Source organism: Caulobacter sp. GW821-FHT10E02 (assembly GCF_059415225.1).
Genome location: NZ_JBWKMV010000001.1, coordinates 2,116,184 through 2,170,140 on the forward strand (window position 1 = coordinate 2,116,184; position 53,957 = coordinate 2,170,140).

A 53,957-nucleotide genomic window follows, 5' to 3' on the forward strand; every position below is an offset into this window, starting at 1 on the left:
TCCGAGCAGCCGAGCGCCGGACGGACGCCGAAGCCCTTTTCGGTGAAGTTCAGGCCGACGCGGGTGTTGCGGCCCAGGCCGTCGAAGTCGCGCCAGATGACGTGCGAGGTGTCGACGCCACCCTGCATCATCAGGTCCTCGACCAGCCAGCCCAGGTCGTTGACCGGCAGAGCCGTCACGGCCGTCGAGCGCTTGCCCCAGCACTTCTTGAAAGCGCGGGCGACGTTGTATTCGCCGCCGCCTTCCCAGACCTGGAACTGGCGGGCGTTGCGGACCCGGCCGAAGCCCGGGTCGAAACGCAGCATCACTTCACCGAAGGACGCGCAGTCCCACTTGGTTTCCGAAGCCGGGCGAATGTTGAGGATGTTGTCGGTCATTAGGCCTTCCCACGAACCTTCTTGATGAGGTCCACCGTCTCGCGGACCTTGGCGGTGATGCCGGCGTAGTCGCCCGCGTCGAGCAGCTCTTGCGTGATCAGCTTGGAGCCCATGCCGGCGGCGACGATGCCCGCGCCGAACCACTTCTTGACCGAGGCTTCGTCCGGATCGACGCCGCCCGTCGGCATGATGCGGGTCCAGGGCATCGGGCCCAGGACCGCCTTGACGAAATCGGGACCGCCGACCGACGAACCCGGGAACACCTTGACGATCTCGCAACCCAGCTCTTCGGCGTACGAGATTTCCGAGGCCGAACCGCAGCCCGGCGAATACGGGATCTTGCGACGGTTGCAGACCTTAGCGACGTCGGCGTTCAGGATCGGACCGACGACGAACTTGGCGCCGTTGGCGATGTAGATGCCGGCCGTCGGGGCGTCGACGATCGAGCCCACGCCCATGATCACGCGCGGATCGGCCGAGGCGAAGTGACGGGTCACTTCGTAGAAGACGTGGCTGGCGAAGTCGCCGCGGTTGGTGAATTCGATGCAGGGCGCGCCACCGTCGGCGCAGGCCTGGATCACCTTCTTACAGACCTCGACGTCCGGGTGATAGAAAACCGGGATGACACCCTGGTCCATCAGGGCGGTCAGCACCGCCATACGGTCTTTTACCATCGTAGACTCCTTCCCGAAGGATCGATCTTGCGCGGAGGGCCTTGCGGACCGCCGCGCGTGCAAGATTTCGCCGGAATTGGCTCAGGGCGATCCCTTAGACCGCGTTGCGTTCGCACGCCACTCTGGGCTTGCCGCAACGGCACTTTGAAACACGTGTTTCGGACCCTTGGCCCGCGCGTCAAAGTCAGTGGTCGTCGTTTCCGTCCCTTAGCTTCTTCCGTCGGCTCTTCTCGCCCCTCTCCGGACGCAAAAGTGAGGGCGCCGGTATGACCCGACGCCCCGGAAGTTTGCGCAGGAGCGAGCTCAAAGAGCCGCAAACGAAACGGACCGACCACGACGCCGAACCGAAACGTTATGACACCGGTGTCACGGAAAACCGGAAAAGTGGCCAAGCCACTTCGCCACCGGTGTCATGTGGAGATAACCAGAAACCGCCGGGGAGCGCAAGCGGAGTTGGGATCCCTTTTTTGAGGTAGCAACACTTTGAAAAGGAAAGGCTTTGCAGGCTTGGGAATCCGACGTTTCGCCGGTTCTCAATTCCGCCCTGCCCTCACCCGATTTCCCGGCGAAAGCCGGGAGACCGGAAGGGTTGGGATCAGCCGGTGTTGCGCAGCCCCGCCGCGATGCCGGCCACCGTTAGCTGGATGGCCAGGCGGAGCTCCTCGTCGGCCTCCCCTGCCCGGCGACGGGACAGGAGTTCGAGCTGCAGGTGGTTCAGCGGGTCGACCGAGCGGCTGGCCAGGGACACGGACTCGGCGAGGTCTGGCTGGTTGTCCAGCAGGGTCGAACCACCCCGGATCTCCAGGGCGATGCGCGAGGCCGCGTCGTGTTCGCGCTTGATCGCCTCGAAGATGCGCTCGGCATTGGCCTTGTCCGGCGACAGGGCCACGTACCGGGCGGCGATGCCCATGTGGCTCTGGGCCAGGGCCAGCTCCATGTTCGACAGCAGCGAGGCGAAGAAGTCGAAATTGCCGGCCAGATCGCGCAGCTGCTCGACCGACAGGTTGGCCCGCTCGACGCCCGAGGCGAAGCCGTACCAGCCCGGCAGCATGAAGCGGGCCTGCGACCAGGAAAACACCCACGGGATCGCCCGCAGGTCCTCGATCTTGCGGCTGGCGGTCCGCGAGGCGGGACGGCTGCCGATGTTCAGGCCGACGATCTCGCTGATCGGCGTGACCGACCAGAAGAAGTCCTCGAACGCCGGGTCGTCATACACCAGGGCGCGGAAGCCGTGGAACGACGCCTCGGCCAGGGCGGTCATGGCCGCCTCGACCTTGGGGTCGGGCTGGTGCAGCGGACGCTCGGACGACATCAGCACGGCGGCGGCCAGGCCGTCGAGGTTGCGGCGGGCGGTGGGCTGGTCGCCGAAGCGGCGGGCGATCATCTCGCCCTGCTCGGTCATGCGGATGCGGCCCTGGACGGTGCCGGCCGGCTGGGCCAGCACGGCCTCGGCGGCGGGACCGCCCCCGCGGCCGACGCTGCCGCCGCGGCCGTGGAACAGCTGCAAACCGACGCCCATGCGGTCGGCCTCATAGGCGAGCGCCGAAGCGCCACGCGCCACGCCCCGACGGGACGCGACATAGCCCCCGTCCTTGTTGCTGTCGGAGTAGCCGAGCATGATCTCCTGCACCGGCCGGTCGCCTAGGATGGTGCGGGCCAGCGGCAGCTCCAGCCACTGGCGCAGGACGGCCGGGCCGTTCTCCAGGTCGCCGATGGTCTCGAACAGCGGCGCGACCTTGACCGAGGCGCGCGGCGCGGCCCCGCCCCAGACCATGCCGACCTGCTTGAGCAGGACCAGCGGCTCAAGGATGTCCGACAGGGTCGCGGCCTTCGAGATGATGTAGGCGCCGATACAGCCGTGACCGTAGTCGCGCACCGCCTGGGCGGCCGCCTCCATGGTCGCCAGCTCCTTGGTCGTTTCCTCGCTATAGGCGGTGAACGGCGAGACCAGGGGACGCTGGTGCGAAAGCTCCTCGATCAGGACCTTGCAGCGGGCCTCCTCGTCCAGCTTGAGGTAGGCCACGCCAGAGCCAGCGCGCTGGAACAGCTCGTCGACGGTCCGCTCGTGGACGTCGGCGTTCTGGCGCAAATCGAGGCTCATCAGGTGGAAGCCGCAGGCCTTGGCCACCTCGACCAGGGTGCGCAGGGCCGTGCCGACCAGGCGCTCGCCGCCGTTGCGCTCCAGGCTGTCGATGATGATCGTCAGATCCGAGACGAAGGCGTCCGGATGGCCGTAGGGCTCGACGTCGGTCGTCCCGTTGGCGAAGGTGACGGGCTGGCCGGTCAGCTTCTGCGACACAGCCGTCAGGCGGTCGAAGATCAGTTCCAGGGCCAGGCGGTACGGCTCGTCCAGGCGGTGGACGGACGGATCCCTGGTCTGGGCGGCCAGGGCCAGCAGTTCTTCCGACACCGGGGTGTAGGCGGTGGAGACGGCGAGGTTGGACCACAGCTTGCGGACCTCGCCGGCGTACCAATCGAGGATGACGCGGGACTGGCTTGCAAAGGCCAGCTTCAGGGTCTCGCCATTGACGCCGGGGTGGCCGTCGCGGTCGCCGCCCAGCCACGAGCCCATCTTCAGCAACGGGGCCAGGTGACCGTGCGAGCCGATCTTGGCCGTCCAGTCGCCATAGAGCTCGATGATCGCCGGCAGGATCGAGGTGCGGACGATCGACAGGGCGTTGCGGATCTCGTCCTTCACGGTGATCCGCTCGGGACGGTAGAGACGCGTGCGCCACATCAGGGCGATCTCGCGGAACAGGCCTTCGCGGATCTCGGCTTCCAGGTCCGGCGGCAGGTGGTGGCGGCGCAGGGCCATCAGGCGCGAGATCTCGGTCTCGCGGTCGACCATGCTCCGACGGCGGACTTCCGTCGGGTGGGCGGTCAGTACCGGCACCACGTTCATGGCCGCGAAGATCCTGGCCAGTTCCTGCTCGGACTTGCCCTTGGCGCGCAGGACGTTGACGGCGTCGACCAGGGTGCGCGGGCGCTCATCGCCCGGCTGGGCGGCGGCCTCGGCGTGGCGGCGACGGCCGGCGACGTCCTCGCCGATATTGGCCAGCAGCGAGTGGCTGGCGAAGGCGCGGGCCAGGAACACGGCCTGGTCGTTGGAGAGGTCGGCGAACAGATGGTCGAGGACCGGCGCGTCGCCGGTCTCCTCGTCCTCGCGGGAGGCGGCCTTGCGGGCCTTGGCCACCAGGGCGGCGGCCTCCTCGCCTTCGAGATAGGTGATCGCCTCGATCAGGAGGTCGCTCAGCAGGTTGGCGTTCTGGCGGACGTGACGGCTGGTGGGACGGTCGACGTCGATCGACAGGGCCGGATTGCGCATGCGCGAACTCCAGGAACGGCCGGAGCCGTTCCGAACGGGAATGGATCACGAGAAAGCGTCGGCGACGCAGGATCGATCCCGGCCGCCGATGCTGCGGCGCCGTCTAGCGCGCTTCACCGGGCGGGAAAACCCGCCCGGCACGATGGTTGCGCTACCATCGTATTTTTGCGTGGATTTATTTCGTTAGCGGGCCAGCCAGCCACCATCCACGGGCAAAGTAATGCCCTGGACGTAGTCAGCGGCCGACGAGGCTAGGAACACGGCGGCGCCGCCGATGTCTTCCGGACGGCCCCAACGGCCGGCCGGGATGCGAGCCAGGATCGAGGCGTTACGGTCGGCGTCGGCGCGCAGGGCCTCGGTGTTGTTGGTGTCGAAGTAGCCCGGCGCGATGGCGTTGACGTTGATGCCCTTGGTCGCCCACTCGTTGGCCAGGATCTTGGTCAGGCCGGCCAAGCCCGACTTGGCGGCCGTGTACGACGGCACGCGGATGCCGCCCTGGAACGACAGCAGGCTGGCGATGTTGATTACCTTGCCGCCACCCTGCTTCAGCGCCTGCTTGGCGAAGGCCTGGGTCAGGAAGAAGACGACCTTCAGGTTGGTGTCCATCACCGCGTCCCAGTCGGCTTCCGAGAACTCGATCGAGTCGGCGCGACGGATGATGCCGGCGTTGTTGATCAGGATGTCGACCTTGCCGAACGCGGCGACGGTCTCGTCGACCACGCGCTGGACGGGCTCGGTCGAGCCGAAGTCGGCCTTGATCGACAGGAACTTGCGACCCAGGGCCTCGACGGCGGCTTGCGTTTCCGTCGGCTCGCTGCGGCCAGCCGCGGCGATGTCGGCGCCGGCTTGGGCGAGCGCGATGGCGATGCCCTGGCCAATGCCGGTGTTGGCGCCGGTGACGAGCGCGACCTTGCCTTCGAGGCTGAACGGATTGGCCATGGTGCAGAGCTTCCCTTGAAGATTGTCATCCCGGACGACCCGAAGGGTCGATCCGGGACCGCCGGAAGCGCAAGCGCCTTGGGCGGTCCCGGGTCTACGCTGCGCTTCGCCCGGGATGACAAGCGAAGGGAGCGTGGGCTTTCGCCCTACTTTACTTCAGCTGGCAGATGTCCAGCACGTTCATGTCGGTGTAGTCGAGGTTCTCGCCGCCCATCGCCCAGATGAAGGTGTAGTTGGCGGTGCCCGAGCCCATGTGGATCGACCACGGCGGGCTCATCACGGCTTCCTCGTTGGCGATCACGATGTGACGCATCTCGTCCGGCTCGCCCATATAGTGGAAGACGCGGTCGTTATCGCCCAGGCCGAAGTAGAAATAGGCTTCCGAACGACGGTCGTGCAGGTGGGGCGGCATGGTGTTCCAGACGCTGCCCGTCTTCAGGACGGTCATGCCCAGCAGCAGCTGAGCCGACTTGCAGGTCGTCGGGACGATGTACTGGTAGATCGTGCGCTCGTTGCTGGTTTCCAGCGCGCCGCGCTCCAGGGCGACGGCGTCGGCGAAGGCCAGCTTCTTGGTTTCGAACGCGACGTGGGCCGGCAGGCTGACCAGGTAGAAGCGGGCGGCTTCACCGTTCACGCCTTCGAAGGTCACGTCCTTGGCGCCCATGGTGACGTACAGGCCGTCACGCGGAACGATCTCGTATTCCACGCCGTCGACGGTGATCTTGCCGGTGGTCTCACCGACATTGATCACGCCCAGCTCGCGGCGCTCCAGGAACGGGTGGCCGGCGGCCGAGGCAGGCTCGGTCTGGTCGGGCAGCTTGACGGCCGCGGTGGCCACGACGCCGCCGACGACGAAGCGTTCGGCGTGGTTGTACGTCAGGACGATCTGGCCGTCCTGGAACAGGCCCTGCATCAGGTAACGGTCACGCAGGTCTTCGTTGCCGGCCGCGAACATCATGTCCGGATGGGTGGCGTGGTAGGTCTTGGCGAACATCGGGAAGTCTCCGGAAAGGGTGTTCTATTCGGCGGCGGCGCGCAGCGTGGTCGGGCGAGCCCAGTCCGGACGCTGGTCCAACTTGTAGGCCTTCTTAGGCAGGTTGTACGTCAGATCGACGATCAGCTCCTCGGCCTCGACCAGGTCCATCCGGTGCTCGGCGACCATGCGGGCCAGGAACGAACTGTCGACGCGACGGGCCACGTCGTGGCGGGCCGGGATCGACAGGAAGGCGCGGGTGTCGTCGTTGAAGCCGACGGTGTTGTAGAAGCCGGCGGTTTCCGTGACCTGCTCGCGGAAGCGCATCATGCCTTCCGGGCTGTCGTGGAACCACCAGGACGGACCCAGCTTCAGCACCGGATAGTGGCCGGCCAGCGGGGCCAGTTCGCGGCTGTAGACGGTCTCGTCCAGGGTGAACAGGATCACCGACAGGCGCGGATCGTTGCCCAGGCGGGTCAGCAGCGGCTTCAGCGCGTCGACATATTCGGTGCGCATCGGGATGTCGGCGCCCTTGTCGCGACCGTGCGACTGCAGAAGGCCGACATTGTGGTTGCGATGCGAGCCCGGGTGGATCTGCATGACCAGCCCGTCGTCCAGGCTCATCTTGGCCATCTCGGTCAGCATCTGGGCGCGGAACAGCTCGGCCTTCTCGGGCGTCACGTTGCCCTTCACCAGGTCGGCGAACAGGGCCTCGGCCTCGACGTCCGACAGGTCGGCGGTGGCCGCGGTCGGGTGACCGTGGTCCGACGAAGTGGCGCCGGCCTCGATGAAGACCTGGCGGCGCAGGCGGTGCGCTTCCAGATAGCTCTTCCAGCTGTAGACGTCCTTGCCCGACACCTCGGCGAAGCGTTCGAAGGCGCGCGGGCTGCGCTCGTCCTCGAAGTCGATGACCGCGTCCGGACGATAGGCGGTGATGACGTGACCGCCCCACCCGCTCTCACGGATGGCCTGGTGATGCTTCAGGCTCTCGTGCGGGCCTTCGGTGGTGGCGATGGTCTCGATGTTGAAGCGATCGAACAGCGCGCGCGGGCGATAGGCGTCGGTCGCCAGGGCCTCGTTGATGCGGTCGAAATAGTCGTCGGCGTTCGAGCCATCGAGGAATTCGGTGAAGCCGAACACCTTGCTGAACACGTGGTTCAGCCAGATCCACGAAGGCGTGCCGCGGAAGAGGTAGAAGTTGTTGGCGAACAGGCGCCAGGCCTCGCGCGGATCGGTGTCGGGCACGCCGGCCTTGGACCGCACCTTCAGGGCGTCCAGGCTGATGCCCTGGCTGTACAGCATGCGGAACACGTAGTGGTCCGGGGCCAGCAGCAGGTCGGTGGCGTCCTGGAACGGCGCGTTGGTCGCGAACCACGACGGATCGGTGTGACCGTGAGGGCTGATGATCGGCAGATCCTTGACCAGCCCGTACAGGCCGCGCGCGTAGGAGCGCGTCGTCGCATCGGACGGGAACAGACGATCTTCGTGGAAATTCAGCGGCCTGGCCATGTTTCGCTTCCTCTTCCCAACGTCGTGACGGCCTCGCGGCGGGTCGTCGTGACGCGCTTGGTAACCGGTGTCACGACGCGTTGCAAGAAAGCAGGCGGTCGTCGCGACGTGTTGTGTTCAGGACTTCGGCGGCGCGGCCGAGGACTCCCGCAGGACAAGATACGGGATCGTGCTGGCCGGATCACGCGCTTCGCGACTTTCCCGACCGATCAGCTTCTCGGCGGCGATGCGGCCCACTTCCCGTGTCGGAATGTGGATCGTGGTCAGCGGCGGCCAGACGGCCTGGGCGATCTGGAAGTCGTCGAAGCCGACGACGGTCAGGTCCTCGGGGACCTTCAGCCCCGCGCGGCGCGCCGCCTGCAGGGCGCCAGCGGCCATTTCGTCGTTGCCGCAGAAGATGGCGGTGGGGCGTGGGGTCATGGCCAGCAGGGCCTCGCCGCAGGCCAGGCCGGACTCGAAGGTATAGGCGCCCTGGACAATATAGTCGGGCTTCAGGTCGACGCCGGCCTTCTGGAGCGCATCCTCCAGCCCGCCCCGGCGCTCGTGCGAGGAGCGGAAGTTGGGCAGGCCGCTGATGAAGCCGATCAGGGTGTGGCCCAAGTCGACCAGATGCTGACCCATCACCTCCCCGCCCAGACGGTCGTGGCCGACGATCATGTGCTCGGGCTTGTCCAGCTCGACCGAGGCGATGCGGATATATTCGCAACCGATCTCGTTCAGCAGCTTGGCGACCCGCTCGTCTTCCGACACCGACGGCGGCAGCACCACGCCGTACAGCTTCTGACGCTCGACGAAGGAGCGGATGTCCTGGAGGAAGGTCGGGCTGGCGCGGTTACAGGGGTGGACGACCAGCTCGAAGCCCGAACCGCGCATGCCGTCCAGCAGACCCAGCTGCATGTTCACGACGTACTGCGGGTTGGGGTTGTCGTAGATCATGCCGATCAGGAACGAGCGGCGGAACGCCAGACCCCGGGCCTGCGGATCGGGAGCGTAGCCCCACTCGGCGATCACCGCCTCGATACGCTCGCGGGTCTCGTCGCGGACAAAGGGAGACTGGTTGATGACGCGTGAGACGGTCTTCTTCGACACCCCGGCCAGGCGGGCAATGTCGTTGATCGTGGCCCGCTTGCGGCCGCCCTCCACGCCGCTCTCCCCCTCTTCCAGAATAGAGGCCGGGGTCGAGGAAGGCGTCTTCGAAGAGTTCACGGCGTTTCCAAGCAGCTTTAAGCGGTCTCTTTTGTCATACTCTAGCCGCGCCAGCGCCGCCAACCTAGGACGAAACGTCCGCTTTTGGGGTGACTGACACCGGTTACCATGTCACTAGACACACAAATTGGCGATACGAAACTCAGTGGCGACGACAAGCTATGACTGAAACGACCCTGGCGCCCCGCGAATCGATCCACCCGGTGGACCCCCGCGACCACGTAGCCACCGCCCTGCGCGACATCGCGGCGGGCGAGGTCCTGGACCTGCACGGCCAGGCGATCACCGCCCGCGCCGACATCCCCAAGGGCCACAAGATCGCTATTCGTGATGCCAGCGCTGGCAGCGATGTGCTGAAATACGGCTGGCCGATCGGCCGGGCCACGGCCGACATCGCCGTCGGCGACCATGTCCACGTCCACAATGTCGAGACCCGGCTTGAGGGCGTCGAGGGCTACAGCTTCACGCCGAGCGCGCCGGAGCCGCATGTCGAGCCCGCCGCCCGCACCTTCGACGGCTATCGCCGCAAGAACGGCCGCGCCGGCACCCGCAACGAGATCTGGGTGCTGTGCACCGTCGGCTGCGTGGCCAACACCGCCCGCCGCATCGCCGAGAAGGCCAATGCCCGCTTCGCCGGCCGCGTCGACGGCATCTACGCCTTCCCCCACCCGTTCGGCTGCTCGCAGCTGGGCGATGACCTGACCCACACCCGCAGCCTGATCGCGGGCCTGGCCGCCCACCCCAACGCCGGCGGCGTGCTGATCCTGGGCCTGGGTTGCGAGAACAACCAGCTGAAGGCCCTGCTGGAAAGCGCGCCGGACATCGATCGCGACCGCCTGAAGAGCTTCACGACCCAGATGGTCGAGGACGAGATCGAAGACGGCCTCGCCGCCGTCGAGGCTCTGGTCAAAATCGCCGAGCAGGACAAGCGCGAGCCGATCCCGGTCTCGGAACTGGTCGTCGGCCTCAAGTGCGGCGGCTCGGACGGCTTCTCGGGCGTCACCGCGAACCCCTTGGTCGGCCGCATCGCCGACAAGGTCGCCGACGCCGGCGGCACGCCCGTCCTGACCGAGATCCCGGAAGTGTTCGGGGCCGAGAACGTGCTGCTGCAGCGCGCCGCCAGCCAGGAGATCTTCGACCAGGCCGTCGCAGTGATCGACGACTTCAAGCGCTACTTCATCGACAACAACCAGCCGATCTACGAGAACCCCTCCCCCGGCAACATCGCCGGCGGCATCACCACGCTGGAGGAGAAGTCCCTCGGCGCGGTGCAGAAGGGCGGCCGGGCCCAGCTGGTCGAGGTACTGCGCTACGGTGAGCGCGTCGGCCCGCACGGCCTGACCTTCCTGGAAGCCCCCGGCAACGATGCAGTGTCCTCGACGGCCCTGACCGCCGCTGGCGCGACGGTGATCCTGTTCACCACCGGTCGCGGCACGCCGCTGGGCTTCCCCGCCCCGACCCTGAAGATCGCCTCCAATTCGGGCCTGGCCCAGCGCAAGCCCGGCTGGATCGACTTCGACGCCGGCCAGGTGCTGGAGGGCGTCTCGATGGACGACGCCGCTGACCGCCTCATGGACCTCGTGGTCGACACCGCCTCGGGCAAGGAGACCAAGTCCGAGCTCAACGGCGAGCGCGAGATCGCCATCTGGAAATCGGGCGTGACCCTTTAGTGGTCAAGCCAATTGCCAGACTTGTCAGACTACCGCATCTAAAGCACCGCTTCGTTCGACCTCCAGCTTCAGGCTTGCTCCCGTGACGGCTTCTTCCGCGACCTCCCCTGCCCTGCGTCTGAGCGCGACCAGCTATCCGGGCGCGATCCCGGGCGTCGCCCTGCCGGCCTATGACCGCGACAAGGTGCAGGTCGGCGTCGTCCACTTCGGCCCTGGCGCCTTCCACCGCGCCCACCAGGCCTTCTATTTCGACCAGTTGCTGGCCACCGATCCGCGCTGGGGCATCTGCGCCGTCTCGCTGAAGAGCCCGGGCGTCCGCGACGCCCTGGAGCCGCAGGACGGCCTCTACACCCTGGCCCAGCTGGACGCCGAGACCACCTTCCGCATTGTCGGCTCGATCCGCGAGGTGCTGGTCGCGCCGGAAGATCCGCCTTCGGTGTTCGCGCGTCTCGCCGCCCCGACCACCCGCATCGTCACGCTGACCGTGACCGAGAAGGGCTACACCCTGTCGGCCGAGGGCGGCCTCGACGAGAAGCATCCGGACGTCGTCCACGACCTGGCCAATCCGCGCGAACCCAAGAGCGCCGTGGGTTACATCGTCGAGGGCCTGCGCCGCCGCTTCGTCGCCGGCCTCGCCCCCTATGCCGTGGTCGCCTGTGACAACCTCGCCGACAACGGCTGGCGTCTGAAGGCCGCCGTCGTCGCCTTCGCCGGCAAGATTGACGCCGACCTCGCCGCCTGGATCGACGCCGAGGGCAGCTTCCCGCGCACCATGGTCGACAGCATCACCCCGGCCACCGACGACGCCCTACGCGCCCGCGTCCAGGCCGCCACCGGCCTGGAAGACGCCTGGCCGATCCAGCGCGAAGCCTTCACCCAGTGGGTCGTCGAGGACGTCCTGCCGGCCGATGCGCCGGACCTGGCCAGCGTCGGCGTCATCCTGACCGACGACGTGCGCGGCTTCGAGCGCGCCAAGCTGCGCCTGCTGAACGGTGTCCACTCGACGCTGGCCTATGCCGGCATCCTGCGCGGCCATGAGACGGTGTTCGAGGCGGTCAGCGACCCGGTGCTGGAAGCCCTGGCCCGCGACCTGATGGCCAAGGACATCATCCCGACCCTGACCGCGCCGCGCGGCCTGGACCTGGCCGCGTACGCCGAGGCCATCCTGGCTCGCTTCCGCAATCCGGAGATCCGCCACTACCTGGCGCAGATCGCCTGGGACGGCTCGGCCAAGCTGCCCTTCCGCATCCTCGGCACCCTGACCGAAACCCTGGAGGCCGGCCGCTCGATCGAGCGCTTGGCGATCCCGCTGGCGGCCTGGATGCGCTTCATCGCCCTGCGCGCCAAGACCGGCGAGGCCATCACCGACCCGCTGGCCGACAAGCTGACCGAGATCGGCGTGGGCGTCACCGGCGACGCCAAGACCGACGTCGCGGCGTTCCTGGCCCTGGACACGGTCTTCCCGGCGGCGCTGACGAGCAATTCGACGTTCGTGGAAGCGATCGAGAAGGCCTACAGCGACCTCGCCTAGCGAGTAACGCCTTTGGCGGTCAGCACCGGAACCACGGTGCTGACCAGGATCTCCAGGTCGAACAGGAACGAGCGGCGGGCCAGATAGGCGGCGTCCAGCGCCACCTTGTCCGGGATGGCCAGCTCGTCGCGGCCGTTGATCTGCGCCCAGCCGGTGACCCCGGGCCGCAGGACATCCACGCCGGCGGCCTGGCGGGCGGCGATCAGGTCGGCCTGATTGAACAGCGCCGGGCGCGGCCCGACCAGGCTCATATGCCCGACCAGCACGCTCCACAGCTGCGGCAGCTCGTCCAGGCTGAGCTTGCGCATCAGCGGCCCGACCGGCGTCAGCCAGCGATCCGGGTCCTCCAGCAGGTGCGTGGCGACTTCGGGCGTGTCGATCCGCATGGTCCGGAACTTGGGCATCGGAAAGAGCGCCGAGCCCTTACCCACCCGCTGCGACCAGTAGAGCCCCGGCCCCGGCGAGGTCAGCCGCACCACCGCCCACAGCACGGCGATCGGCAGGGCCAGCACGATCAGGCCGATCGCCGCCGCCATGAAGTCGAAGAGGCGCTTCACCTAAACGCTCAGCCGAGATCGCCGCTGGCCGCGTCGAGCAGCAGATAGGCCCGGCCGGCGTCCGACGACAGCAGGGCCGCCAGCAGGAAGCCCTCGCGGTCCTGGCCGGCGGCCTCCTCGATCATGCCGGCATAGCGCTTGAGGAAGCGCTCGGCATTGGCCTTCAGAGTCGAGTCGGAGAACAGGCGGCGGACCAGCCGGCGGATGGCGGCCGGCGCCAGGCGCTTGACCACCTCGCGGGCTCCGACGTCGTCGCGGGTCTGCAAAGCGGCGGCGATCTCGTCGATCCGGCCGCGCGGCAGCAGGGCGTGCGGGTCGATGCCCATGGCCGTGATCTCGGCGGCCAGTTTCTCACCCAGGGCCGCGTCGCCCGGCGAGCTGTTCTCGATGCCGGCCAGCAGGTTGCGCCAGCTCCAGCCGCCCTCGCCGTCCGGCTCGCCGGCCGGGGGCTGCGGCGCCTGCTTGCGGGCCGAGGCCTGCTCGAACACCGAGCGGAATTCCTGGTCGGTCGCCGTCGGCGTCAGGCGCAGGCGGCGGCGATCGGTCGGCGGCTCGTCATCCTCGTCGGCGAACTCGACCATCGGCAGCGGTTCGGGCTGGACCGGCGGCGGCGCGGGACGCGAACGGGTGGGCGGCGCCTGGGTCGGGGCGGCGCGGGCGGCCATGGTCGAGGCGCTGGACGCGGTGACGGCCCCGGCCGCCTCGCTGAGCATCTCGTAGTTGCGGCGGACGCGTTCCTGGAAGGCCTGGTCGATCGCGGCCGTCTCCTCGGCGGTGCGACGGACGGCGTTCATCAGTTGCTCGACGCCCTGCTCGATGGAGATCCTGACCTCGGCGGCTTTCTGCAAGGCCTCGGCCGGCAGGTCGGCGGTGCGCTTGCTGATCTCGGCCAGCATCGCTTCCAGCTCGTCCAGCGTGCCGCGGGCCGATTGGACCGAATCCGCCAGCTTCTGCGAGGTGCGCGCCCCGGCCTGCTCGACCATCTGGGCCGAGTGCTCGATGATGTCGCGGGCCTCTTCCATGCGGGACTCGAACACCGCGTCGGCCTTCTGGCCGGCGGCGAAGGCGATCTCGTTCAGCTGGTCGACGCGGCTGCGGGCGGCCTCTATGCGGGCGTCAACGCCATCGCTGGCCTCCAGCGCCGCCTTGGCCATGGCCTCCATGGCCGCCTTCAGCTCGTCCTCCAGCAGGGTGCGCTGGTTCTCGGCGACATCGCCGATGGTCTCGAGCGTCTTCTTGGCGTTGTCGGCCAGAGCCTCGCGCTGGACGGTCGCGCCGTCGGCCAGTTCGCGGAACTGGTCGGCGGCCGCGCTGATCAGGCCGCGCAGGATCTCCGCGCCCATGGCGGCGGTGTCCGACAGCTCGGTGGCGCCGACGCGGGTATAGGCGACGAACTCGGTGAGCTGGGCGGTGCGGGTCTCGGCCTCGGAGGCGAAGTCCTCCTGGTCCGAGCGCAGGGCCTGGCTGATCTCGACCAGGGCGGCGCGCTGGGCGGCCAGGCTCTTCTCGACCGACGACACCTGGTCGCCGACGCCGTGGCCGGCGGTTTCCAGGCGAGCGATCTGACGCGACAGGTCCTCGGCCCCGACGCGCGCGGCGTCCGAGGCCTCGGCGGCGGCGGCGGCCAGGTCGGCGGCGCGGGCGGCCAGGGCGGCCTCGGCTTCGCGCAACTGGGTCTCGGCCAGGTCGGAGGCTTCGGCCACCATGCGGGCCTGGCTGCCGATCGCGTCGACCACCGCCGTGGAGCGGGCGTCCAGCGATTGGGAGAGCGTCTCCATCGCCGTGCGCTCATGGCCCAGGCCCTGGGCCAGCTGGTTGGCCATCTTGGCGGACTCGGCGGCGGCCTCGGCCAGACGGCCGGTCTCTTCGGCCAGAGCCTGGCGCAGCGAGACGATGTGCTCGCGGGCCCGCTGGGCGGCGTTGGCGGCGTCATCGACGCCCTGGCGCATGGCCTCGACGGCGCTGGACGCGCCGACGGCGGCCAGGGCGGCCGGGGTGACGATGCGGTCGGTTAGGGTGCGGGTGCGGCGCAACTCGTCGGCGATGCCTGTCGCCTGGCGCAGCAGATAGGCGCCCAGCAGGGTCAGCAGCGCCGGGCCCAGCGCCAGGCCAGCGAACACCGTCAGGGCGAAGCCCTCGACCTTGAAGGCCGGCACGCCACGGGCATAGCCGAGCGCGAAGGCGATTGGGGCCAAGGCCCACAAGGCAGCGATGGCGGTGGCCAGGGTCCAGAACAGCACGCCCGACATGCGGCGCGGGATGTCCTCGCTGCGCAGCGGCACGGTCGTTTCGGGGCCGCGCAGGTCCAGGGTTGGCTCGCGGCTCTCGGCCTTGGCCGGCGCGGCGCGTTCGGGCTCGACGACCGGGGCCTGGGCCGGGGCGCTGGCGGTCAGCGAGGTGGCCAGCTTCAGCTCAGGCTCGGAGAAGCTTTCGGCCGGAATGGGATCGGGCTCGCGGCGACGGCGCGAGCGCACGCTCATGGGCGGCGGAACGGCCAAGTCGTCGTTCAGCGTCTCTTGCAGGCTCAAGGGCTCGGCGGTCGGGATGTCCGCCTCGGGCTCGGAAAACGACGTCGCCGGCGGGAGCTCTGGAGGGAGTTCGGGCGTGGTCTTGGCTTCCTCGGGCGGGGCGACCGTCGGCGTGGCGGAAAAATCGAGCGGTTGGCGCTTCTTAGGCTTCATACACAGCCAGGGTCCCAGAGCGTCGGCGAGGGGGAGCGCAGAGACAACCTTCGCGCGCCGAACCCCTCGTTCGCGTGTCACATGAACCTAACGGCGAAAAGCCTTGGCGCAAAGCAACTTTGCTTGCGTTTGCAAGGGTTGCGACGCCTTACGGGCCTGTTCAGGCGTCGCGTGCGGCCGGTTGAGTGATCTTCAAGGGCGCATTAACCGCGATCGGAGCGCTACGCGGCGAGCGAGCGACGGTCCGGGCCGCGGCGCTCTTGGCGTGGGGGCAGACGCCATGCTCCACGCTCACGCCAAATTGGCAGAGCGCGAACGACGACAGCCAGACGACCGCCACTGCCAGCATTTCCGTTAGAAAGCCCATAGCCCGTCCCTGGACTGATAGCGGCGTTATGCGAGCGTTTCGGGTCCAGGGCGAGTGAACTTTTGGTCATGAAAGCCGGCGCTTGCGAGCCCGGGCGCCACGTCCCCTGACAGCGCCCCCAGAATTCCGGCGGTTGTCCCACTCGGCGGCCGGGCCTAGGTCGCAAGCTGACGCGGCGCGGCCCTCCACGGGACGGGCCCGGACATTTTTCCTTTGCGGACCTTCGCCTTGGCCCTTACCCAATTCGCACCCGCCGCGTACCCGCCGGACCCGATGACGACCCAGATTTCGCCGGCCCGCCTCACCCACCTTCAGCGCCTGGAGGCCGAGAGCATCCACATCCTGCGCGAGGTGGCCGCCGAGTGCGAGCGCCCGGTCATGCTGTACTCGATCGGCAAGGACAGCGCGGTGATGCTGCACCTGGCCGCCAAGGCCTTCTATCCCAGCAAGCCGCCCTTCCCGCTGCTGCACGTCGACACGACCTGGAAGTTCCGGGACATGTACGCCCTGCGCGACAAGGTGGCGTCCGAGCTGGGCTTCGACCTGCTGGTCCACAAGAACCCGGACGCCGAGGCGCGCGGCGTCAATCCGTTCGACCATGGCAGCGCCCTGCACACCGACCTCTGGAAGACCGAAGGCCTGAAGCAGGCGCTCTCCAAGTACGGCTTCGACGCGGCCTTCGGCGGCGCCCGCCGCGACGAGGAGAAGAGCCGGGCCAAGGAGCGGGTCTTCTCGTTCCGCACCGCCGAGCATCGCTGGGACCCGAAGAACCAGCGTCCGGAGCTCTGGAACCTCTACAACACCCGCAAGCACCCTGGTGAGAGCCTGCGCGTCTTCCCGATCTCCAATTGGACCGAGCTCGACGTCTGGCAGTACATCCACCTGGAGAACATCCCGATCGTGCCGCTGTATTTCGCGGCCGAGCGGCCCGTGGTCGAGCGCGACGGCGCGCTGATCATGGTCGACGACGACCGCTTCCGCCTGCATCCGGGCGAAGTCCCGCAGATGAAGAGCGTCCGCTTCCGCACCCTCGGTTGCTACCCGCTGACGGGCGCGGTCGAGAGCACCGCCTCCACCCTGCCCCAGGTCATCCAGGAAATGCTGCTGACCACGACGTCGGAGCGCCAGGGCCGGGTCATCGACCACGACCAGTCCGCCTCGATGGAGAAGAAGAAGCAGGAGGGCTATTTCTGATGGCGCACCAGTCCGCCCTGATCGCCGAGGATATCGACGCCTACCTGCACCAGCACCAGCACAAGTCGCTGCTGCGCTTCATCACCTGCGGCAGCGTCGACGACGGCAAGTCCACCCTGATCGGTCGCCTGCTGTACGACAGCAAGATGATCTTCGAGGACCAGCTGGCGGCCCTCGAAGCCGACAGCAAGAAGGTCGGCACACAAGGCGGGGCGATCGACTTCGCCCTGCTGGTCGACGGCCTGGCCGCCGAGCGCGAGCAAGGCATCACCATCGATGTCGCCTACCGCTTCTTCTCGACCGAGAAGCGCAAGTTCATCGTCGCCGACACCCCCGGCCACGAGCAATATACCCGCAACATGGTCACCGGCGCCTCGACCGCCGACGCGGCCGTGATCCTGATCGACGCGCGCAAGGGCGTGCTGACCCAGACGCGCCGCCACAGCTATCTCGTCAGCTTGCTCGGCATCCGCCACATCGTGCTGGCGGTGAACAAGATGGACCTGGTCGGCTGGAACCCGGCCGTCTTCGAACAGATCGTCGCCGACTACCGCGCCTTCGCCGAGCAGATCGGCCTGACGGTATTCACGCCTATCCCGATCTCGGGCCTGGGCGGCGACAACATCGCCTCCGTCAGCGAGCACACACCCTGGTTCAAGGGCCCGATCCTGATGGACTGGCTGGAGGGCGTTGAGGTCGAGGACGACCTGCAGGGGAAGCCCTTCCGCATGCCGGTGCAGTGGGTCAACCGCCCGAACCTCGACTTCCGCGGCTTCTCGGGCCTGATCGCCTCGGGGACGATCAAGCCGGGCGACCGCATCCGCGCCCTGCCCTCGGGTCGCGAGAGCCGCGTGGCCCGCATCGTCACCCTGCCAGGCGATCTGGACCAAGCCGTCGCCGGCCAGTCGGTGACCCTGACGCTGGAAGACGAGATCGACATCTCGCGCGGCGACGTCATCGCCACCGCGGACGCGCCCGCTCCGGTCGCCAACCAGTTCGAGGCCACCGTCGTCTGGATGGACGACGAGCCCCTGCCGCCTGGCCGCACCTACCTCTTGAAGCTGGGCGCGCGGACGGTCAGCGCCAGCGTCACCGACATCAAGCACCGGGTGAACGTCAACACGCTGGAGAAGACGGCCGCCAAGCGGCTGGAGCTGAACGAGATCGGGCTGGTGAACCTGTCGCTCGATCAAGCGATCCCGTTCGAGGCCTATGCCGACAACCGCCAGATGGGCGGCTTCATCCTGGTCGATCGCCTCAGCAACCGCACCGTCGGCGCCGGCATGATCAACTTCGCCCTGCGGCGGGCCGACAACATCCACTGGCAGCACACCGACGTCACCAAGGCCTCGCGGTCGGCGCTGAAGGCTCAGCGCGGCCAAGTCGTCTGGCTGACGGGCCTGTCGGGCGCGGGCAAGTCGACCATCGCCAACCTGGTCGAAAAGCGCCTGCACGCTCTCGGCCGTCACACCTATCTGCTGGACGGCGACAATGTCCGCCACGGCCTCAACAAGGACCTCGGCTTCACCGAGGAGGATCGCGTCGAGAACATCCGCCGGGTGGCCGAGGTCGCCAAGCTGATGGTCGACGCCGGCCTGATCGTGCTGACCGCCTTCATCTCGCCGTTCCAGGCCGAGCGCCAACTGGCGCGCGACCTGCTGGACGACGGGGAGTTCATCGAGGTCTTCGTCGACACGCCCCTGGCCGTGGCCGAGGCCCGGGATGTGAAGGGCCTCTACAAGAAGGCCCGCTCGGGTCAGCTGAAGAACTTCACCGGCGTGGACAGCCCGTATGAGGCGCCCGAGAAGCCCGAGCTGCGGATCGACACGACCTCGATCGATCCGGTCGAAGCGGCCGAACGCATCGTAGCCTGGCTGGAAGGCCGCGAGATCGACTACACGATCTGATGTCTTGAGCGGCGCGATAGCAGGATCGCGCCGCCCAGGCCCAGCAGGGCCATGAAGGCGGTGGCCAGGTAGCCTTTCGCGCCCAGGGCGTCGAACAAAGGCCCGGAGGCCAAAGTCGCGATGCCCAGCGTGAAGCCCGACGACAGCGCCGAATTGATCGCCTGGGCCGGCGACGCGGCGGCCGGCGGGGCCAGCTTCTCGATCAGGCGCAGCGAGGCCAGGAACGACGCGGCGAAGGTCATGGCGTGCAGCATCTGCAGCGGGAACAGCGCCCACAGCGGCGGCTCGAAGGCGTAGAGGCTCCAGCGGATCACGGCCGCGCTCGCCCCGAGGATCAGGAACCGCTCCGGCCCCCAGCGGCGGCGCAGCGGCTCCAGGAACCACATGAAGCCGACCTCGGCCGCGACGCCGACGCCCCACAGGATGCCGATCATCGGCTCGCTGATCCCCTGCTTGCGCCAGAGGATGGCCGAGAAGCCGTAGTAGAAGGCGTGCGCCCCCTGGATCAGGCCGGCTGTGACCACCGCCAGCACGAAGGTGCGGTTGCGCAGCAGTTCGGACAGCCCCTTCCAGCGCTCGGATCGGTCGGGCTTGGCGCCCTCGGCGTGGACGCGTTCGGGTGGCACCAGCAGCGCGGCGGCGGTCGCCCCGATGAAGCAGGCCGCGGCGATCCAGATGGCGATGATGGTCGGGGCCGCGAAAGTCAGGATCGCGCCCATGGCCAGATTGGCGGCGATGAAGGCTGACGAGCCGGTGCCGCGCGGGATGCCGTAGTTGAAGCTCTCGGTCCGCGCCCGACGCAGGGTGATCACGTCGATCAGCGGTGAGACGGTCGACAGCAGGGTCTGGCCGATGAACCAGGCCGGGATGAACCACCAGAGGTTCGGCGCGATCAGCAGGCCCGCATAACCCAGGCCCGCCCCGACCAGCAGCACGACCATCGGCGTCCGCCGCAGGGTGAAACCGTCGGCCCAGACGGCCAGCACGGGGCCGGTGAAGGGCTTGAGCAGCAGCGGCACGGCCAGGATCAAGCCGATCTCACCACCGCTCATGCCGCGCGAGCGCAGATAGGTGCCGATATACGGCAGGCTGACGCCTGAGCTCAGATAGATCGCGGCGTAGAACAGGCAGAGGCGGACAAGCGTCGGGAGCCCCGGCTCCTTCGTCCTGTCCGCCCCAGCTTCCACCTTACTCGGCGCCGCCGAAGCGGGCCGTCCACTCGGCGATCTGCTCGTCCTCGATCTTCTTGAAGAGGACGTCCGGCACCGTCACCGGCGAGCCGACCAGCAGCTTGTCCAGCTCGACCTTGGCGTCGTTCGACGGCCACTCGGCCGGGAACTCCAGGTCGAACGCGCCGCCGATCGTCTCGGCGGCGAACGGGATGAAAGGCGCCGAGAGCTTGGCGTACAGCGCCACCAGGTTCAGCGCGGTGCGGACGATGACGGCGGCGCGGTCGCGATCGGTCTTGATCGCGGTCCAAGGAGCCGCTTCCTGCAGGTACTCGTTGCCGACCACCCACAGGGCCCGCAGCGCCTGAGCGCTCTTGCGGATTTCGATGGCGTCCATCTGCTCGGAAAGGTCGGCCAGGCGCGCCGAGACGTCGGCGAACAGCTTCTCTTCCAGTGGGCCGGGCTCGCCGCCTGCCGGCACCACGCCCTCGAACTTGCTCTCGTTGAACTTCAGGATGCGGTTGACGAAGTTGCCCAGCACGTCGGCCAGGTCGCGGTTCACGGCGCTGGCGAACTGCTCCCAGGTGAAGGCCGTGTCGCTGCTTTCCGGCGAATTGGCCGTCAGGTACCAGCGCCACAGGTCGGGCGGCAGGATCTCTAGGGCCGCGTCCATGAAAACGCCGCGCTTGTTCGAGGTCGAGAACTTGCCGCCGTACCAGTTCAGCCAGTTGAAGGCCTTGAGCATGTCGACGCTCTTCCACGGCTCTTCCGAGCCTAGAATGGTCGCCGGGAAGCTGACCGTGTGGAACGCGACGTTGTCCTTGCCCATGAACTGGACGTAGCGGACGTCTTGCGCGCCCTCGTCGGTGCGCCACCAGCGTTTCCAGTCACGGTCGGGCGAGCCCTCGGCCCACTCTTGCGTCGCGGCGATGTATTCGATGGGCGCGTCGAACCAGACGTAGAAGACCTTGTCTTCGAAGCCCGGGCGCGGAACGCCGTCCTTGGCCACCGGGATGCCCCAGGCCAGGTCGCGGGTGATGCCGCGGTCGATCAGCCCTTCGTCCAGGTGCTTGTAGGCGATCGAGCGGGCCAGCTGCGGCCAGTCGGCGTGGCTGTCGACCCAGGCGCGGATCTTGTCCTGCATCTTGGTCTGCAGCAGGTAGAGGTGGCGGGTGTCGCGCACCTCGATGTTCCGCGAGCCCGAGATCACCGAGTAGGGATCGATCAGGTCGGTCGGGTCCAAGAGGTTGCCGCAGTTGTCACATTGGTCGCCGCGCGCCTTCTCGAAACCGCAGTGCGGGCAGGTGCCCTCGACATAGCGATCCGGCAGGAAGCGCTTGTCGTCGACCGAATAGACCATCTGGTCGACGCGTTCCTCGATCAGGTCGTGGTCTTCCAGGGCCTGGCAGAAGTGCTGGGTCAGGCGATGGTTCTGCGGCGAGGACGAGCGGCCGAAGTGATCCCACGACAGGCCGAACGCGCGGCCGACATCGTGCTGGAGGATGTGCTGCTCGGCGCAGTAGGTGGCGACGTCCTGGCCCGCGGCGGTCGCCGCGAGTTCAGCCGGCGTGCCGTGCTCGTCGGTGGCGCAGATGTAGAGCGTCTCGTGGCCCTGGGCCCGCTTGAACCGCGCATAGACGTCGGCCGGCAGCATCGACCCCGCGAGGTTCCCCAGGTGCTTGATGCCGTTGATGTACGGCAGGGCCGAGGTGATCAGGATGCGAGCCATGCGGGCGCGGCCTTTCGGGGAGTCGGGGAACGCTAGAGAGCGTCCGCATATAGAAGGCCCGGGCCCGAAACAAAAGCTTCAGCGGATTGACCGAACGACGTTCTTGGATGCAGCCTGTCGAAAGCTGAGCTGGATACTGACGGTCCGGCCGTTTCGGGGGGAACATCGATGAAGCAGGTGAACTGGCTGGGCCTGGTGGTCAGCCTCGTCGTCGGTCAGGTGATCGGCTTTCTTTGGTACGGCACTCTGTTCGCCCAGGCCTGGATGAAGGCCACCGGCGTGACCGAAGCCGACGCCGCCGGCCAGGAATGGAAGATGGGCGTCGGCATGTTGAACATGCTCGTCGTCCTGCTGGGCCTGGACTGGTTGATCCGCCGTGTCGGCGCGACCGGTTTCGTGGGCGGCGCCAAGACCGCCCTGGCCGCCTGCGTGGCCTTCGCCCTCACCGTGGTGTCGCTGAACTATCTCTACGCGAACGGCGCGCCCGCCCTGCTGTGGATCGACGGGGGGTATCAGCTGGTGACCTACGCCGTGTTCGGCGCCCTGCTGGGCGGCCTGAAGATCAAGCCGAAGGCGGCCTAGAACGAAAAAGAGCGCCCGTCGCCGGGCGCTCTTTGCCTTTTCACTTCTCCGCCGTGGCTACAGCGGGATGTTGTCGTGCTTCTTCCAGGGGTTGGACAGCTCCTTCCCCTTCAGGCTCTTCAGCCCCCGCACGATCCGGCGGCGCGTGCCGTGCGGCATGATCACGTCATCCACATAGCCGCGTTGCGCCGCCACGAACGGGTTGGCGAAGCGGTCCTTGTACTCGGCCTCGCGCACGGCCAGGATTTCGGGGTCCTTGGCTTCCTGGCGGAAGATGATCTCCACCGCCCCCTTGGCGCCCATGACCGCGATCTCGGCGGTCGGCCAGGCGTAGTTGAGGTCGCCGCGCAGGTGCTTGGAGCTCATCACGTCATAGGCGCCGCCATAGGCCTTGCGGGTGATGACCGTGATCTTCGGCACCGTGGCCTCGGCATAGGCGAACAAGAGCTTGGCGCCGTGCTTGATCAGGCCGCCGTACTCCTGCTTGGTCCCCGGCATGAAGCCCGGGACGTCCACCAGGGTGATGATCGGGATGTTGAAGGCGTCGCAGAAGCGCACGAAGCGCGCGGCCTTGCGGCTAGAGTCAATGTCCAGCACGCCCGCCAGCACCTGCGGCTGATTGGCGACGATGCCGACCGTCTCGCCGTCCATCCGGGCGAAACCGACGACGATGTTCTTGGCCCACTCGCTGGAGATCTCGAAGAAGTCGGCCTCGTCGACGATCTTCAGGATCAGTTCCTTCATGTCGTAGGGCTTGGTGGCGTCGGCCGGCACCAGGGTGTCCAGGCTGGCCTCCTCACGATAGGCCTCATCGAAGCTCTCGCGCTCGGGGGCTGTGTCGCGGTTGGACGAGGGCAGGAAGTCGACCAGGCGACGCACCTGGGTCAGGGCCTCCAGGTCGTTCTCGAACGCGCCCTCGGCGACCCCAGACTTGGCGGCGTGGACCCGAGCCCCGCCCAGTTCCTCGGCCGTGACCACCTCGTTGGTGACGGTCTTCACCACGTCGGGGCCGGTCACGAACATGTAGCTCGTGTCCTTGACCATGAAGATGAAGTCGGTGATCGCCGGCGAATAGACGTCGCCGCCGGCGCAGGGGCCCATGATCACGCTGATCTGCGGGATGACGCCGCTGGCCAAGGTGTTCTCAAGGAAGATGTCGGCATAGCCGGCCAGGCTGTCCACACCCTCCTGAATGCGGGCGCCGCCGGCGTCGAACAGGCCGATGATCGGCGCGCCGACCTTCATGGCCTGGCGCTGGACCTTGATGATCTTCTGGGCGTGGGCGTTCGACAGGCTGCCGCCGAACACCGTGAAATCCTTGGAGAACAGGTAGACGACCTTGCCGTTGATCGTGCCCCAACCGGTGACGACGCCGTCGCCGGGGATCTTCTGGTTCTCCATGCCGAAGTCGGCGCAGCGGTGCTCAACGAACATGTCGAACTCCTCGAAGGAACCCTCGTCCAGCAGCAGGTCGATGCGCTCGCGGGCGGTCAGCTTGCCCTTGGCGTGCTGGGCGGCGACACGCGCCTCGCCGCCGCCGGCCTTGGCCTGCTCGCGCCGACGATCGAGTTCCTCGAGAATGTGCTTCACGCGCGTACTCCCCTGCCCGAACATTCATGCTGGTGGTTCGCCCACCTTGGAAACCCAGCCCTAGCGAGGCCGGGAGGCGCAGGCAAGGCGGACCTTGCGGCAGCGCACCAGCGGGTCAATTCGTCCGCGGACCGAGCAGGATGATGGCGGCGCCCGCGAGGCACACCGCGCCGCCGATCAGGTCCCAGCGATCGGGCCGGGCATTCTCGACCAGCCGCATCCAGACCAGCGAGGCGACGATGTAGATGCCGCCATAGGCCGCGAAGGCCCGCCCCGCGACGCTGGCGTCGATCCGCGTCAGCAGCAGGGCGAAGGCGATCAACGACAGCGTCCCCGCCCCGGCCCACCAAGGCGTCTTGCCCAGGCGCAGCCAGGCCCAGAAGGCAAAGCAGCCGCCGATCTCGGCCAGCGCCGCCAGGGCGTAGATGCCGGCGGTCTTGATCAACGCAGCGCCGCGAACCAGCGGTCGATCATCTCGGCCTCGACGGCCAGGAACGCCACACGAGCGGCCGCCTCGTCGTCCTGGCCCCACTGCTCGGCCTGGTACACTTCTTCCAGGCGCGACAGGTCCAGCGCCTTCTGACCGGTCAGGCGGCCTGCGCGCACGGCCAGGGCCAGCACGGTCGAGCCGTAGAGGCCCGAGGCGAAGGCCACGCCCGCCAGGCTGAAGTCGTCCAGGGTCAGGGCCAGGGCCTCGACCGCCGCCAGAGTGGCCGGCGGCTGCGGCTGGTGAATGATGCCGCCGACGGGGATGAAGACGAAGCCGAACTCGGCCTTGGCCCAGTCCAGGATCGCACCCCACTCGCGGTCCTGGCGCTCGACCAGCGGCGTCGGGTGCTCGGCGCGGTAGCAGAGGTGGTCGGAGGCGGCGTAGGCGGTGATCTCCTTGGCCACCTCGGCGCGGGTCTCGGCGATGCGGTCGATGGCCGTGAAGGCCAGGCGCGTGGCGGGCATCAGGCTGTTGTCGATATATTCGACCTGGGCTTCCCACTCAGCGGCGATCGTGTCCGCCAGGGCCTTGGTCGGCGCGACCAGCGGCTTTCTCGCGGGCGACTTGGGCGTGCGGCCGTCCAGCTGGATCGCGAAGCCGCCGTCCACCGGCGCGGCGGCGGCGGCCTTGTAGAAGCGTCGGGGTTTCAGCAGCAGCTCGGACTTGTCGTTCACGGCGAGAACTCTTTTGGGATGGTCGCGACGGAATGGGTCTCGACTGGCGTTGAATGAGCAAGATTGCGTGTCAGCGCAAGGGAGAGCGCCGCTTGAGCTTACCGTCCAAGGACATGATGGCCGCCATCGCCGTCACCCGCTTCGGCCTGGGCGCCCGTCCCGGTGAGATCGAGACCGCCAAGGCCGATCCGCGCGGCTTCCTGACCGCCCAGATCCGGCGCGAAGGCGCCGACCTGCCGCAGGACGGCGGCGAGAGCGCCGCCCAGCGCTTCGGCCAGATGCGCGACTACCAGGAACAGCAGAAGGTCGCGCGCCAGAAGAAGGACGGCGAGACGCCCGACGAGGCCGCCCTGCAGGCCGCGAAAGCCGCACAGGTCGCGCTGAAGGACAAGGTCGATGGCGACTTCCTGGCCCGCGCGCGGCTGGCGACCAACACCCCGGCCGCCTTCCGCGAGCGCTGGGCGCTGTTCTGGGCCAACCACTTCACCGTCTCGTCGACCAAGCAGATCACCTCGGTGCTGATCGGCCCGTTCGAGCGCGAGGCGATCCGGCCCAACATATTCGGCGGCTTCGAGACCCTGCTGGTCGCCTCGTCCACCCACCCGGCCATGCTGACCTATCTGGACCAGGCCCAGTCGATTGGCCCCAACAGCCCGGTCGGCGTCCGCCGGCGTGGCGCTCGCGCCGGGCTGAACGAGAACCTGGCCCGCGAGATCATGGAGCTGCACACCGTCGGCGTCGACGCCGGCTACACGCAAGGCGACGTCACCGAATTCGCCCGCGCCCTGACCGGCTTCTCGGTCGGCCGCGACAACGAAGGCAACGCCGGCCAGTTCATGTTCCGCGACGCCACCCACGAACCGGGCGTCCGCACGATCATGGGCAAGACGTACGCTCAAGGTGACATCCAGCAGGGCATGGCGGTCCTCAAGGCCCTCGCCGCGGACAAGCGCACCGCCCGCCATGTCTGCGGCAAGATCGCTCGCCACTTCGTCTCCGACACGCCCCCGTCCGCCCTGACCGCGCGGCTGGAGAAGCGCTGGATGGCCACCGGCGGCGATCTGGCCCAGGTCGCCAAGGCCCTGGTCGAAAGCCCCGAGGCCTGGGACCCGACGCCGACCAAGTTCAAGACGCCCTACGAATATACCCTGTCGACCTGGCGGCTGATCGGGGCCGAGCCCTCGGCGTTCGAGCGGCTGGGGCCTATCCTCACCGGACTTGGCCAAAAGCCCTTCTCGGCCCCCTCCCCCAAGGGCTGGCCCGAGGACGCCCAGACCTGGGCCTCGCCGGACGGCCTGGTGAAGCGGATGCAGTGGGCGCAAGGCTTCGCCGCCGTCGTCGCCGACCGCACAGATCCCAACGCCTTGGCCGTCTCGGCGCTGGGCGATCGCCTCACGCCCCCCGTCGCCAAGGCCGTGTCGCGGGCCGAGACCCGCAAGGAAGCCTTCGCCCTTCTCGTGATGAGCCCGGAGTTCCAACGCCGATGACCGCTCAAATGAACCGCCGCTCGCTGCTGAGCCTGGGCGCCGCCCTGGGCATCAGCGTCAACTTCCTTGGCAGCCAGGCCTTCGCCGCGTCCGAGGGTGATCTGGCTAAGAAGAAGCTGGTCGTCGTCATCTGCCGGGGCGGCATGGACGGCCTGTCGGTCTCACCGCCGGTCGGTGACGCCAACTACGCCAACCTGCGCGGCTCGATTGCCATGAAGCCCGACCAGGTGCTGAAGCTGGACGACACCTTCGGCCTGCACCCGGAACTGAAGACCGTCCACGCCCTGGCCCAGAAGGGCGAAGCCCGCATAGCACCGGCCATCGCCAGCCCCGACCGCGCTCGCTCGCACTTCGAAGCCCAGGACGTGCTGGAGACCGGCGCGGCCCATGTCTACGGGACCGAGACCGGCTGGCTGAACCGCACGCTGGAGGCCCTGGCGCCCGTGCGCAAGGTCGAGGGACTGTCGGTCGGGACCACCGCACCGCTGATCCTGCGCGGCAAGGTCCAGGCGGCCAGCTGGTCGCCGGGCAAGGGCGTCGATGAGACCGCCCGCCTGCCGACGCTGCTGCAGGATCTCTATCGCAACGACCCGATGCTGGGTCCGGCGTTCGCGCGCGGGCTGGAGACCGAGACCATGGCTCAGACGGCGATGACCGCCCTGTCGGCAACGCCGGCCATGAACGTCGCGGCCGCCTCGACGCCGGCCATGCCTGGCGCCACGCCGATGTCCACCACCGCCGCCAATGACCGCCAGAACCGCGCCGGCAGCGAGGCCGCCCGCAAGCTGGGCTCGACCCTGGGCGGCTTCATGATCCAGGCCGGCGGCCCGCAGATCGCGGCCATCTCGCTGGACGGCTTCGACACCCACGCGGGCCAGGCCGGTCAGATCGCCACGCGCCTATCCTACATGGACGCGGTGCTGGACGGCCTGCACACGGGACTGGGCGCGGAATGGAAGAACACCGTGGTCATCGCGGTCACTGAGTTCGGCCGCACCGCCCGCGTCAACGGCACCGGCGGCACCGACCATGGCACAGGCTCGACGGGGCTGGTGCTCGGCGGCGCGCTGAAGCCGGGGGGCGGCATCGTCGGCGACTGGCCGGGCCTGGCCGACAACGCCTTGTTCGAGAACCGCGACACCGCCCCGACCGTCGACATGCGCGGCCTGTTCAAGGGCGTGCTGGCCGAGCACATCGGCGTCGACCGCGCCATCCTGGAGAGCAAGGTGTTCCCGGATAGCGCGGCCGCGAAGCCGGTGACGGGGCTGGTCTAAAGCCTATCGACGGATCTTGGCGTTTCGCCGGCCGAAGGGTTCGGCGTCCGCCTCATCTTCCGAGAAGCCGAACTTGCGGAAGCCTTCCTTCATCTCGGGGCTCAGTGGAGCCTCGACATGCAGCATGCCGGCCGACGGGTGCGGCAGCAGGATCGAGCGGGCGTGCAGCTGCAGCTTCAGCCCTTCCGACAACGGGTCGGACTTCTCGTCGCCGTACTTGGGGTCGCCCAGGATCGGGTGGCCCATGGCCTTCATGTGGGCGCGCAGCTGGTGCGTGCGGCCGGTGTGCGGACGCAGCGCCATCCAGGTCACGCGCGGACCAGCGCGGCTGATGGTGACGAATTCCGTCTCGGCCGGCTGGGCGTCCGGGTCCTTGGGCTGGGCGGGAACGACGAGCTCGCGGTCGCCGACGCCCCGCTTGGCCAGGTGCAGCTCCATCACGCCCTCGGTCGGGTGCGGGTTGCCGGCGACGATGGCCCAGTAGGTCTTCTGCGCCTTGCGCTTGGCGAAGGCGCCCGACAGGCGCGCGGCGGCGGCCGGGGTCTTGCCTAGCAGCAGCACGCCCGAGGTGTCGCGGTCCAGACGGTGGACCAGGCGCGGACGGTCGACGCCCTCGCCCCAGGCGCTGAGCAGCTTGTCGACGTGCTTGGTCGTCTTGGTGCCGCCCTGCACGGCCAGGCCGGCGGGCTTGTTAAGGGCCAGGACTTCCTCATCCTCGTACAGCACCAGCGACTTGGCATAGGCGATGTCGCGCGGCGACAGCTTGGCCTTGTCGGTCGGATCGGGCGCGTCCGGCAGCGGCGGCACGCGGATCTGGCTACCGGCCGCCAGCTTGGTGTCGGCCTTGGCGCGCGAGCCGTCGACCCGGACCTGGCCCGAGCGGAAAAGCTTATTCAGTTGGATGTGGTTCAGGTGCGGCCAACGGCGCTTGAACCAGCGGTCGAGGCGAACCCCGTCCTCGCCGGCGTCGACGTACAGCGTGCGGACTTCCTTGGTGCTCATGCGAAAACCTTGCGGGCGATCATTAGGCCCGCGAACAGGGCCGCCACGGACAGAAGCACGCTGGCGGCGGAATAGGAGAAGGCTGGAACATAGTCGCGCTTCTGGATCATCAGCGCGGTTTCCAGCGAGAACGAAGAGAACGTCGTGAAGCCGCCCAGCACGCCGACGCCCAGCAGCACGCGCCACTGCTCGCTCGAGCCGTTGCCGCGATGCGCCATCCAGGAGGCGAGGCAGCCCATCAGGAAGCCCCCGACGATGTTGACGGTGAAGGTGCCGTACGGCCAGCCGGTCCCCATGACCCGCATGGCGCCGACCCCGACCAGATAGCGCGCGACCGAACCGACGGCTCCGCCAGCGGCCACCAGAAGCAGCTTGTTCATGAACGCCTTATGCGCCGAGCGGCTCCAAACGCCAAGCATCCAACGAAGTTCCCTTGATTTTCCCCGGTTTCTTTCACGGTAAACGCGTTTGGAAACCCTATTTCCGAACCCCTGGTTAAGCGCCTGGGTCGCAATCTGTGGGCGTATCAACAGCGCCAGAACCATGCCCTTCGACACCCCCTCCCCTTCAGACGCGACCGAACGCGTGGCCCTTCCGGGCCCGGTGGCTCAGCGCCTGACGGGCTCGGAGCTGGTCGCGCGTGGCTCCGTCAACGTCATCAGCATCAAGGCCATCCGCCAGTGGGCGGGTGACTGGTGGAGCGAAAAGCGCGGCGACGTCTGGACCTATGTCGAGCTGAAGCTGAACGAGCACCTGGACCGCAACGACATGCGGGCCCGCATCTCCGACAGCGAGTTCCTGATCGCCATGAACAACGACCAGGGCCTGGCCGCCCAGGCGACCAGCGTGCGGATCCTGGAAGACGTGCTGACCCACCTGCTGGGCAACGCCGCGACCAAGGACCTGGGGATCCGCTCGGTGATCGGGCTGGAGAACGGCGAGGCCGTCTGCAAGCCGATCGATCCCGCCGTGATCCTGGCCGCCCGCGCCCGTCGTGACTCGGCCCGCTCGCCGGTCCGTATCGAGGTGGACCCGGCCGACGAGGCCCGCCGCACCCCAGTCGCCTTCACCACTGCCGGCGGCGCCGCGCTTCGCGTGGATTTCACGCTCGAGCACGTGGTCAGCCTGCGTCGCAACATCACCACCGCCATCCGCGTCGAGCCGATGGTCACCCACCTGGCCAGCGGCCGTCAGGCTTCGGCCCGCGCCCTGACCAAGCTGTCGGATCGCGACGTCGCCTTCATCGACGAGACGACGCTGAAATACGCCTCGGTGTTCGCGCGCTCGGCCCAGGGCCACAACGCCCCCGAACTGATCCTGCCGGCCTCGTTCCGCACCCTGGGCACCCAGCGCGGCCGCGACCTGCTGACCGGCACCGCCGGCCTGTCGCTGAGCCTGCTGCGCGGCGGCATCATGATCGAACTGGTCGACGTCACGCGCGGCACGCCCGCCGGCCGTCTGCTGGAAGTCGTCGGCCTGCTGCGCGCCCTCACCCGCGGCGTCATCGCCCGCGTGCCGCCGGACAAGGAAGCCCTGCGCGTGCTGCGCGACGCCCGCCTGGCCGGCCTGGCGCTGGACGCCTCGGACCTCTCGGGCGAAGCCGCCAAGATCGCCATGGAGATGATGGCTTTCGGTCGCGACGCGCGCGGCCTGGCGCCCATGACCATCCTGCAGGGCCTGCCTCAGGACGGCTATTTCGCCGCCGCCGAGACGGCCGGCCTCACCCACGCGGCGCTGCGCGCGAACTATCCGCTGGGCAAGAAGGCGGCTGCGGCGGCCTAGGTCCGCTGGCGGCCGTAGCCGACGACCTTGACGATCTCACGGGCGTCATAGGCGTCGCGATCACGCGGCACCGGCCCCTTGCCGAACACCACCTCGATCGAGCGCGAGATCGCCGGGCCCGGGCCAAGGTTGAAGCTGGTGCCTACGCCAACGCCGACGGCGGACCGTCGCCCGAAGCTGGCCGAGCCGCCGCCGAACGAAACGCGCGGGCCGTTGTCGGAACCGCTGATATTGGTCGAGCGATCGGCGATCCGGAACCAGTCATAGCCATCGCGGACCGCCAGTTCGGCGGCGCGCAGCAGGGCGTAGTCGGCGACCTGCGCCTCCTTGGCCCCCGGCCCGCCCTGGAAGGTGACGCGATAGCGTCCGGCCTCCAGGCGATATTCCGAATAGCCGACGTCGTTCGGCGCGCCGAGCTGAGCGCGATAAACCGTCGGGGCCGTGGCGCATGCGGCTAGCAGGAAGGCCGACAGGGTGGCGGCGATCAGGGGCTTTGCGGCGATCTTCATGGCGAGCATCCTCAGACCTGATCAACGGCCTCGGAACCTGACTGTTCCGGAACCGCCAGGTCCAGGGCCTGGAGCATGGCTTTGAAATCGGACGGAAGCGGGGCCATGACCTTGCGCTCACCGCCCATCGGATGCGGGAAGGTCAGGCGCGCGGCGTGCAGCATCAGGCGCGGCACGGCCACGCCGCCCAGCATCAGCGCCCCGCCATAACGGCTGTCGCCGGCCAGCGGGCGGCCGATCGAGCCCATATGGACCCGCAGCTGGTGCATGCGGCCGGTGTCCGGCGACAGCTCGACCAGCGCGGCGACACCATTGCTGGCCAGGGTGCGATAGCGGCTGCGGGCGGTCTCGGCGTCCGGATGGTCCGGTTCGCAGACCCGCATATAGGCCTCGCGGCCGATCGACTCGCGCCGCAGCGGGCTGTCGATCATGCCGCCCTTCGGCTCCGGCGCGCCCGGCGCGACGATGGCCAGGTAGCTCTTGCGGAAGCGCTTGGCCATCATGGCCTCGCCCAGGAAGGCCGCGCCCGGCTTGGTCTTGGCCGTCAGGATCACGCCCGAGGTGTCGCGGTCCAGGCGATGAATCAGCCGCGGCCGCGCCTTGCCCGGCTTGGCGAACGCCCACAGCAGATCGTCCAGCGTATGGGCCTTGATCCGTCCGCCCTGGCTGGAGAGGCCCGCGGGCTTGTCCAGCACGATGATCGCCTCGTCCTCGTACAGCACCCACGACTGGGCCGCCGCGATCTCTTCCGGCGTCAGGGTGATCGGGCACTCGATGGCCTTGGGCTTGGCGACACCCGGCGGACGGCGATACGGCTTGTTCATGACGTGGCCTTACCGAACCAGCGGGCCAGAAGGAAGGCGCCGATCCCGGCCGTCAGCGTCGCGGGCGCCGCAACGATCAGCACCAGCGCGGCCACGGCCTCGCTCCACCAGGCCATGGGCCCGCCGAACATCACCTCGAGCGCCGTGTCGAAATAGGCCTCCCCGTAGAGGAAAGCGGCGACCGCGCCGGCCGCGATCAGGCCCGCCGACAGTGGTTTTCCCGCGAAGGCCTGGCCGGCGATCACCGCGCCGCTCGCCGACGCCAGAGCGGCCAGCGGCACGAGCAGCGGACCACCGTTCTGGGACACCCCGCCGAAAGACGCGCCTTGAGCGGCGAAAACGACCATCGTCAGCAGCAACAGCGCTGACGCGAGGTAGCGGTTTCTGAACACCCTCACTTGCCGTCCTTCCGGACCTTGCCCCAGGCTTCCAGGCGCTCACGCACCTTGGCCTCGGCGCCGACGGGCTTGGGATCGTAGAACTTCGGCCGCGCCATGCCGTCCGGGAAGTAGTTCTGGCCCGAGACGCCGCCCTCGACGTCGTGGTCGTAGGCGTAGCCGTCGCCATAGCCCAGCGACTTCATCAGCTTGGTCGGGGCGTTGAGGATGTGGGCCGGCGGCATCAGGCTGCCGGTCTCCTTGGCGGCGCGACGGGCGGCCTTGTAGGCGTTGTAGACGGCGTTGGACTTGGGGGCCGACGCCATGTGGACCACGGCCTGGGCCAGGGCCAGCTCGCCTTCGGGACTGCCCAGGAAGTCGTAGGCGTCCTTGGCGGCGGTGGTCAGCAGCAGGCTCAGCGGATCGGCCGCGCCGATATCCTCGGACGCCATGCGCACCAGGCGACGGGCGATGAACAGCGGGTCCTCGCCGCCCTCCAGCATCCGGGCCAGCCAGTAGAGGGCCGCGTCGGGATCGGATCCGCGCACCGACTTATGCAGGGCCGAGATGAGGTTGTAGTGCTCCTCGCGGTCCTTGTCGTAGGCCGGGCGGCGCTTCTGGAGGAACTGGCCCAGCTGGGTCGGGTTCAGCGGGCTATCCGTGCCGATCGAGAACAGAGTCTCGGCCAGGGTCAGCAGGTAGCGGCCGTCGCCGTCGGCCATGGCCACCAGGCTCGAGCGAGCCTCGGCGTCGATCGGCAGCGGCCGGTTCTCGGCGACCTCGGCACGCTGAAGAAGCTGGTCCAGCGAGTCCTCGGTCAGGCGCTTGAGCACGAAGACCTGGCAGCGTGACAGCAGAGCGCCGTTCAGCTCGAACGACGGGTTCTCGGTCGTCGCGCCGACCAGGGTGACGATCCCCTCCTCCACGAACGGTAGGAAACCATCCTGCTGTGCGCGGTTGAAGCGGTGGATCTCGTCGACGAACAGCAAGGTCGACTGGCCGGCCGCGCGGCGCATGCGGGCTTGCTCGAACGCCTTCTTCAGGTCGGCGACGCCGGAGAATACGGCCGAGATCTGCTGGAACTCGTAGCCGCCGGCCTTGGCCAGCAGGCGGGCGATGGTGGTCTTGCCGGTGCCGGGCGGGCCCCACAGGATCATCGAGGCCAGGCGATGGGCCGCCGCCATGCGGCCGATGGGCCCCTCGGGACCCAGGAGATGCTGCTGGCCCACCACCTCGTCGAGGCTTTGTGGCCGCAGGCGGTCGGCCAGCGGCGCGGGCGCATGAGGGGTCAGGCCGGCGGCCTGGAAAAGATCGGACATAGGATCTTTCTAGCAGGCCGCCGGCGCCAAGTCGCCCAATGTGCTTAACCTTGGAAGCGAGCCGTGATCCGCTGGCCGTTGCGCTCGATCGTCACCGCCCAGTTGCGGGCCTGGACGTTGGCGGCGGCGTTGAGGTCGGCGACGGTGTTGATCGCGCGGCCGTTGACCTCGCGGATGAAGTCGCCGGGCTGCAGGCCGATACTGGCCGCCGCGCCGCCGCTGATCTTGGTCACCAGCACGCCCTTGCCGGCGAACGGGTCGACATTCAGGTCCTGGGCCACGGCGGGCGACAGGTTGACCACGGTCGCGCCGGTGAACGGATTATTGCCCGCCAGGGTGCGCTCGTCGCGGGCCGGGGTCTCCGGCGCGGCCTCGGCGCGGACGGTGAGCGTCTGCGCCTTGTCGCCCCGCTGGATCTGCATCGGCACGCGGTCGCCGACCTTGTGCGTGCCGATGGCGAAGGCGCCGCCGCCCTCGTCGTTCACCGCTCGACCGTCGATCGACAGAATGACGTCGCCTTCCTTCAGGCCCGCCTTGTCGGCCGAGGAGCCCGGATAGACCTGGGCCACCAGCACGCCGCGCGGGGCGGTCATGCCCAGGCTGCGGGCGATGTCGCCGGTCACCGGCTGGCCCTTCACGCCCAGCCACGGCCGCACGACACTGTGGCCGCCGCCCAGGGCCGCCGAGACGACCTGGCGGACCACGGCGGCGGGGATGGCGAAGCCCACGCCCGACGACGAGCCCGAGCGCGAGATGATGAAGGTGTTGATGCCGACCAGGTCGCCGTCCATGTCGACCAGCGGGCCGCCGGAGTTGCCGGGATTGATGGCCGCGTCGGTCTGGATGTAGCTGCCGAAATTGGCCGCCCCGACGTCGGTGCGGGCCAGGGCCGAGACGATGCCGTTGGTCACGGTCTGGCCGACCCCGAACGGGTTGCCCAGCGCCAGGACGAGATCGCCGACCTCCATCTGGTCCTGGTCGTCGATGGCCATGACGGGCAGCTTCTCGCCCTTGGTGTCGATCTTCAGCACGGCCAGATCGGCGCGCGGGTCGTCCAGCAGCACCACGGCCGGGAATTCGCGGCGGTCGGCCAGCTGGACGGTGATGTCGCTCATCCCGTCGATATTGTGGTGGTTGGTGATGATCACCCCGTCGGCGCGGACGATGGCGCCCGACCCCAGCGAGCCTTGCACCTGACTGCCGCCCTGGCCGTTGCCGCCCATGAAGAAGTCCCAGAACGGATCGACGCGGCGCTGCACTACCCGGCGGCTGGCCACGTTGACGACGGCGGGAGCCGACTTCTTCACCACCGGCGAGAATGACAGCTTCATCGAGGCCGCGTCGGCCGGAACCCGGCGGGTCGGCTGCGGCATGTCGGGCACGGGTCCGCTGGCGACGGACTGGGCGTTGGACTGCCCGGTCGGGTTCGAGCAGGCGGCCAGCAGGACGACGACGGGCAGCAGGGCGCGGATGGTCTTCAAGAAAGGCTCCTAAACGTTACCCGTCAGCTCAGCCGAGCTTTCGGGCGACTCTAAGGCGTCAGGCCGCTTGCGGTTCCGGCGCCGGCAGCGGACGGGCCTTGGCGTAGGCCAGGACCGTCGAGCTCAGCATCAGGAAGGCGGCGATCAGCACCGGCAGGCCCGGCATGTGCAGGGTCGCGTCGTGGCGGATGGCGAAGGCGAACGGGAACAGGAACAGAGGCGGACCGATGATCGAGGCGATGCCCATCATGGCCGAGTTGGCGCCTTGCAACTGACCCTGCTCGTTCGGCGCGACGCGGCGGGTCATCAGGCCCATCAGGCCCGGCTGGATCAGGCCCGACAGCGCGAACAGCGGCAGGCCGCAAAGATAGAGCGGCCCGGTCGGGGCCAGGGCGTAGATCATGAAGCCGGCAAAGCCCGAGAACAGGCCGATCAGCAGCGCGCCGCGCTCGCCCAGCGCCTTGACCACCCGGCCGACCACCAGGACCTGGACGATGATGCTGGAGATGCCGCTGGCCATCAGGGTCAGGCCGATGGTCGCCGGCGACCAGCCGTAGCGGAAGCCCATATAGAGCACGAAGACGCTGGGCAGCACGTTATGGGCCAACTGGAACAGGAAGCCGACGCCGGCTAGGCCCAGCAGGCCCGGATGGCGTTGCAGCAGCTGCAGCGAGCCGATCGGATTGGCCTTCTTCCAGTCGAAGCGCGGCTGGCGGCGCTCGGGCGGCAGGGACTCCGGCAGGACGAAGAAGCCGTAGAGCCAGTTGCACAGGGCCAGGGCCGCGCAGACCAGGAACGGCGCGCGATGGTCGAACTGCCACAGCCACCCACCCAGGGCCGGGCCGAAGGTGAAGCCCACCCCGAACGCCGCGCCCATCAGGCCAAAGCCCTTGGCGCGGTTCTCCGGCGTGGTGACGTCGGCGACATAGGCCGAGGCGGTCGAGAAGCTGGCCGCCGTCATGCCGTTGAAGATCCGGCCGACGAACAGCCACCACAGGCTGGGCGCGAAGGCCATGAACAGGAAGTCGACGCCCAGGCCGAAGATCGAGGTCAGGATCACCGGCCGGCGCCCCCAGCGGTCGGACATCAGGCCCAGGATCGGCGAGCAGAAGAACTGCATCACGCCCCAGACCGTGGCGAACAGGATGTTCCAGTCGGCCGCAACGGCCGTGTCGCCGCCGCCGAACTGCTTCACCAGGTTGGGCAGGACCGGGATCATTACGCCCAGGGACAAGACGTCCATGATCGCGGTGACGAAGATGAAGCCGAGGGCGGCCTGGCGTTTCACGCCCGTGATCGGTTGGTTCATTGGTCGCCCTCCCCGGCGGTCCCTAGTTGGACGCTGTTCGCTTGGGCCGCAAGACCCGCCAGCAGCGCCCGCCACCATTCCCCGTGCCGTTGCAGGAAGACGCCGTCCGGAAAGCCGTGCCGCGCCACGTGCATGGCCGGCACGGTGTCCCAGCCGCGATGCTCGACGGTGACGCGCGTCCCCGTCTCCACCGGTTCGAAGCGGACCTCGACCTCGGTGTCCATCCCGGGTTCGAAGGCGGCCTGCCGCCAGCCGAACACCAGGCGCTGACCACGTTCCCAGACGCGGACCTTGCCGACCTCGAACACCTTGCCGGTTGGCAGGCGCTCGACCAGGCGACCGTCCTCGAAGGCCATGACGCCGGGCGAGCGCGGAGTGAACGAGAACAGGGCGTTGGGCCGCCACCACAGGGCGATGTCGTCGGTGAAGGCGTCGAACACCACCTCCGGCGGCGCGGCGATGCGCAGAGCGACCAGGATCTTCGAGCTCACTTCGTCTTACCCTCGACGTGCGCCTTCAGGGCCGAGAGCTGGTCGACCCAGTGGTCCTCGGCCGCTTCCAGCCAGGCCTTCAGCTGATCCATCGGCTCGGACCGCAGGCGATAGACCCGCACGCGGGCGTCGAACTCCGGATGGCTCTCCTCGACGAGGCCCGATTGACGTAGCGCCCGCAGGTGCCGGCTCATCGCGGGAGGCGTCAGGCCCAGGCTCTCGGCCAACTCGCCGGCCCGGCGCGGCCGCTCGCGCAGCAGGTCGACCGTGCGCCGGCGGTTCGGATCGGCCAGGGCCGCCAAAGTCCGGTCCAGGGCCTCGCTCACAGCAGCTTCTTCGGCGCGACGTTGCGCCAGGCGTCGGTCAACGCCCCGCGCGCGGTGGTTTCGTCGCAGGCGGAGAGAAGCAGGCGGGTCGCCCCGCCCTTCCCCCAGCCGCCGGGCACGGGGACGAAAACCTCCGGCTCGGCGGCGACGCGCATCTCCTGCTGGTCCGGCGTCAGCTTGACCATCGCCCAGTCGGCGTCGGGATTGCCCAGGGTCGCGAAGATCTTGCCGCACCGGAAGTCGACCGTGCCCATGTGCGAACTCTCGATCGCCTGAGGCATCGACAGGGCCAGCCGGCGGAAGTCGTCGGGCGTGATCATTCGGCCCCGACCGCGAACGTCAGGCCGCTGCGCTTTTCCATCTCTTCCGTGGAGACCACTTCGACATCGGCCGACACCGTCCAGATGTGGCCTTCCGGATCACGGCAGCGATAGGTGCGCGCGCCGTAGAATTGGGTCTCGGGCGGCGCGAGGATCTCGGCCCCGGCCGCGCGGGCGCGCTCACAGTGGGCGTCGACATCGGCGGCGATGTAGATGTGCACCGACTGGGTGTTCCTGGCCCCGATCGAAGCCGGGCTGGCGTGGTTCTCGCTCCACTCGTTGCCGATCATGATCCGCGTGTCGGCATATTCCATCTGCGAGTGCGCCAGGTTGCCCTCGGCGTCCTCGATCAGCAGGCTCAGCTCGAAGCCGAACGCCTTCTCCAGGAAGGCGATGGCGGCCTTGGGGTCGCGATAGACGAGGGCCGAGACCAGGCCAGGGCGGGAGTCGGACATGTCGAACATCCTTCCAATGAACGACAATATTTAACGCATATCGAAACTAATTGCGCAAGTCGGTTCGGGGTGGTGAGCAGTGGGCCGATCTCGCTTCACGCCACTCGCAACGGTTAGCGCAGCGCCTGCCCCACCACCTTCAGCGAGCCATCGCCCTTCTCGGGCTTCACGGCGGTGACCTTGGCCAGCAGCGGATAGACGTCGACATTGTCGAACAGCGGCAGGACCACGCCCGGCTTGAAAGACGGCCCGTGGGCCACGAACACGGCGCGCATGGCCGGGTCGTAGGGATCGAAGCCGTGCGCCCCGCCGTCCTTGCCGTCCCATTTGCCCGGCTTGGCCTTGGTTTCGAGGGTCGTCGTGTACCACCCGGTCTCCGACAGGCAGACGATGGCCGGCACGCGCTTGTTGCGGCCATAGTGGAAGCGGGCCGGGATCTTGGCCTTCTTCCAACAGGTCAGGTGCGGCGGCGCGCCCTTCAGGAACGCCGCCTCGACCGCCTTCTCCTGACCCGGTACGGCCGAGAAGCTGGTCACCGCGCCCTTGGCGACGAGGTGGATCTTCGAGACGTCGATCACGTCGTCCAGCACCACGCGGTTGGCGGCCGGCAGCGGGGCCATGCCGTGATCGGCGACGATGACGAGATCGGTGGTCTCGAACCGTCCGCGCGCCTTCAAGCCCTCGACCAAGCGGCCGATGCAGCGGTCCAACTCGACCAGGGCCGCGGTCAGCTCCGGCGAATCCGGACCGTAGTGGTGGCCCTCGGTGTCGGCGGCGTCGAAATAGAGGGTGGCGAAGGCCAGCGGCGGGCCGTCGGCGCTGTCCATCCAGGCGAAGAGCTGGTCGATCCGCGCGTCGTACGGCAGGTCGTGCTGGTACTTCATCCAGTGGCTGGGACGAACGCCGTCGATGGCCGTCTCCGAGCCCGGCCAGAACATGGCGGCGGTCTTCCGGCCCTGCTGCTCGGCCGACACCCAGAACGGCTTGGCCTGGCTCCACCAGCGCGGGTCGGTCATGGTCGCGCCGGTCATGGTGAACTTGGGACCGCCAATGTCGGCATCCTCGATCTCGTTGCCGACCACGCCGTTGCGGTCCGGGCGCTTGCCCGTCACCAGGGTGTAGTGGTTCGGATAGGTCAGGCTGGGGAACGAGGGCCGCATCGCCCCGCGCGCGCCGTCGTCGGCCAGGGCCTTCAGGTTTGGCGTGACGCCACGATCCAGGTAGTCGGCGCGGAAGCCGTCCATCGACACCAGGATCGTCAGGTGCGGGGCCTTCTCGCGCGCCTGGACGGCGGTTCCGATCGCCAGCGTCAGGACAAGGCACAGCAGGCGGAAGGCGGACATCGGCGAGTTCATGCGCCCCTGATCGTCGCCGCAGGTTTCAAGCGTGTGACAAGGCCCGCATGACCGGCTCTTAACTTGGCGGGGGCGCCCCGCGTCTCCATAGTCCCCTCGCCTGCCGAGTCGTCTCGGCGCCCGGAAGCAGCCCGCATGTCGATCGCCCTCGAGGCCGACCGCCTCACCAAGACCTACGGGGCGGTGTGCGCCCTCGACGACTTCTCCATCGCCATTCCGGCCGGCGGCGTGTTCGGGGTGCTGGGTCCCAACGGCGCGGGCAAGAGCACCCTGTTCCGCATCGCTCTCGGCCTCGTGCGCCCGACCAGCGGCGCGGTGCGGCTGTCCGGCGCCGCGCCCGGCGACATCACCGCCTTGCGCAAGATCGGCGCGATGATCGAGACGCCGCGCTATCCGGCCTATCTGACCGGCCGCGACACCCTGAAGATGCTGGCCCTGGAGAGCGGGGCCAAGAACGCCGACGTCGACGGCTGGCTGGAGCGCGTCGGCATCGCCCACGCCGCCGACCGCTCGACCGCCGGCTATTCGGTCGGCATGAAGCAGCGCCTGGGCCTGGCGGCCGCGTTCTTCACCAAGCCCGAACTCGTCATCCTGGACGAGCCGACCAGCGGCATGGACCCGGCAGGCATCCAGGAGATCCGCGCCCTGATCGTCGACCTGGCCAAACGCGAGGGCGTCACCGTCATCCTGGCCAGTCACCAGTTGGACGAGGTGCGGCGCGTCTGCGAACGCGTGGCCATCCTCTCCAAGGGCAAGGTCGTGGCCGAGGGCGGCGTGGCCGAGCTGACCGCCGGCGAGGCCCGCCTTCGCATCACCACCACCTCGCCGATCGCCCAGGTCCTCAGCGTGCTGGGCGCCAAGGGCGCGGCCGACGGCGTTGATGCGGTCCTGGCCGACATCCGCCGCGAGGACACCCCCGCCCTGATCCGCGCCCTGGTCGAGGCCGGGGTCGAGATCACCGAGGCCCGCTGGCGCGACGCCGACCTGGAAAGCGTCTACCTCCGGACTCTTGAGACTGAAGGGGCCGCCTGATGCTCGCCGACGCCATCGCCGCCGAACGCTTCCGCCTGCTGCGCGACCGTTCGACCCTGTTCTGGGGCTTCTGCTTCGCGCCGATCGTGGGCTTCATGATCAATATCGGCGGCGATTTGTTCCTGCGCTACATGATCAAGAAGCCGATGCCCGGCATGACGGTCGGTCTGCTGGACCAGGTCATCAAGGCCGTGGCCGGTGGGGCCGGAACCTTCGGGGCCCTGTTCCTGATGATCGGCGCCGCGGCCATCCTGGCCGGCGACTACCGCTGGGAAACCTGGCGGCTGCTGACCCCGCGCAACACCCGCCAGAACCTGCTGCTGGCCAAGCTGGTCGTGGTCGGCGAGGCGATCTTCTGGAGCCTGGCCCTGACCGCCGTGCTTTCGGCCGTGGCGGCCATCCTCGGCTCGGCGATCAGCCAGAGGGGCCTGACCCTGTCGATGTTCGGCCGCAACCTGTTCGACCTGATCGGCGTCGTGGCCATCACCTGGCTGGAGGCCATGACCATCGCCGCCCTGGCCGCCTGCGTCGGGGTGCTGACGCGCTCGACCATGGGCGTGGTCATCGCCTGCCTGGGCCTACGCTTCGTCGAGGGCATGCTGGCCAACGTCCTGCGCGCCATGGAGCCGCCGGGCAGCTGGAAACTGCTGGCCAATCCGGCCTACGACGCCGACCTGCTGCGCGCGGCGCTGCTGGACCCGTCGCAACTGGGTCAGGCCAGCGGTTCGGCCGGCCCCGCCCTGGCGGTGCTGATGGTGTGGATCGCGGCCCTCGCGGCGGGCGCGGTCGTGCTGTTCCGCCGCCAAGACTTGACCAAGGAGTAGGCGTGAAGACCCAGAAGCAACGGATGCTGGCCGGCGAGCTCTATACCGTCGACGCCGAGCTGCAGGCCGACCAGCGCGCGGCCCAGTCCTGGATGGACCGCTACAACGCCTCGGGCCTGGACGAGCGCCCGCTGCTGCTGGCCCAGGGCCTGGGCGCGGTCGGCGAGAACGTGGCTATCCGCGCGCCGTTCTTCGTCGACTACGGCTACAACATCCGTCTGGGCGACGGCGTGTTCATGAACTTCAACTGCGTGATCCTGGACGTGGTCGAGGTCACCATCGGCGCGGCCACGGCCATCGGCCCGGGCGTGCAGATCCTGACCGCCGACCATCCGCGTGATCCCGCCCTGCGCCGCACCGGCCAGGAGTCCGGCAAGCCGATCCACATCGGCGCCAATGTCTGGATCGGCGGCGGCGCGATCATCCTGCCCGGCGTGACCATCGGCGACGACGCCGTGATCGGGGCCGGAGCAGTCGTGACGCGGGACGTGGCGGCCGGGGCGACGGTGGTGGGGAACCCAGCGCGGCCGGTGACGCCGAAGGGCTGAGACGTCTCCACCCTGAGTGGAAATCCGGCCTCGCCCATGCCAACCTCCTGGCATGGGCATTTCACTCGCGTTGTTGGCCTCGTCGACCTTGCTGCAAGCTGGCGGCGCTTCTCAGCGAGCCGGGGATATCGTCGTCCAGGAGACGCCGAAGCCGGTCAGCTATGTCGTATCGACCCGGACGGTCTGTGGAGGTGTTGATTTCCGCGTCGAGATCAGCACGAACGCGGAAACCTCACGCATCACCCGGGCCACGGCCGATGGTCACGACCTTGTCCTCCACGCTCAAGGCGGCGAGCCCCTCGCCCGCTTGATCGGCGATACGCGAGTTATCGGCCTCAGTCCGTCTGAGTGTCACCCGTCCGCTCGGTCGATAGGCCTCGCCGTGACGACCTACGATTCCAAGCGCGACGCGATCCCGGGTCACAGCGGAGAGGCGACGATCGCGGCCACCGCGACACTCGCCGATCAGACGTCACACTAGGTTCGGAAGCCCTCGCCGCTCTCCCGCTCCGCAGCGCAGAAACGAAAAGGCCCCGGATTTCTCCGGGGCCTTCGCGTTCAGCATGCGCTGAAAGATCTTAGTCTTCGCTGTTGTCGACGAAGACCGGACCCGAGTCCTTGCCCTTTTCCGAGACGTCGCGGTCGACGAACTCGATGACGGCCATCGGGGCGTTGTCGCCGTAGCGGAAGCCGGCCTTCAGGACGCGGATGTAGCCGCCCTGACGGTCCTTGTAGCGCGGACCGATGGTGGCGAAGAGCTTGCCGACTTGTTCGACGTCGCGAACCGAGCTGATGGCCTGACGACGGGCGTGCAGGTCGCCGCGCTTGGCCAGAGTGACCAGCTTTTCGACGATCGGGCGCAGTTCCTTGGCCTTCGGCAGGGTGGTGACGATCTGCTCGTGCTTGATCAGCGAGGCCGACATGTTCGCGAACATGGCGATGCGGTGAGCCGAAGTACGGCCGAGTTTACGGTGAGCCTTACCGTGACGCATTTTCTATCTCCTGGGCATCGAGCCCGAGCGGCGCAAAACTTGTTGAGCGCCTGATTGTCACCAATCCTGGTCCGTCCCGACCGGGTCAGAGCGAAGCGCCGGGGCCCTCGACCGCGTGAGCGGCTTCAAAAGGCCCAGGCCGCCTCTCGAAAGAAGCGGCCCGGATTTAGCGCAGTAGGCTTAGAGGTTCTTAGATTTGGTCTTCGAACTTCTTGGCCAGGTCTTCGATGTTCTCCGGCGGCCAGTTCGGCACGTCCATGCCGAGGTGCAGGCCCATGCCGGCGAGAACTTCCTTGATCTCGTTCAGCGACTTGCGGCCGAAGTTCGGGGTGCGGAGCATCTCGGCTTCGGTCTTCTGGATCAGGTCGCCGATGTAGACGATGTTGTCGTTCTTCAGGCAGTTGGCCGAACGGACCGACAGTTCCAGCTCGTCCACCTTCTTCAGCAGGGCCGGGTTGAACGGCAGTTCCGGCTTGGACTCGTCGGCCGACTTGGCCTTCGGTTCCTCGAAGGTGATGAAGATCTGCAGTTGGTCCTGCAGGATCCGGGCGGCGTAGGCCACGGCGTCCACCGGAGTGACGGCGCCGTTGGTTTCCACTTCCAGGACCAGCTTGTCATAGTCCAGCGACTGGCCTTGACGGGTCGGCTCGACGCGATAGGCGACGCGCTTGACCGGCGAGTACAGGGCGTCGACGGCGATCAGGCCGATCGGCGCGTCTTCCGGACGGTTACGGTCGGCCGGGACGTAGCCCTTGCCGTTGTTGACCGTGAACTCCATGCGCACCGAAGCGCCGTCGTCCAGCGTGCAGAGCACGTGGTCGGGGTTCAGGATCTCGATGTCGGCCGGGGTTTCGATCTGACCAGCGGTCACCGGGCCGGGGCCCGTGGCGCGCAGGGTCATGCGCTTCGGGCCTTCGGCGTGCATCCGAACGGCCAGTTGCTTGATGTTCAGAACGATGTCGACGACGTCTTCACGGACGCCTTCGAGCGAGGAGAATTCGTGCACCACGCCATCGATCTGGATGGCGGTGACGGCGGCGCCTTGCAGCGACGAGAGCAGAACGCGACGCAGGGCGTTGCCGAGCGTCACACCGAAACCGCGCTCGAGCGGCTCGGCGACGATCCGGGCCTTGCGAGTCGCATCGGCGCCGGTTTCGATCTGCGGCTTCTCAGGACGGATCAGCTCGTTCCAGTTTCTTTCGATCACGTGGTCGGGTCCCTTGAACGCGGCTCGCCGGCCGCGTTTTGCGCAGCCGGCGAAGGAAGATTGGTGTCTAAAAAGTACTAGACGCGACGACGCTTGGGCGGACGGCAGCCGTTGTGCGGGATCGGCGTGACGTCGCGGATGGTCGTGATGGTCATGCCCGCGGCTTGGAGAGCGCGCAGGGCCGACTCACGGCCCGAACCCGGACCCGAGACGTTGACTTCCAGGGTCTTCACGCCGTGTTCCGCAGCCTTCTTGCCCGCGTCTTCGGCGGCCATCTGAGCGGCGTACGGGGTCGACTTGCGCGAGCCCTTGAAGCCCATCATGCCAGCCGAGGACCACGAGATCGTGTTGCCCTGAGCATCCGTGATGGTGATCATGGTGTTGTTGAACGAGGCGTTCACATGCGCCACGCCCGAGGTGATGTTCTTACGTTCGCGCTTTTTAACGCGACCCGGTTCCTTGGCCATCGTCAGGCTACCTTATTTCTTCTTGCCGGCGATCGGCTTGGCCGGACCCTTGCGGGTACGAGCGTTCGTGTGGGTGCGCTGACCGCGGACCGGCAGGCCCTTACGGTGACGCAGACCGCGATAGCAGGCTAGGTCCATCAGACGCTTGATGTTCATCGAGTTCTCGCGGCGCAGATCGCCCTCGACGGTATAGTCGCGGTCGATCGTTTCGCGGATCGCCAGGACTTCGGCGTCGGTCAGTTGATTGACCCGACGCGCATCCTCGATGCCCACCTTGGTGATGATTTCACGGGCCGACCGTTGGCCGATGCCGTGAATGTACTGAAGCGCGATCAGAACGCGCTTGTTCGTCGGGATGTTGACGCCTGCGATACGGGCCACGTCTAATGTTCTCCTAGTCACGCACTAAAGACGCGAACGGCGCGCCCGGCTCGGTCAGGGACCAAGACCGGCGCGCACGGATCGCGCCCTTTCGCGGAAGCGCCCCGTTATAGGGATCGTTTCGCTTCCGTCAACAACTGAATCCACCGGACATCCAGTGAATCAGGGCTTCTTTAAGCGACGACGCTCAAGGCGTTGTCGATGGAACTGGCGACGGCTTCGACCGAACCCATTCCGTCCAGTTCCGTGAGCTTCCCCTGCCCTTCATAGTAAGGCAGCAGCGGCGCGGTCTGGGCATTGTACTGAGCCAAACGATTCACGAAGACTTCGGGATTGTCGTCTGGCCGTCCCTGTTCTTCGAATCGCTTCTTGATCCGTTCGATCAGGGCTGGCTCGTCTACCTTGAGTCGGAGAACAGAGTCGATCTTCTGTCCACGCGCCGCCAACATCTTGTCCAGTGCTTCGGCCTGGGCGACCGTACGCGGGAAGCCGTCGAAGATGGCGCCGCCGGCCGCCTCGGCCTCGGGCAGGCGATCCTCGATCAGGGCGATGACGATCTCGTCGGTGACCAGCTCACCACGGTCCAGCACGCCCTTGACCTTCTGGCCGAGCTCCGAACCCGAGGCGATGGCGGCGCGCAGCATGTCGCCGGTCGAGAGCTGGACCATGCCACGCTCGGTGACCAGGCGCTTGGCCTGAGTGCCCTTCCCCGCCGCCGGCGGACCGAACAGGATCAAGTTCATTTAAGCCCCTTCGCGCGTTCACGGGTCTTAAGCCCGCTGGTCTCCCTCTGAAGACCTAGATTGCGCCGGAATAAAACGGAAGCCGGTTTTGTGACAAACCGGCTTCCGACGTGTCTATAAAAATTGAAGACAGGCTTAGCGGTTACGACCGCCGCGCAGCTTCGACTTCTTGATCAGGCCTTCGTACTGGTGAGCCAGCAGGTGGGACTGGATCTGCGCCACGGTGTCCATGGTCACCGTCACGACGATCAGGATCGAGGTGCCGCCCAGCGCGAACTGGTTCGACTTGACCGCCATCATCACCAACTCCGGCGCCACGCAGACGGCCGCGATGTAGCCGGCGCCGATCACCGTCAGGCGCGTCAGCACGTAGTCCAGGTACTCGGCGGTGCGCTTGCCCGGACGGATGCCCGGCAGGAAGCCGCCGTACTTGCGCAGGTTCTCGGCCGTCTCCTCGGGGTTGAACACCACCGAGGTGTAGAAGAACGAGAAGAAGATGATCAGCAAGGTGTAGAGCACCAGGAACGCCGGGTGGCCGTGCTGCAGCGCGCCGACCACGCCCGGCAGCCACTGGGCCCAGGACGGCAGGTTGGCCGCGTTGATGAACTGCAGGGCCGTCGTCGGCAGCAGCAGCAAGGACGAGGCGAAGATCGGCGGGATGACGCCCGCGGTGTTGATCTTCAGCGGCATGAACGAGCTTTCGCCGCCGACCATGCGATTGCCTTGCTGGCGCTTGGGATAGTGGACCAGCAGGCGGCGCTGCGAGCGCTCCATGAACACGATGGCCAGGATGGCGGCCACGGCGCCGATCAGGATCAGGAACAGCGGCGTGTAGTTGCCCGAGGTCTGCGACTGGACCAGCAGCTGGCCCAGACTCATCGGAAGGTGGGCCACGATGCCGGCGAAGATGATCAGCGAGACGCCGTTGCCGACGCCGCGGCTGGTGATCTGCTCGCCCAGCCACATCAGGAACAGCGTGCCGCCCGTCAGGGCCACGACGGTCGAGACGACGAAGAACACCGGGCCGACGCCGCCGGCCACCAGGCCGGGCTGGGCGCTAAGGCCGATGGCGATCGAGGCCGACTGCACGACGGCCAGAACCACGGCCAGGTAGCGGGTGTACTGGTTGAGGGTCTTGCGCCCCGCCTCCCCGCCTTCCTTCTTCAGCTTCTCCCACGGCGGATACACCGAGCCCATCAGCTGCACGATGATCGAGGCGCTGATGTAGGGCATCACGTTCAGCGAGAAGATGGCCATGCGCTGCACGGCGCCGCCCGAGAACGTGTTGAACATGCCGAGGATGCCCTCGGCGTTGCCGCTGAACAGGCGCGAGAACGCGGCCGGATCAATACCGGGGATCGGCACGTAGGTGCCCAGGCGGTAGACGACCAGAGCGATGATCGTGAACCAGATGCGCTTGTGAAGTTCGGTCGCCTTTTGGAACGACGCGAAATTCATATTGGCTGCGAGTTGTTCGGCGGCCGAGGCCATTCAGATCCCCACGACTCTATTACTGAGCCACAAATAGGTGAGGCCCGCCGTGATGTCACGGCGAGCCCCCTAATTCTGTCATCCCGATCGGAAACGAAGTCCCGGGAGCGCCAGGCGCTCACCGGGATGACATATGGTCTTAGGCTTCGGCTTCAGCCTTGGCCTTCTTGGTCACGGTGACCGAACCACCAGCGGCCTCGACGGCCTTGATGGCGGCTTCGGTGGCCGAGTAGACGGTCAGCTTCAGGGCGGTCTTGATCTCGCCCTTGCCCAGCAGCTTCACGCCGTCGAGTTCACGACGGATGACGCCGGCGGCGACCAGTTCGGCAGCGCCCAGCTCGGCGCCGGCCTTGAACTTGCCAGCGGCGACGGCTTGTTCCAGACGCCACAGGTTCACTTCGGCGAAGTCCAGGCGGAAGGGGTTGTTGAAGCCGCGCTTAGGCATACGCATGTGCAGCGGCATTTGACCGCCTTCGAAGCCGGCGATGGCGACGCCCGAGCGCGCCTTCTGGCCCTTCACACCGCGACCGGCGGTCTTGCCCTTGCCCGAACCCGGGCCACGGCCGACGCGCATGCGGTTCTTGGTCGAGCCTTCCTGCGGGACCAGTTCGTTCAGCTTGGTCATATGTGCCTCTCCTTGGAGATCTGCGCCCGGCCAGTGGCCGGACTCGGCTTGTGAAAATCAGAGCGCGCTTAAAACCCTAAAACGCCAGAGAACTCAATGGCGAAATGAGATTCCAAACGAAAACCACCCCGGCTTTCACCGGGGTGGCGTATTCCGTCGTCGCGTAGAGGACTACTCGACGATTTCCAGCAGGTGCGCGACCTTGCGGATCATGCCGCGGACCGACGGGGTGTCTTCCAGCGTGGACGTACGGCCCAGCTTGTTGAGACCCAGACCGGCGAGCGTGGCGCGCTGGTCCTTTTCACGACGGATCGGGCTGCCCGTTTGGCGGACCGTGACTTGCTTAGCTTCAGCCATGACTTAGCCCTCGATGGCTTCCGGCGACGAAGCGCCGTCGGCGCGACGGCCGAGGATGTCGCCAACCTTCTTGCCGCGCTTGGCGGCGATCTGGCGGGGCGACGACTGGACCTTCAGGGCCTCGAACGTGGCGCGAACCATGTTGTACGGGTTCGAGGAACCCGTCGACTTGGCCACGACGTCCTGGACGCCCAGGGTTTCGAGAACCGCGCGCATCGGACCGCCGGCGATGACGCCGGTGCCGGGAGGCGCCGAGCGCATCATCACCTTGCCGGCGCCCCAACGGCCAGCGCCGTCGTGGTGCAGGGTGCGGGATTCGCGCAGCGGGACGCGGATCATCGTCTTCTTGGCTTCTTCGGTCGCCTTGCGGATGGCTTCCGGCACTTCACGCGCCTTGCCATGACCGAAGCCGACGCGGCCCTTTTGGTCGCCAACGACCATCAGAGCAGCGAAGCTGAAGCGACGGCCACCCTTCACGGTGGCGGCGACGCGGTTGATGTGGACGAGCTTTTCGACGATGTCGCTGTCGACCCGCTCTTCGGGGGCGTTGCGGTCGCGACGGTCACGGCGTTGACCGCCTTCACCGCGCTGTTGTTCACCACGAGCCATTTCTGTTCCCTTAGAAGTTCAGGCCGGCTTCGCGCGCGGCGTCGGCCAGGGCTTTCACCCGGCCGTGGAAGATGTAACCACCACGATCGAAAACGACGTCCTTGACGCCCTTTTCGATGGCGCGCTCGGCGACGAGCTTGCCCACGGCGGCGGCGGCATCCTTGTCCGCGCCCTTGCCTTCGGCTTCCAGAGTGGAAGCCGACGCCAGGGTCACGCCGCGTTCATCATCGATGACCTGGGCGTAGATGTTCTTCGACGAACGGAAGACCGACAGACGCGGACGACCGTTGGCGAGGCTCTTGAGGCGGGTACGCGTGCGTTGCGCACGCTTGGCCGCGGATTCACGAGGAGAGAGCGCCATGGCTTACTTCTTCTTGCCTTCCTTGCGGCGAACCTTCTCGCCAGCATACCGCACACCCTTGCCTTTGTACGGCTCGGGCGGACGAATGCGGCGGATCTTCGCGGCAATCTCACCGACCACCTGCTTATCAATGCCGGCGATCTTGATTTCGGTCTGCTTCGGCACAGCGAAGGTGACGCCGGCCGGAGCCTCAACGTCCACGTCGTGGCTGAAACCGAGCTGGAGGCTCAGGGCGGTGCCCTTCAGGGCCGCGCGGTAACCAACGCCGACCAGTTCGAGGCTTTCCTCGAACCCGGCGGTGACACCGTGCACCATGTTGGCGACCAGCGTGCGGGAGAGACCCCACATGCCCTTGGCGCGCTTCGTGTCGACGCGCGGAGTCAGAAGGAGCTCAGCGCCCTCTTGCTTGACTTCGACTTCGTCGGCGATCGTCCACGACAACTGACCCTTGGGGCCCTTCACCGTGACCGTCTGACCGTCGAGCGTCAGGGTGACGCCCGAGGGGATTGCGACGGCTTTCTTACCGATACGTGACATGCTCTTTCCCTCCCGCGCCTAGTAGACGCGGCAGAGGACTTCGCCGCCGACATTAGCGTCGCGTGCAGCGGTGTCCGACATGACGCCCTTCGGCGTCGAAAGGATCGAGATGCCCAGGCCATTCTTGATCGGCTTCAGGTCCTTGATCGACGAATAGACGCGACGGCCAGGCTTGGACACGCGGCTGATTTCGGCGATCACGGGCTCACCGTCAAAGTACTTGAGCTCGATCTCGAATTCGGGGAACGCACCGGGCTTCTCGATCAGCGAGTAGCCGCGGATGTAGCCTTCATCGGCGAGCACGTCGAGGACGCGGGCGCGCAGCTTGGAAGCCGGCGTCGAGACCTTGTTGCGCTTGCGCGTGGCGGCGTTCTTGATGCGAGCGATCAGGTCGCTCAGGGGATCGTTCATCGACATCTGATCGTCCTTACCAGCTCGACTTGACGAGGCCGGGGATCTGACCCTGCGAACCCAGTTCGCGGAGCGCGATACGGCTCATCTTCAGCTTGCGGTAGTAGGCGCGCGGACGGCCCGTGACTTCGCAGCGGTTGCGGATGCGGATCGCCGAGCTGCTGCGGGGCAGCTTGGCGAGCTTGAGGCGAGCCTCGAAGCGTTCCTCGAGCGGCAGGCTTTCGTCGTTGGCGGTCGCCTTCAGGGCGGCGCGCTTTTCGGCGAACTTCTTGACGAGGGCCTTGACCGCTTCGTTGCGGTTGACGGCGCTTTTCTTTGCCATGGTGCTTTTCCCTGCCCGCTCTTAATTCGTGAACGGGAACTGGAATTCCTTCAGGAGAGCCTTGGCTTCCTGGTCGGTCTTCGCAGTGGTGCAGACGATGATGTCCATGCCCCAGATCTGTTCGATCTGGTCATAGTTGATTTCCGGGAACACCAGGTGCTCCTTCAGGCCCATGGCGTAGTTGCCACGGCCGTCGAAGCTCTTGCCGTTCAGACCACGGAAGTCCTTCACGCGCGGCAGCGCGATCGTGACCAGGCGGTCCAGGAATTCGTACATCCGGTCCTTACGGAGGGTGACCTTACCGCCGACCACCATGCCTTCGCGCAGCTTGAAGCCGGCGATGGACTTGCGGGCCTTGGTGGCGACGGGCTTTTGGCCGGCGATCGCTTGCAGGTCCTTCAGGGCGGTCTGGGCCTTCTTGGAGTCGGCCACGGCCTCGCCGATACCCATGTTCAGGACGATCTTGTCCAGCTTGGGGATCTGCATCTCGTTGGTGTAGCCGAACTGTTCCTTCAGCGTGGAGCGGATGCTCTCACGATAAACGGTCTTCAGCCGGGGCTCGTAAGCTTGATCAGCCATTGATCACCTCGCCGGTCGTCTTGGCGACGCGCACCTTCTTGTCGCCTTCGATCTTGAAGCCGACGCGGGTGGGCTTGCCGTTGGAGTCCGCGATGGCGACGTTCGAGACGTGCAGCGCGGCTTCCTTGTGCTTGATGCCGCCTTGCGGGTCGGCTTGGGTGGCCTTGGTGTGACGCGAAACCATGTTCACGCCTTCCACGACAACCCGGTTGTCCTTGGGCAGGACTTGCAGGACAGCGCCTTGCTTGCCCTTGTCCTTGCCGGCCAGAACGACGACGCGGTCGCCCTTCTTGATCTTAGCGGCCATTACAGCACCTCCGGAGCGAGGGAGATGATCTTCATGTGGTTCTTGGCGCGCAGTTCACGGGGAACCGGGCCGAAGATCCGCGTGCCGACCGGCTCGCTCGACTTGTTCACGATGACCGCGGCGTTCTTATCGAAGCGGATGACCGAGCCATCCTTGCGCTTCAGATTTTGATTAACGCGAACGACGACGGCGCGAAGCACGTCACCCTTCTTCACGCGGCCACGCGGGATGGCTTCTTTCACGGAGACGACGATGACGTCGCCCACGCTGGCGTAGCGACGGCCTGCGCCGCCCAACACCTTGATGCACATGACCCGGCGAGCGCCAGAATTGTCAGCGACTTCCAGGTTAGTTTGCATCTGGATCATGGTCTAAACCTTCCAGATTAAGCCGAAGCCTTGGGAAGCACTTCCCAGGTCTTCAGCTTGGACTTCGGAGCGCACTCGACGATGCGAATTGCTTCGCCGGCCTTGTACGCGTTGGATTCGTCGTGCGCGTGGTACTTTTTGGACTGACGCACGATCTTCTTAAGAACCGGGTGAACGATGGTCCGTTCGACCTTCACCACCACGGTCTTGTCGCCCTTATCGGAGACGACCACCCCTTCGAGGATACGCTTGGGCATATCGTTCTCCTTAAGCCGCGGCCTTGGCGCGCAGCACGGTCTTGATCCGCGCGATATCCTTGCGGATCTCGTTGACGCGGTGGGTCTTTTCGACCTGGCCCGTGGCAGCCTGGAAGCGCAGGTTGAACTGCTCTTTCTTCAGGCTGATCAAGGTGTCGGCCAGCTGGTCGGGGGTCAGGCCCCGGATGTCAGCAATCTTCATGATCATGCTTCCTGAGCCACGCCCGCGTCGATGCGGGTGACAACACGGGTGCGGATCGGCAGCTTGGCGGCGCCCAGGCGGAGAGCTTCACGCGCGATATCGTCCGGCACGCCGTCGATTTCGAACATGATGCGGCCCGGAGCCACGCGAGCGGCCCAGTAATCCACGGCGCCCTTACCCTTACCCATCCGGACTTCCGCCGGCTTGCCGGTGACCGGCACGTCCGGGAAGATACGGATCCAGACGCGGCCTTGACGCTTCATCTGGCGGGTGATGGCGCGACGAGCGGCTTCGATCTGGCGAGCCGTGATGCGCTCCGGCTCGACGGCCTTCAGGCCGTACGAACCGAAGTTCAGCAGGGTGCCGCCCTTCGAAGTGCCGTGGATGCGGCCCTTGAACTGCTTGCGGAATTTGGTCTTTTTCGGAGACAGCATGGCGATCTAATCCTTAGGCGCGATCGCGACGGTCACGGCGGTCGCCCCGGTCGGGACGGTCGCCGCGCTCACGGCCACCACCTTCGCCGGCAGGACCGGACTCGGTGGCGAGACGCTTGTCGAGCGCCATCGGATCATGCTCCAGCACCTCGCCCTTGAAGATCCAGGTCTTCACGCCGATGATGCCGTAGGTGGTCTTGGCTTCAGCGAAGCCAAAGTCGATGTCGGCGCGCAGCGTGTGCAGCGGCACGCGACCTTCGCGATACCACTCCATACGAGCGATTTCAGCGCCGCCCAGACGACCCGAGACGTTGATCCGGATGCCCTTGGCGCCGAGACGCACGGCCGACTGGATCGAACGCTTCATGGCGCGGCGGAAGGCGATACGACGCTCGAGTTGTTGAGCGATCGACTCGGCCACCAGCTGAGCGTCGGTTTCCGGCTTGCGGATCTCGACGATGTTCAGGTGGACTTCGCCTTCGGTCTGGATCGACAGGTCCTTGCGGAGCTTGTCGATGTCAGCGCCCTTCTTGCCGATGATGACGCCCGGACGGGCGGCATAGATCGTGATGCGGCACTTCTTGTGCGGACGCTCGATGATGATGCGCGAGACACCAGCTTGGTACAGGCGCTTCTTCAGGGCGGCGCGGACCGCGAGGTCCTGGTGCAGCATCTTGCCGTACTGGGCGCCGTCGGCGAACCAACGGCTGTCCCAGGTGCGGTTCACGCCGAGCCTCAGCCCGACCGGATTGACTTTCTGACCCATTAGGCGGCCTCACCCAGTTCGCGGACCACGATCGTGATCTCGGAGAACGGCTTCTCAACGCGCGTCGCGCGACCGCGAGCGCGGGGCGAGAAACGCTTCATGATCAGGTTCTTGCCCACATAGGCCTCGGCGACGACCAGGGAGTCGATGTCGAGGTTGTGGTTGTTCTCGGCGTTCGAAATCGCCGAGTACAGCGCCTTGCGGACGTCCTGGGCGATGCGCTTGTGGCTGAACTCGAGCTCGTTGAGAGCACGCTGGACGTTCAGGCCACGGATGGACTGAGCGACCAGGTTCAGCTTGCGCGCGCTGGTGCGCAGGGTGCGCACCTTGCACATCGCTTCGGAAGCCGGCAGGCGGCGTTCTTGCTTCTGCTTGGCCATGATTACTTCCTCTTGGCCTTCTTGTCGGCAGCGTGGCCCGGGAAGTTACGCGTGGGCGCGAACTCGCCGAACTTCATGCCGACCATGTCTTCCGACACGGAGACCGGGACGTGCTTCTGGCCGTTGTGGACGCCGAAGGTCAGGCCGACGAATTGCGGCATGATCGTCGAACGACGCGACCAGGTCTTGATGACATCCTTGCGGCCCGACGACAGTGCGGCGTCGGCCTTCTTCAGGAGGTACCCGTCGACAAACGGGCCTTTCCAGACGGAGCGGGTCATGGCTTAGCGGCCCTTCTTCGC

Annotated in this window: 62 protein-coding genes and 2 pseudogenes (2 of these 64 running past the window's edge); 12 read left to right on the top strand and 52 right to left on the bottom strand. The window is 67.3% G+C overall.

The genetic code is table 11. The features are described 5' to 3' along the window. The 9 genes and pseudogenes from AC07NI_RS09260 to AC07NI_RS09300 form a co-directional block, all read right to left on the bottom strand. Positions 1-377, bottom strand: the 5' end (the start) of a protein-coding gene (locus AC07NI_RS09260; RefSeq protein ID WP_099579441.1) for a sugar kinase. It extends 730 nt beyond the left edge of the window; the window shows 377 of its 1,107 coding nt (coding positions 1-377); its start codon is at positions 375-377; its stop codon lies off the left edge, out of view. Further along, complete coding sequence (locus AC07NI_RS09265) at positions 377-1,051, bottom strand: bifunctional 4-hydroxy-2-oxoglutarate aldolase/2-dehydro-3-deoxy-phosphogluconate aldolase (protein ID WP_018113188.1); 675 nt, start codon at positions 1,049-1,051, stop codon at positions 377-379. Before AC07NI_RS09265 ends, AC07NI_RS09260 begins: the two co-directional genes overlap by 1 nt. After that, positions 1,045-1,191 (bottom strand): annotated as a pseudogene (locus AC07NI_RS09270) (hypothetical protein); the annotation flags it as partial. The pseudogene AC07NI_RS09270 and the gene AC07NI_RS09265, both read right to left, overlap by 7 nt. A gap of 125 nt (positions 1,192-1,316) precedes the next feature. Next, positions 1,317-1,403 (bottom strand): annotated as a pseudogene (locus AC07NI_RS09275) (hypothetical protein); the annotation flags it as partial. Between the two features lie 243 nt (positions 1,404-1,646). After that, positions 1,647-4,376 carry a phosphoenolpyruvate carboxylase gene (ppc, locus tag AC07NI_RS09280; RefSeq protein WP_494618028.1) on the bottom strand — a complete coding sequence of 910 codons (2,730 nt, stop codon included), beginning with the start codon at positions 4,374-4,376 and terminating at the stop codon, positions 1,647-1,649. A gap of 183 nt (positions 4,377-4,559) precedes the next feature. Further along, positions 4,560-5,315, bottom strand: a complete 756-nt coding sequence (kduD, locus tag AC07NI_RS09285) for a 2-dehydro-3-deoxy-D-gluconate 5-dehydrogenase KduD (protein WP_494618032.1) — start codon at positions 5,313-5,315, stop codon at positions 4,560-4,562. 151 nt (positions 5,316-5,466) lie between these two features. Then, positions 5,467-6,309: a 5-dehydro-4-deoxy-D-glucuronate isomerase gene (gene kduI, locus AC07NI_RS09290; RefSeq protein WP_494618036.1), complete on the bottom strand. Its 843-nt coding sequence runs from the start codon at positions 6,307-6,309 to the stop codon at positions 5,467-5,469. A gap of 24 nt (positions 6,310-6,333) precedes the next feature. Beyond that, entirely contained in the window at positions 6,334-7,797 is a 1,464-nt protein-coding gene (gene uxaC / locus AC07NI_RS09295; RefSeq protein WP_494618038.1) for a glucuronate isomerase, read from the bottom strand. Between the two features lie 117 nt (positions 7,798-7,914). After that, entirely contained in the window at positions 7,915-9,003 is a 1,089-nt protein-coding gene (locus AC07NI_RS09300) for a LacI family DNA-binding transcriptional regulator (protein WP_494618043.1), read from the bottom strand. A 161-nt stretch (positions 9,004-9,164) separates the two neighbouring features. Between AC07NI_RS09300 and AC07NI_RS09305 the strand changes: the two genes are divergently transcribed. After that, positions 9,165-10,673, top strand: a complete 1,509-nt coding sequence (locus AC07NI_RS09305) for a UxaA family hydrolase (RefSeq protein ID WP_494618046.1) — start codon at positions 9,165-9,167, stop codon at positions 10,671-10,673. An 82-nt stretch (positions 10,674-10,755) separates the two neighbouring features. Continuing rightward, the gene (locus AC07NI_RS09310) at positions 10,756-12,204 is read left to right on the top strand and encodes a mannitol dehydrogenase family protein (protein WP_494618047.1); all 1,449 of its coding nucleotides are present in this window, start codon (positions 10,756-10,758) and stop codon (positions 12,202-12,204) included. Here AC07NI_RS09310 and AC07NI_RS09315 read toward each other — a convergent pair. Both AC07NI_RS09315 and AC07NI_RS09320 read right to left on the bottom strand, forming a co-directional pair. Continuing rightward, positions 12,201-12,761, bottom strand: coding sequence for a sugar transferase (locus tag AC07NI_RS09315; RefSeq protein ID WP_494618049.1), 561 nt, complete (start codon positions 12,759-12,761; stop codon positions 12,201-12,203). The two genes, AC07NI_RS09310 and AC07NI_RS09315, sit on opposite strands and share 4 nt — an antisense overlap. Before the next feature lie 8 nt (positions 12,762-12,769). After that, positions 12,770-15,442, bottom strand: coding sequence for a coiled-coil domain-containing protein (locus AC07NI_RS09320; RefSeq protein ID WP_494618051.1), 2,673 nt, complete (start codon positions 15,440-15,442; stop codon positions 12,770-12,772). A gap of 595 nt (positions 15,443-16,037) precedes the next feature. On the opposite strand from AC07NI_RS09320, the gene cysD reads away from it, so the two are divergent. Together cysD and cysN are read left to right on the top strand one after the other, a co-directional pair. Further along, a complete protein-coding gene (gene cysD, locus AC07NI_RS09325; protein WP_494618053.1) occupies positions 16,038-17,003 on the top strand; it encodes a sulfate adenylyltransferase subunit CysD in 966 nt (321 codons plus the stop codon). Then, positions 17,003-18,910 carry a sulfate adenylyltransferase subunit CysN gene (gene cysN, locus AC07NI_RS09330; RefSeq protein ID WP_494618055.1) on the top strand — a complete coding sequence of 636 codons (1,908 nt, stop codon included), beginning with the start codon at positions 17,003-17,005 and terminating at the stop codon, positions 18,908-18,910. The genes cysD and cysN overlap by 1 nt, the downstream gene beginning before the upstream one ends. Here the strand turns inward: cysN and AC07NI_RS09335 are convergent. Both AC07NI_RS09335 and metG read right to left on the bottom strand, forming a co-directional pair. Next, positions 18,898-20,097 (bottom strand): MFS transporter, encoded by a 1,200-nt coding sequence (locus tag AC07NI_RS09335; RefSeq protein WP_494618057.1) that lies wholly within the window; start codon positions 20,095-20,097, stop codon positions 18,898-18,900. The two genes, cysN and AC07NI_RS09335, sit on opposite strands and share 13 nt — an antisense overlap. Position 20,098: 1 nt before the next feature. Continuing rightward, on the bottom strand, positions 20,099-21,808 hold the full coding sequence (gene metG / locus AC07NI_RS09340; RefSeq protein WP_494618059.1) for a methionine--tRNA ligase: 1,710 nt from the start codon (positions 21,806-21,808) through the stop codon (positions 20,099-20,101). A gap of 168 nt (positions 21,809-21,976) precedes the next feature. Here metG and AC07NI_RS09345 point away from each other — a divergent pair, with 168 nt between their 5' ends. Then, positions 21,977-22,390 (top strand): DUF1761 domain-containing protein, encoded by a 414-nt coding sequence (locus AC07NI_RS09345; protein ID WP_494618062.1) that lies wholly within the window; start codon positions 21,977-21,979, stop codon positions 22,388-22,390. 57 nt (positions 22,391-22,447) lie between these two features. On the opposite strand, the gene AC07NI_RS09350 is transcribed toward AC07NI_RS09345, so the two are convergent. From AC07NI_RS09350 to AC07NI_RS09360, 3 genes are all read right to left on the bottom strand, one after another. Further along, positions 22,448-23,980, bottom strand: a complete 1,533-nt coding sequence (locus AC07NI_RS09350) for an acyl-CoA carboxylase subunit beta (RefSeq protein ID WP_494618065.1) — start codon at positions 23,978-23,980, stop codon at positions 22,448-22,450. 115 nt (positions 23,981-24,095) lie between these two features. Beyond that, complete coding sequence (locus AC07NI_RS09355; RefSeq protein WP_494618321.1) at positions 24,096-24,422, bottom strand: YnfA family protein; 327 nt, start codon at positions 24,420-24,422, stop codon at positions 24,096-24,098. Further along, positions 24,422-25,144, bottom strand: coding sequence for an ATP12 family chaperone protein (locus AC07NI_RS09360; protein WP_494618069.1), 723 nt, complete (start codon positions 25,142-25,144; stop codon positions 24,422-24,424). Before AC07NI_RS09360 ends, AC07NI_RS09355 begins: the two co-directional genes overlap by 1 nt. Before the next feature lie 53 nt (positions 25,145-25,197). Here AC07NI_RS09360 and AC07NI_RS09365 point away from each other — a divergent pair, with 53 nt between their 5' ends. Together AC07NI_RS09365 and AC07NI_RS09370 are read left to right on the top strand one after the other, a co-directional pair. Continuing rightward, entirely contained in the window at positions 25,198-26,631 is a 1,434-nt protein-coding gene (locus tag AC07NI_RS09365) for a DUF1800 domain-containing protein (RefSeq protein ID WP_494618071.1), read from the top strand. Continuing rightward, positions 26,628-27,905, top strand: coding sequence for a DUF1501 domain-containing protein (locus AC07NI_RS09370; RefSeq protein WP_494618073.1), 1,278 nt, complete (start codon positions 26,628-26,630; stop codon positions 27,903-27,905). Before AC07NI_RS09365 ends, AC07NI_RS09370 begins: the two co-directional genes overlap by 4 nt. 3 nt (positions 27,906-27,908) lie before the next feature. Here AC07NI_RS09370 and AC07NI_RS09375 read toward each other — a convergent pair whose 3' ends face one another. Then, positions 27,909-28,907, bottom strand: coding sequence for an RluA family pseudouridine synthase (locus tag AC07NI_RS09375; RefSeq protein ID WP_494618074.1), 999 nt, complete (start codon positions 28,905-28,907; stop codon positions 27,909-27,911). Beyond that, complete coding sequence (crcB, locus tag AC07NI_RS09380; RefSeq protein WP_494618076.1) at positions 28,904-29,287, bottom strand: fluoride efflux transporter CrcB; 384 nt, start codon at positions 29,285-29,287, stop codon at positions 28,904-28,906. Before crcB ends, AC07NI_RS09375 begins: the two co-directional genes overlap by 4 nt. Before the next feature lie 163 nt (positions 29,288-29,450). Between crcB and AC07NI_RS09385 the strand changes: the two genes are divergently transcribed. Further along, positions 29,451-30,689, top strand: a complete 1,239-nt coding sequence (locus AC07NI_RS09385) for a hypothetical protein (protein ID WP_494618078.1) — start codon at positions 29,451-29,453, stop codon at positions 30,687-30,689. Here the strand turns inward: AC07NI_RS09385 and AC07NI_RS09390 are convergent. The 11 genes from AC07NI_RS09390 to AC07NI_RS09440 form a co-directional block, all read right to left on the bottom strand. Further along, positions 30,686-31,207: a CC0125/CC1285 family lipoprotein gene (locus AC07NI_RS09390; RefSeq protein WP_494618080.1), complete on the bottom strand. Its 522-nt coding sequence runs from the start codon at positions 31,205-31,207 to the stop codon at positions 30,686-30,688. The genes AC07NI_RS09385 and AC07NI_RS09390 overlap by 4 nt on opposite strands. A 2-nt stretch (positions 31,208-31,209) precedes the next feature. Then, positions 31,210-32,022 carry an RluA family pseudouridine synthase gene (locus AC07NI_RS09395; RefSeq protein ID WP_494618081.1) on the bottom strand — a complete coding sequence of 271 codons (813 nt, stop codon included), beginning with the start codon at positions 32,020-32,022 and terminating at the stop codon, positions 31,210-31,212. Then, a complete protein-coding gene (locus tag AC07NI_RS09400; RefSeq protein ID WP_494618083.1) occupies positions 32,019-32,420 on the bottom strand; it encodes a hypothetical protein in 402 nt (133 codons plus the stop codon). Before AC07NI_RS09400 ends, AC07NI_RS09395 begins: the two co-directional genes overlap by 4 nt. Then, positions 32,417-33,718 carry a replication-associated recombination protein A gene (locus tag AC07NI_RS09405; protein WP_494618085.1) on the bottom strand — a complete coding sequence of 434 codons (1,302 nt, stop codon included), beginning with the start codon at positions 33,716-33,718 and terminating at the stop codon, positions 32,417-32,419. The genes AC07NI_RS09400 and AC07NI_RS09405 overlap by 4 nt, the downstream gene beginning before the upstream one ends. Positions 33,719-33,762: 44 nt before the next feature. Beyond that, a complete protein-coding gene (locus tag AC07NI_RS09410) occupies positions 33,763-35,199 on the bottom strand; it encodes a DegQ family serine endoprotease (RefSeq protein ID WP_494618087.1) in 1,437 nt (478 codons plus the stop codon). 58 nt (positions 35,200-35,257) lie between these two features. Further along, the gene (locus AC07NI_RS09415; protein ID WP_494618089.1) at positions 35,258-36,508 is read right to left on the bottom strand and encodes a TCR/Tet family MFS transporter; all 1,251 of its coding nucleotides are present in this window, start codon (positions 36,506-36,508) and stop codon (positions 35,258-35,260) included. Further along, positions 36,505-36,999, bottom strand: coding sequence for an SRPBCC domain-containing protein (locus AC07NI_RS09420; protein ID WP_494618091.1), 495 nt, complete (start codon positions 36,997-36,999; stop codon positions 36,505-36,507). The genes AC07NI_RS09415 and AC07NI_RS09420 overlap by 4 nt, the downstream gene beginning before the upstream one ends. After that, positions 36,996-37,325, bottom strand: a complete 330-nt coding sequence (locus AC07NI_RS09425) for an ArsR/SmtB family transcription factor (RefSeq protein ID WP_494618093.1) — start codon at positions 37,323-37,325, stop codon at positions 36,996-36,998. The genes AC07NI_RS09420 and AC07NI_RS09425 overlap by 4 nt, the downstream gene beginning before the upstream one ends. Next, the gene (locus tag AC07NI_RS09430) at positions 37,322-37,645 is read right to left on the bottom strand and encodes an MmcQ/YjbR family DNA-binding protein (RefSeq protein ID WP_494618095.1); all 324 of its coding nucleotides are present in this window, start codon (positions 37,643-37,645) and stop codon (positions 37,322-37,324) included. Before AC07NI_RS09430 ends, AC07NI_RS09425 begins: the two co-directional genes overlap by 4 nt. Next, positions 37,642-38,100, bottom strand: coding sequence for a VOC family protein (locus tag AC07NI_RS09435; protein WP_494618097.1), 459 nt, complete (start codon positions 38,098-38,100; stop codon positions 37,642-37,644). The genes AC07NI_RS09430 and AC07NI_RS09435 overlap by 4 nt, the downstream gene beginning before the upstream one ends. 113 nt (positions 38,101-38,213) lie before the next feature. Then, positions 38,214-39,443: an alkaline phosphatase family protein gene (locus AC07NI_RS09440; protein ID WP_494618099.1), complete on the bottom strand. Its 1,230-nt coding sequence runs from the start codon at positions 39,441-39,443 to the stop codon at positions 38,214-38,216. A 147-nt stretch (positions 39,444-39,590) separates the two neighbouring features. Between AC07NI_RS09440 and AC07NI_RS09445 the strand changes: the two genes are divergently transcribed. Genes AC07NI_RS09445 through AC07NI_RS09460 form a run of 4 tightly spaced genes read left to right on the top strand, consistent with a single transcriptional unit; the run spans position 39,591 to position 42,340 of the window. Next, positions 39,591-40,487: an ABC transporter ATP-binding protein gene (locus AC07NI_RS09445; RefSeq protein ID WP_494618101.1), complete on the top strand. Its 897-nt coding sequence runs from the start codon at positions 39,591-39,593 to the stop codon at positions 40,485-40,487. Beyond that, a complete protein-coding gene (locus AC07NI_RS09450) occupies positions 40,487-41,311 on the top strand; it encodes a DUF2705 family protein (RefSeq protein ID WP_494618103.1) in 825 nt (274 codons plus the stop codon). Before AC07NI_RS09445 ends, AC07NI_RS09450 begins: the two co-directional genes overlap by 1 nt. A gap of 2 nt (positions 41,312-41,313) precedes the next feature. Beyond that, the gene (locus tag AC07NI_RS09455; protein WP_494618105.1) at positions 41,314-41,859 is read left to right on the top strand and encodes a sugar O-acetyltransferase; all 546 of its coding nucleotides are present in this window, start codon (positions 41,314-41,316) and stop codon (positions 41,857-41,859) included. Positions 41,860-41,911: 52 nt separating this feature from the next. Then, on the top strand, positions 41,912-42,340 hold the full coding sequence (locus AC07NI_RS09460; RefSeq protein WP_494618107.1) for a hypothetical protein: 429 nt from the start codon (positions 41,912-41,914) through the stop codon (positions 42,338-42,340). Positions 42,341-42,437: 97 nt separating this feature from the next. Here the strand turns inward: AC07NI_RS09460 and rplQ are convergent, their stop codons facing one another. The 23 genes from rplQ to rplB all read right to left on the bottom strand — a co-directional run. Then, on the bottom strand, positions 42,438-42,851 hold the full coding sequence (gene rplQ, locus AC07NI_RS09465; RefSeq protein WP_494618109.1) for a 50S ribosomal protein L17: 414 nt from the start codon (positions 42,849-42,851) through the stop codon (positions 42,438-42,440). Between the two features lie 190 nt (positions 42,852-43,041). Beyond that, positions 43,042-44,058 (bottom strand): DNA-directed RNA polymerase subunit alpha, encoded by a 1,017-nt coding sequence (locus AC07NI_RS09470; RefSeq protein ID WP_047413138.1) that lies wholly within the window; start codon positions 44,056-44,058, stop codon positions 43,042-43,044. 77 nt (positions 44,059-44,135) lie between these two features. Then, on the bottom strand, positions 44,136-44,525 hold the full coding sequence (rpsK, locus tag AC07NI_RS09475; RefSeq protein WP_004616890.1) for a 30S ribosomal protein S11: 390 nt from the start codon (positions 44,523-44,525) through the stop codon (positions 44,136-44,138). Between the two features lie 12 nt (positions 44,526-44,537). Continuing rightward, entirely contained in the window at positions 44,538-44,906 is a 369-nt protein-coding gene (gene rpsM, locus AC07NI_RS09480) for a 30S ribosomal protein S13 (RefSeq protein WP_047413133.1), read from the bottom strand. Positions 44,907-45,079: 173 nt separating this feature from the next. Next, complete coding sequence (locus AC07NI_RS09485) at positions 45,080-45,649, bottom strand: adenylate kinase (RefSeq protein WP_494618113.1); 570 nt, start codon at positions 45,647-45,649, stop codon at positions 45,080-45,082. Between the two features lie 135 nt (positions 45,650-45,784). Then, positions 45,785-47,140 carry a preprotein translocase subunit SecY gene (gene secY / locus AC07NI_RS09490; RefSeq protein WP_494618115.1) on the bottom strand — a complete coding sequence of 452 codons (1,356 nt, stop codon included), beginning with the start codon at positions 47,138-47,140 and terminating at the stop codon, positions 45,785-45,787. Between the two features lie 139 nt (positions 47,141-47,279). Next, entirely contained in the window at positions 47,280-47,765 is a 486-nt protein-coding gene (rplO, locus tag AC07NI_RS09495) for a 50S ribosomal protein L15 (protein WP_494618117.1), read from the bottom strand. 171 nt (positions 47,766-47,936) lie between these two features. Beyond that, on the bottom strand, positions 47,937-48,122 hold the full coding sequence (gene rpmD, locus AC07NI_RS09500) for a 50S ribosomal protein L30 (protein ID WP_099579521.1): 186 nt from the start codon (positions 48,120-48,122) through the stop codon (positions 47,937-47,939). Positions 48,123-48,125: 3 nt separating this feature from the next. Beyond that, positions 48,126-48,731: a 30S ribosomal protein S5 gene (gene rpsE / locus AC07NI_RS09505; RefSeq protein ID WP_004616905.1), complete on the bottom strand. Its 606-nt coding sequence runs from the start codon at positions 48,729-48,731 to the stop codon at positions 48,126-48,128. Positions 48,732-48,741: 10 nt separating this feature from the next. Further along, positions 48,742-49,092 (bottom strand): 50S ribosomal protein L18, encoded by a 351-nt coding sequence (gene rplR / locus AC07NI_RS09510; RefSeq protein ID WP_172265558.1) that lies wholly within the window; start codon positions 49,090-49,092, stop codon positions 48,742-48,744. Positions 49,093-49,095: 3 nt separating this feature from the next. Beyond that, positions 49,096-49,629, bottom strand: a complete 534-nt coding sequence (gene rplF / locus AC07NI_RS09515) for a 50S ribosomal protein L6 (protein ID WP_494618122.1) — start codon at positions 49,627-49,629, stop codon at positions 49,096-49,098. Between the two features lie 18 nt (positions 49,630-49,647). Further along, the gene (gene rpsH / locus AC07NI_RS09520) at positions 49,648-50,046 is read right to left on the bottom strand and encodes a 30S ribosomal protein S8 (RefSeq protein ID WP_099579526.1); all 399 of its coding nucleotides are present in this window, start codon (positions 50,044-50,046) and stop codon (positions 49,648-49,650) included. 10 nt (positions 50,047-50,056) lie between these two features. Continuing rightward, a complete protein-coding gene (rpsN, locus tag AC07NI_RS09525) occupies positions 50,057-50,362 on the bottom strand; it encodes a 30S ribosomal protein S14 (RefSeq protein WP_047413112.1) in 306 nt (101 codons plus the stop codon). A gap of 21 nt (positions 50,363-50,383) precedes the next feature. Next, complete coding sequence (gene rplE, locus AC07NI_RS09530; RefSeq protein WP_494618125.1) at positions 50,384-50,941, bottom strand: 50S ribosomal protein L5; 558 nt, start codon at positions 50,939-50,941, stop codon at positions 50,384-50,386. Continuing rightward, complete coding sequence (gene rplX, locus AC07NI_RS09535; RefSeq protein ID WP_494618128.1) at positions 50,934-51,248, bottom strand: 50S ribosomal protein L24; 315 nt, start codon at positions 51,246-51,248, stop codon at positions 50,934-50,936. Before rplX ends, rplE begins: the two co-directional genes overlap by 8 nt. Further along, positions 51,248-51,616: a 50S ribosomal protein L14 gene (gene rplN, locus AC07NI_RS09540; RefSeq protein ID WP_099579535.1), complete on the bottom strand. Its 369-nt coding sequence runs from the start codon at positions 51,614-51,616 to the stop codon at positions 51,248-51,250. Before rplN ends, rplX begins: the two co-directional genes overlap by 1 nt. Before the next feature lie 17 nt (positions 51,617-51,633). Further along, positions 51,634-51,873: a 30S ribosomal protein S17 gene (rpsQ, locus tag AC07NI_RS09545; protein ID WP_099579538.1), complete on the bottom strand. Its 240-nt coding sequence runs from the start codon at positions 51,871-51,873 to the stop codon at positions 51,634-51,636. Positions 51,874-51,883: 10 nt separating this feature from the next. Continuing rightward, positions 51,884-52,075 carry a 50S ribosomal protein L29 gene (gene rpmC, locus AC07NI_RS09550; protein WP_047413099.1) on the bottom strand — a complete coding sequence of 64 codons (192 nt, stop codon included), beginning with the start codon at positions 52,073-52,075 and terminating at the stop codon, positions 51,884-51,886. Between the two features lie 2 nt (positions 52,076-52,077). Next, a complete protein-coding gene (gene rplP / locus AC07NI_RS09555) occupies positions 52,078-52,509 on the bottom strand; it encodes a 50S ribosomal protein L16 (protein WP_010919134.1) in 432 nt (143 codons plus the stop codon). Between the two features lie 13 nt (positions 52,510-52,522). Further along, complete coding sequence (rpsC, locus tag AC07NI_RS09560; RefSeq protein WP_099442404.1) at positions 52,523-53,275, bottom strand: 30S ribosomal protein S3; 753 nt, start codon at positions 53,273-53,275, stop codon at positions 52,523-52,525. Further along, complete coding sequence (gene rplV / locus AC07NI_RS09565; protein ID WP_494618143.1) at positions 53,275-53,655, bottom strand: 50S ribosomal protein L22; 381 nt, start codon at positions 53,653-53,655, stop codon at positions 53,275-53,277. Before rplV ends, rpsC begins: the two co-directional genes overlap by 1 nt. 2 nt (positions 53,656-53,657) lie before the next feature. Next, entirely contained in the window at positions 53,658-53,936 is a 279-nt protein-coding gene (gene rpsS / locus AC07NI_RS09570) for a 30S ribosomal protein S19 (RefSeq protein ID WP_029912294.1), read from the bottom strand. A gap of 3 nt (positions 53,937-53,939) precedes the next feature. Next, on the bottom strand, positions 53,940-53,957 hold the final stretch of the coding sequence (gene rplB / locus AC07NI_RS09575; protein ID WP_099579544.1) for a 50S ribosomal protein L2. 822 nt of this gene lie beyond the right edge of the window; 18 of the gene's 840 nt are visible here — the last part of the coding sequence; its start codon lies off the right edge, out of view — the gene reads right to left on this strand; the stop codon is at positions 53,940-53,942.

What these genes read in the sequence shown, in the direction of transcription:
- rpsS (WP_029912294.1), bottom strand. Translation starts at nt 53,936, where the DNA reads ATGACCCGCTCCGTCTGGAAAGGCCCGTTTGTCGACGGGTACCTCCTG.
- AC07NI_RS09450 (WP_494618103.1), top strand. Translation starts at nt 40,487, where the DNA reads ATGCTCGCCGACGCCATCGCCGCCGAACGCTTCCGCCTGCTGCGCGAC.
- AC07NI_RS09435 (WP_494618097.1), bottom strand. Translation starts at nt 38,100, where the DNA reads ATGTCCGACTCCCGCCCTGGCCTGGTCTCGGCCCTCGTCTATCGCGAC.
- rpsK (WP_004616890.1), bottom strand. Translation starts at nt 44,525, where the DNA reads ATGGCCAAGGAACCGGGTCGCGTTAAAAAGCGCGAACGTAAGAACATC.
- AC07NI_RS09320 (WP_494618051.1), bottom strand. Translation starts at nt 15,442, where the DNA reads ATGAAGCCTAAGAAGCGCCAACCGCTCGATTTTTCCGCCACGCCGACG.
- uxaC (WP_494618038.1), bottom strand. Translation starts at nt 7,797, where the DNA reads ATGGCCAGGCCGCTGAATTTCCACGAAGATCGTCTGTTCCCGTCCGAT.
- AC07NI_RS09365 (WP_494618071.1), top strand. Translation starts at nt 25,198, where the DNA reads ATGAGCAAGATTGCGTGTCAGCGCAAGGGAGAGCGCCGCTTGAGCTTA.
- ppc (WP_494618028.1), bottom strand. Translation starts at nt 4,376, where the DNA reads ATGCGCAATCCGGCCCTGTCGATCGACGTCGACCGTCCCACCAGCCGT.
- rplP (WP_010919134.1), bottom strand. Translation starts at nt 52,509, where the DNA reads ATGCTGTCTCCGAAAAAGACCAAATTCCGCAAGCAGTTCAAGGGCCGC.
- secY (WP_494618115.1), bottom strand. Translation starts at nt 47,140, where the DNA reads ATGGCCTCGGCCGCCGAACAACTCGCAGCCAATATGAATTTCGCGTCG.
- AC07NI_RS09385 (WP_494618078.1), top strand. Translation starts at nt 29,451, where the DNA reads ATGCCCTTCGACACCCCCTCCCCTTCAGACGCGACCGAACGCGTGGCC.
- cysN (WP_494618055.1), top strand. Translation starts at nt 17,003, where the DNA reads ATGGCGCACCAGTCCGCCCTGATCGCCGAGGATATCGACGCCTACCTG.
- AC07NI_RS09370 (WP_494618073.1), top strand. Translation starts at nt 26,628, where the DNA reads ATGACCGCTCAAATGAACCGCCGCTCGCTGCTGAGCCTGGGCGCCGCC.
- AC07NI_RS09305 (WP_494618046.1), top strand. Translation starts at nt 9,165, where the DNA reads ATGACTGAAACGACCCTGGCGCCCCGCGAATCGATCCACCCGGTGGAC.
- rplN (WP_099579535.1), bottom strand. Translation starts at nt 51,616, where the DNA reads ATGATCCAGATGCAAACTAACCTGGAAGTCGCTGACAATTCTGGCGCT.
- AC07NI_RS09375 (WP_494618074.1), bottom strand. Translation starts at nt 28,907, where the DNA reads ATGAGCACCAAGGAAGTCCGCACGCTGTACGTCGACGCCGGCGAGGAC.
- AC07NI_RS09390 (WP_494618080.1), bottom strand. Translation starts at nt 31,207, where the DNA reads ATGCTCGCCATGAAGATCGCCGCAAAGCCCCTGATCGCCGCCACCCTG.
- AC07NI_RS09445 (WP_494618101.1), top strand. Translation starts at nt 39,591, where the DNA reads ATGTCGATCGCCCTCGAGGCCGACCGCCTCACCAAGACCTACGGGGCG.
- rpsC (WP_099442404.1), bottom strand. Translation starts at nt 53,275, where the DNA reads ATGGGTCAGAAAGTCAATCCGGTCGGGCTGAGGCTCGGCGTGAACCGC.
- crcB (WP_494618076.1), bottom strand. Translation starts at nt 29,287, where the DNA reads ATGAACAAGCTGCTTCTGGTGGCCGCTGGCGGAGCCGTCGGTTCGGTC.
- AC07NI_RS09415 (WP_494618089.1), bottom strand. Translation starts at nt 36,508, where the DNA reads ATGAACCAACCGATCACGGGCGTGAAACGCCAGGCCGCCCTCGGCTTC.
- rpsE (WP_004616905.1), bottom strand. Translation starts at nt 48,731, where the DNA reads ATGGCTCGTGGTGAACAACAGCGCGGTGAAGGCGGTCAACGCCGTGAC.
- AC07NI_RS09430 (WP_494618095.1), bottom strand. Translation starts at nt 37,645, where the DNA reads ATGATCACGCCCGACGACTTCCGCCGGCTGGCCCTGTCGATGCCTCAG.
- rplE (WP_494618125.1), bottom strand. Translation starts at nt 50,941, where the DNA reads ATGGCTGATCAAGCTTACGAGCCCCGGCTGAAGACCGTTTATCGTGAG.
- rplR (WP_172265558.1), bottom strand. Translation starts at nt 49,092, where the DNA reads ATGGCGCTCTCTCCTCGTGAATCCGCGGCCAAGCGTGCGCAACGCACG.
- rplV (WP_494618143.1), bottom strand. Translation starts at nt 53,655, where the DNA reads ATGGCCAAGCAGAAGCAAGAACGCCGCCTGCCGGCTTCCGAAGCGATG.
- rpsQ (WP_099579538.1), bottom strand. Translation starts at nt 51,873, where the DNA reads ATGCCCAAGCGTATCCTCGAAGGGGTGGTCGTCTCCGATAAGGGCGAC.
- AC07NI_RS09395 (WP_494618081.1), bottom strand. Translation starts at nt 32,022, where the DNA reads ATGAACAAGCCGTATCGCCGTCCGCCGGGTGTCGCCAAGCCCAAGGCC.
- kduD (WP_494618032.1), bottom strand. Translation starts at nt 5,315, where the DNA reads ATGGCCAATCCGTTCAGCCTCGAAGGCAAGGTCGCGCTCGTCACCGGC.
- AC07NI_RS09485 (WP_494618113.1), bottom strand. Translation starts at nt 45,649, where the DNA reads ATGAACTTGATCCTGTTCGGTCCGCCGGCGGCGGGGAAGGGCACTCAG.
- rpsN (WP_047413112.1), bottom strand. Translation starts at nt 50,362, where the DNA reads ATGGCAAAGAAAAGCGCCGTCAACCGCAACGAAGCGGTCAAGGCCCTC.
- rplO (WP_494618117.1), bottom strand. Translation starts at nt 47,765, where the DNA reads ATGACCAAGCTGAACGAACTGGTCCCGCAGGAAGGCTCGACCAAGAAC.
- rplQ (WP_494618109.1), bottom strand. Translation starts at nt 42,851, where the DNA reads ATGCGTCACGGTAAGGCTCACCGTAAACTCGGCCGTACTTCGGCTCAC.
- AC07NI_RS09440 (WP_494618099.1), bottom strand. Translation starts at nt 39,443, where the DNA reads ATGTCCGCCTTCCGCCTGCTGTGCCTTGTCCTGACGCTGGCGATCGGA.
- rpmC (WP_047413099.1), bottom strand. Translation starts at nt 52,075, where the DNA reads ATGAAGATTGCTGACATCCGGGGCCTGACCCCCGACCAGCTGGCCGAC.
- AC07NI_RS09265 (WP_018113188.1), bottom strand. Translation starts at nt 1,051, where the DNA reads ATGGTAAAAGACCGTATGGCGGTGCTGACCGCCCTGATGGACCAGGGT.
- rplF (WP_494618122.1), bottom strand. Translation starts at nt 49,629, where the DNA reads ATGTCACGTATCGGTAAGAAAGCCGTCGCAATCCCCTCGGGCGTCACC.
- kduI (WP_494618036.1), bottom strand. Translation starts at nt 6,309, where the DNA reads ATGTTCGCCAAGACCTACCACGCCACCCATCCGGACATGATGTTCGCG.
- rplX (WP_494618128.1), bottom strand. Translation starts at nt 51,248, where the DNA reads ATGGCCGCTAAGATCAAGAAGGGCGACCGCGTCGTCGTTCTGGCCGGC.
- rpsH (WP_099579526.1), bottom strand. Translation starts at nt 50,046, where the DNA reads ATGTCGATGAACGATCCCCTGAGCGACCTGATCGCTCGCATCAAGAAC.
- metG (WP_494618059.1), bottom strand. Translation starts at nt 21,808, where the DNA reads ATGGCTCGCATCCTGATCACCTCGGCCCTGCCGTACATCAACGGCATC.
- rpmD (WP_099579521.1), bottom strand. Translation starts at nt 48,122, where the DNA reads ATGGCTGAAGCTAAGCAAGTCACGGTCCGCCAAACGGGCAGCCCGATC.
- AC07NI_RS09460 (WP_494618107.1), top strand. Translation starts at nt 41,912, where the DNA reads ATGGGCATTTCACTCGCGTTGTTGGCCTCGTCGACCTTGCTGCAAGCT.
- AC07NI_RS09345 (WP_494618062.1), top strand. Translation starts at nt 21,977, where the DNA reads ATGAAGCAGGTGAACTGGCTGGGCCTGGTGGTCAGCCTCGTCGTCGGT.
- AC07NI_RS09405 (WP_494618085.1), bottom strand. Translation starts at nt 33,718, where the DNA reads ATGTCCGATCTTTTCCAGGCCGCCGGCCTGACCCCTCATGCGCCCGCG.